The following is a 56,134-nucleotide window of genomic DNA, read 5'->3' as shown; positions in this document are numbered from 1 at the left end:
GCAGGACGCCCAGAGCGCGCTCGAGCAGGCGCAGCTGCAGCGCGGCAAGGCGCGCAGCGAAAGCCAGGCCGAACGCGAAACCTTCAACAACTGGCTGGCCGCGCGCAGCGTGACGCAGCGCGCCGAGCACGACCCCGAGGTGCTGGCGCGCACGCAGGCGCTCGATGTGCTCAAGCAGGCCGAGCGCCAGACCCAGCAGGCCGTCGAGGTGCAGCAGCAGGCGGCGCTCGATGCGCGCCAGTCCGCCACGGCAGCGCGCCAAGGTCTCGAACGCCTCGAAGCCGAAGGGGCCAAGAAACTGGCCGCCGAGCGCCGCCAGGTCGAGCTGCGCGTGTTCCTGTACCGCCTGGCGCTCACGCTGCCGCTGCTGGCGCTGGCCGGCTGGCTGTTCGTGAAGCAGCGCAAGGGAACCTGGTGGCCTTTCGTCTGGGGCTTCATCTTCTTCGCGCTGTTCGCCTTCTTCGTCGAGCTCGTGCCCTACCTGCCCAGCTACGGCGGCTATGTGCGCTATGTGGTCGGCATCGTCCTCACGGCGCTGGTCGGGCGCTACGCGATCCTGGCGCTCAACCGCTACCTCGAGCGCCAGAAGCAGGCCGAGACGCTGCCCGACCAGCAGCGCCGCAAGGAACTCGGTTACGACGTGGCCCTGGCGCGCCTGGCCAAGGGCGTGTGCCCGGGCTGCGAGCGCCCGGTGGACCTGAAAGACGAGAGGATCGATTTCTGCCCGCACTGCGGCATCGGCCTGTTCGACCGCTGCGGCACGCGCAAGAGCGCGTTTGCGCGCTTCTGCCACGCGTGCGGCACGTCGAGCCGACAGACGGCACCCGAGCCTGCCACCGGCGCGTGATACAAAGGCTGGCGGCATTCAGGGGGCTGCCCCGGGGGCCGCGGTCACAGCAACCTCAACGTCACTCGGGGAGCACTCATGGGCTTTTTTTCCAAAATTTTCTCCAAGATTTTCCCGTCGGCCAACGCTGCCGAGGTCGTGGCCGCGCCACCGGCGCCGGCACCGGCCGCCGCAGGCGCACCTGCTCCTGCAGCACCTGCGGCACCGGCCTCCATCGCGCTGGGCGACGTGGCGCCCATCCTGGACGCCATGCCGGGTGCCAATGCACTCAACTGGCGCACGTCCATCGTCGACCTGCTCAAGCTGCTGGGCCTGGACAGCAGCCTGGCCCCGCGCAAGGAGCTGGCGGGCGAGCTGCACTACAGCGGCAGCGACGAGCCCGGCTCGGCCGCCTGGAACACCTGGCTGCACAAGCAGGTGATGCGCAGCATCGCGGCCAACGGCGGCACGCTGCCGCCCGAGCTGCGGGACTGATCCGCAGCGCGGCGCGCCGCAGGCACCTGCCGTCCCGCATGGCAGGTGCCTTTTCTTCGGGGCACGAGGGCGTGGTCCGGACGCTGGCCGCGCGATCAGAAGCGGCTGCCTACGGACAGCCGCCAAGCGTCGACCGGGGTGAAGTTGGTGTTCGGGTCCCAGGCCAGGCGCACGAACCAGTTCGGCCAGTCGTAGGTGGCGGAAAGCCCCCACCGCCGGATGCGCTGCTTCTCCACCAGACCGGTCTTGTAGAGCGCGTCCAGGGTGAGGCGCTCGCCCTCTGCCAGCGGCTGGCGCCACGTGAAGTGCAGATGCCGCTGGTCCGGGTTCTGCCGGTTGTCGCGCACCAGCTGGACCATGAACAGCTGGCTGTCGGTCCTGCGGTGGCCCGCCGACAGCGTGTAGGCGTCATTGGGGTCGAAGTTCAGGTTCCAGTAGGGGCGCAGATTGGTGCGCCCCAGCCCGGCGCCGACAAACCACGGATCGCCGGTTTCCGCCTGCACGCTGCCGCCGACAAAGCCCCCGCTGGCGAACTGGATCGACGGGCTGATGCGCACCGCGCTGCCGTAGCTGTGGTCCCAGCCGGCGCGCCACTGGGTCGTGTCCTGGCTGGCCAGGCGGAAGTAGCCGATCCAGACGTTGCCGAGGTCGGAGCTGTGGCGCAGGTTCACGTCCCAGCCCGTGGCGTGGTCGGAAAAGCGGTACAGGCCGGCGGTGAGCTTGTAAGCCGGAGGCGCCGTGGCCGGTGCATCGGTGGCGGGTTCTGGCGCACCGGCCCGGACCACGCCGGTGGCGACCAGCAGGAACACGGCGCTGGCGAGATCGAGGGGCTTCATCGCTGGTGTCCGGAGGGTGGCGGTGGCGCCATGGTAGGCGGAATAAGGCTTGCCGAGCGCCCCCGGGGTGCCCCGGAGCGCACAGACCGTCAACGCCGATAGCGGCGCCACCGCTGCCGCCATTGGCGCTTGACCACGCGCGCCACGCGCCAGGCCCACGATGCGCGCGCGCGTTCGAGCACGGCGTGCTTGAGGCGCATCCAGTGGGCATAGACCACCGCAAACCAGCGCAGCCGCATGAGTGCGGGCTGCGTCAGCGCGAACAGGCGCGCCACCACGGCGGTGCCCACGACCTTGGCCACCACGATCACCAGCATGCCCAGCAGCACATGGCCGCGCCCCACGGCCCACAGGGCCAGCAGCTTGATGGGCAGCAGCATTGCCGTGGGCAGGGAAAAAACCGCGACGGCGGCCCACGGTGGCAGGGCGCGCACGCGCGCCTCGATCCAGCGCAGGCCAGGCCACCGGCTGATGCGCGCCACCAGCTGCTGCAGCGGCTCCCAACCCCATTCCTCGAACAGGATCAGCAGCGCCAGCACCCCGTTGCCCAGCCCGGTGAGCAGGCGCAGGGGCAACAGCAGAATTTGGCGCAGCATGGCGCATGGTACTGCCGCCGCCACGGCGGACGGGCAGGGCGCCGCCGCAGCGATGCTGCGCTCTCAGATCAGCGTCAAAAGTGGCTCAAACGCTTATCGGGTAAGCGTTGGCAGCTATCAATCAATGGGTTTCGAGGGGCGGCGCCACGCAGGGCGCGGGCCTTGGCTCAGACGCCGCGCGCGCGGTCGGCCTTGAACTGCGCGCGGAACTGCGCGAACTGCCCGGCGTCGAGCGCTTCGCGCACCTCGCGCATCAGGTTCAGGTAGTAGTGCAGGTTGTGGATGGTGGTCAGCATGGGGCCGAGCATCTCGCCGCAGCGGTCGAGGTGGTGCAGGTAGGCGCGCGAGAAGCCGCCGCGTCCGCCGGCATCCCACGACACGCCGTCTTTGCCGGCACAGGCGTGGCAGGTGCAGGTGGTGTCGAGCGGCTGGTGGTCGGTCTTGTGGCGGGCGTTGCGGATCTTCAGGTCGCCAAAGCGCGTGAACAGCGTGCCGTTGCGCGCGTTGCGCGTCGGCATCACGCAGTCGAACATGTCGACGCCGTCGGCCACGCCCTGCACCAAGTCTTCGGGCGTGCCCACGCCCATCAGGTAGCGCGGCTTGTGCGCGGGCAGCCGGTGCGGGGTGTGCGCCATGATGGCCAGCATCTCGTCCTTGGGCTCGCCGACGCTGACGCCGCCGATCGCATAGCCGGGGAAGTCCATCTCGACCAGGCGCGCCAGCGACTCTTCGCGCAGGTTCGTGTACATGCCGCCCTGCACGATGCCGAACAGCGCGTTCGGGTTGTCGAGCCGCGCGAATTCGTCCTGGCTGCGTTTCGCCCAGCGCAGGCTCATCTCCATCGACTGGCGCGCTTCGCGCTCGGTGGTCAGGTGGCCCTTGGTCTCGTAGGGCGTGCACTCGTCGAGCTGCATCACGATGTCGGAGTTCAGCGTGGTCTGGATCTGCATGCTGACCTCGGGCGACATGAACAGCTTGTCGCCGTTGACCGGGCTCGCGAAGGTCACGCCTTCCTCGGTGATCTTGCGCATCGCGCCCAGGCTCCAGACCTGGAAGCCCCCCGAGTCGGTGAGGATCGGCTTGTCCCACTGCTCGAACGCGTGCAGGCCGCCAAAGCTCTGCATCACGTCCTGACCGGGACGCATCCACAGGTGGAAGGTGTTGCCCAAGATGATCTGCGCGCCCATGTCGTGCAGGCTTTGCGGCATCACGCCCTTGACGGTGCCGTAGGTGCCCACGGGCATGAAGATGGGGGTTTGCACCACGCCGTGGTTGAGCGTGAGCGTGCCGCGGCGGGCGTGGCTGGTGGGGTCGGTGGTGAGGAGGTCAAACTGCAGCATGGGCGCGATTGTCCCAGATGGGGCGGCGCGCCCAGGTGCGCCGCTACACTGGACCGAACCATCCAGAAAGGGAATTGCCATGCTCAAGATTCTGATTGCCGTCGATGGCTCGGAGCGGTCGCTGGACGCCGTGCGCCACGCGCTGCAGCTGCTGCAGCAGGGCCTGCGCGCCAGCGTCGTGCTGGCCAATGTGCAAGAGCCCGCCTCGCTGTATGAGTTGGTCATGTCGCGCGACCCCGACCTGATTGCCAGCGCCAGCCTGCAGGCGGGCGCCGACCTGATGGCCTCGGCGCGTGCGCTGCTCGACGCTGCGGGCATCGCGTACGACACCGAGATCGGCATCGGCGACCCGGGCCACACGCTGGTGGACTTGATCGAGACCTCGGGCTGCGACATGGTGCTCGTGGGCGCGCGCGGCCAGGGCGCCGTCAGCAGCGCGCTGCTGGGCTCGGTGTCGCAGGCCGTGGCGCACGCAAGCCCGGTGCCGGTGACCATCGTGCGCCATGCGGCGCCGCAGGTGGAGCCCGAAGACCTGCAGGAAGACGACGGCGCGACGGACACCCTCGAAGGGTTTCGCGGCGGCGCTTGAACCCGAAGGGGGCAGCCCTCAGGCCGCGCGCCGCCAGGGCTCGGCGGTGCGCTGCAGCTTGCCGTGCGGCAGCGTGGCCAGGCGCTTGAGCATGCGCCGGCAGTAGCCGCTGATCCACAGGCACTTGTTGATTTCTTCGACCGGCAGCGGGCCCGAGACCACGACGATGTCGTTGGCCATCTGCTGCGCCCCGGCCGCGCGCAGGCGCCGCCGCGTCATGGCCGCCCAGGACTGGATGCGCGTCGGACTGCCGTGCTGATGCACCTCGCCGGTGTGCGCGTCAAAGGCAATGGCCACGGTGTCGGTCTTGAGCTTGAAGCGGCGCTCGCCCGTGACGGCGCTGGGCGTCTCGCGCATGTCGTACAGGTAGTAGCTGCCGGCCTTGAGCTGGTATTGCATGTCCATGGGGGTCCTCTGTAGCGGCATTGTCCGGGCAGGGGCGCGCGGCGATGGCAGGGAATGCGCCAGGAAACCGGCTCTTATCGGGAGCGTGGCCGGGGTGGCGCGGCGCACGCCATTGTGTCGGCAGCGCAGGGGCGGTTCAAGGCGGGCCGGGGCCAGGAAGTAACAGGATGTGATTCAAGCCCCCTGCCGTTTGGGAGGCCGCGCTCAGAAATCGACCAGGCTCAGCCCCACGCTCAGCACCGTGCGCCGGCGGTTGTAGTCGATCAGGCTGTCGCCATAGCCACTGAACAGCTGCGTGTGCAGGCGCAGGTTGCTCTTGCCGCCGCCAAAGCCCTCGCCCAGCGTCTGCAGCCATTCGAGGCGCGCCGAGCCGCGCCCATCGCGCTTGAGCGCATGGCGCAGCGTGACGCCGACGGTGTTGCTGCGGTTGACGTTCCAGTACGCCTGCAGCTCGCCGCGGCCGATGTAGTCCGAAATGCCGGGGTTGTCGTCGTTGGCCGCGCTCTCGGCGAGGCGGTGCCACACGCGCCCCTGCACGCGCCAGCGCTGGCCCTGTTCCATGCCGGCCATCAGGTAGACGCGGTTCCAGCTGCGCGACAGCGGCAGACTCTGGCCGTTGGACTGGTGCACGAGCCCCAGGCCGCTGTAGCGCAGGCGCCAGCCGCCGGGCAGGCGCACGTCGCTGGGGTAGGCGTAGACGACTTCGGGCTCGTGGTCGGTGGTGCGGAAGGGCCGCGAAATGGCGGGGCTGAACAGCTGCCAGTACGACTGCTGGGTGTAGCCGAACCACAGCGAGTCCTTGCGCTCGGTGTCGCCCTGCGTGAGCAGGCCCTGGGCGATTTTGGTGCGCACCGACAGCTGGATGCGGTTCTCGGTGTTGCGGTAGTCGATGGGCGCGGCGGCCGTGTGGTCCGGCGCGCTGGAACTGGGCTGGCGGTTGACGTTGCTCGCCGCCGCCACCGACGCGTTGATCGGCCGGTAGCCGCGGAAGCTGAAGGTGCCGCAGTCGGTGCCCGGCTCGAGTTCCCAGAAGCGCGACATCTCGCTGTACTGCGCGTCGCGGCAGCCCGTGGTGCGCGGCACTTCGACGATCTGCAGGGCCACCGGCGGCGCAGGCGGCGGGGCGACTTCGCTCGCGGTTGGCGCAGTTGACGCGCTCGCGCCGCCCTGCGCCCAGGCGTTGGCCGAGGCGGCCGTGGCGCTGCCGGACGCCGCCGGAGGCGCGGCCTGCTGGCCGGCCCACTGGTCGAAACAGGCCAGGCGCGCGCTCTGGTCGTTCTGCAGCGCGGCGCACTGCTGCCAGGCGGCGTCCCGCGCGGGCGCCTGGGCCAGCGCCGGCGTGGCCGGCAGCGCGGCCCACAGCAGGGCCGCCGCGAGCGGGGCGCGCATCAGGTCCCTGCGGCCTGCTTGCGCAGCACGAAGGGCAGGGTGGTTTCGGGGGTGACGTTGTTCCATGTTCCGCGTATTTCCTTTCCACAGCTGCCGTCCAGCACATCGCCGCTCCAGGTGGCCGCGATGTGGATGCCGTCGGTGGATTCCTCCAGGGCCAGTGCGCCCTCGTGCACATCGCCGGTGACCAGCGCCGTCGCGTCGCCGCGCGCCACCGTGCCGCGCACGCTGCCCGCCAGCTCGGGGTGCGGGCCCAGGCGCAGCAGCGCGCCCTGCTCCGCGCCAGCGAGCGTGGCGCGCCACAGGCCCTGCAGGTGCTGCTGGTCCATGTCCTCGGCCGAGGGGCAGGTGCTGGCGGCCGGCGCAGCGGCAGTGTGTGTTTCGGGGTCTTTTTGGGCTCTGGCGCTTGCCATGCAAGCGCAGGAAGCTATCAATATCAGAGTGATTGGGATGTTCATAGGGCGGCGGAGGCGGCCTGGGCCGCGCTCGTGGCCTGGGCCTTGGCGGCAAATTCGGCGCGCAGCGCGCGCAGTTTCTCGCGCGGGTCTTCGCGCGCGGTGGTCTTGTCCAGCGCCATCTCGGCGATGAAGCGGCTCGGCTGCGCGGCGACCATCTCGCGGCCCTTCTTGCGCTTTTTCGTCCAGCTCACGGCCAGCGTGCGCTGGGCGCGCGTGATGCCCACGTACATCAGGCGGCGCTCTTCCTGCAGGCGCTGCGCGATGTCGTCGGTCACCTTCTGCTGGCGGCCCTCGTCGTCGCCGAGCTTGAAGGGCAGCATGCCCTCGGTCACGCCGGCCAGGATGACGTGCGGCCACTCCAGCCCCTTGGAGGCGTGCAGGGTCGAGAGCGTGACCATGTCCTGGTCCTTCTCGCGCTCGCTGATGGTGGACAGCAGAGCGATCGTCTGCGCCACCTCCAGCAGGCTCTTGGATTCGCTGGTGACCACGCTGCCCGCCGTGTCGTCGATCTGTCCGCCGGCGCGCTGCGCCATCCAGTCGCAGAACTCGAGCACATTGGTCCAGCGCGCGGCAGCGACCTTCTCGCTGTCTTCGCCGTCGTACAGGTACTTCTCGTACTCGATTTCCTTGAGCCACTCGGCCAGGAAGCTGCGCGCGTTCTCGGCGCCCAGCGTCTGGCGCGCGCGGTATTCGAGGTCGTTCACGTAGCGGCCGAATTCGAGCAGGCTGTCGAGCGCGCGGCGCGGCAGCGCCGCCGGCAGCATCGGCGAGAACAGCGCGGCGAACAGGCTCAAGCGGTGCTGCGTGGCAAAGGTGCCCAGCTGCGCCAGGCTCTGGTGGCCGATGCCGCGCTTGGGCGTGCCGACCGAGCGCAGGAACGCCGGGTCGTCGTCGGAGTTGATCCACAGCCGGAACCAGGCGCACAGGTCCTTGATTTCGGCGCGGTCGAAAAAGCTCTGCCCGCCCGAGACCTTGTAGGGAATGTTGGCGCGGCGCAGCGCCTTCTCGAACGGCTTGGCCTGGTGGTTGGCGCGGTACAGCACGGCAAAACCGCGCCACTCGGGCGGCGGGTTGGCCGCGGCGCGCAGGCCTAGGATGCGCGCGACGGCGCGGTCGGCCTCGTGCTCTTCGCTGTCGGCATCGACCACGCGCACCGGCTCGCCCTCGCCGAGTTCGCTGAACAGCGTCTTCGGGAACAGCTTGGGGTTCGGGCCGATCACGTTGTTGGCAGCGCGCAGGATGGCGCTGGTCGAGCGGTAGTTCTGCTCGAGCTTGATGACCTGGAGCTTCGGAAAGTCGACCGGCAATTTCTTCAGGTTGTCGAGCGTCGCGCCGCGCCAGCCGTAGATCGACTGGTCGTCGTCGCCCACAGCGGTGAAGTGGCCGCGCTCGCCCACCAGCAGCTTGAGCAGGTCGTACTGCGTGGCGTTGGTGTCCTGGTATTCGTCGACCAGCACATGGCCCAGCAGCGCCTGCCACTTGGCGCGCACCTCGGGGAAGTCGCGCAGCAGCTTGAGCGGCAGGCTGATCAGGTCGTCGAAGTCCACGCTCTGGTAGGCCGTCAGCCGCTCCTCGTAGCGCGCCATGATGGTGGCGATGCTGCGCTCGCTGTCGTCCTTGGCCTGGGCCAGTGCTTCCTGCGCGTTCATGCCCATGTTCTTCCACAGGCTGATGGTCCACTGCCACTGGCGCGCGGTGGCCGAGTCGGTCGTGCCGCCGGCCGCGTCCTTGAGGATGCTGGTCACGTCGTCCTGGTCGAGGATGCTGAACTGGGGCTTCAGGCCGAGCACCTTGCCGTCCTCGCGCACCATGCGCACCCCGAGCGAGTGAAAGGTGCAGATCAGCACGTCCTTGGCCTGGCGCCCGATCAGGCCCTTGGCGCGCTCGCGCATTTCGGCGGCGGCCTTGTTGGTGAAGGTAATGGCGGCGATGCGCTTGGGCTCCATGCCGCGCTCGATCATGTGCGCGATCTTGTGCGTGATCACGCGCGTCTTGCCCGAGCCCGCGCCGGCGAGCACGAGGCAGGGGCCGTCCGTGTAATGGACAGCCTGGAGCTGGGCGAGGTTGAGACCTGCAGACATGGGCGTGGGAATGGAGAGAGAACGGGAGCCGAGGGTGAGCGCGCAATGATACAGAGCGGGCTGCGCGTGCCCGGCCGTGGCGTGTCTGCATGTATCGGCAGAGATTTCACAGTGTGGAGCGCGGCACTGGCAGGGTGCCTGACAGAATGTGCGCCGTGCTGTCCGTCCTGCTTGTTACCTTTCCTTTCTTCGCTTTGGTACTCTGCGGCTACCTCGCCGCGCGCGGCCGGCTGCTGCCGCAGGCGGCCATTCCGGGGCTCAACGCCTTCGTGCTGTACTTCGCGCTGCCCTGCCTGCTGTACCGCTTTGGCGCCAGCACGCCGATCGCGCAGCTGCTCGACCCGGCCGTGGCCGGCGTCTATGTGCTGTGCGCACTGCTGATGGTGGCGGGCACCGTGCTGGCCACGCGCGGGCCGCGCATGGGCTGGAACGACGCCGCCTTCGGCGCGCTGGTCGCCGCCTTCCCGAACACCGGCTTCATGGGCGTGCCGCTGCTCGTCGCGCTGCTGGGCGCGCAGGTGGCGGGCCCGGCGATCCTGACGATTGCGGTGGACATGCTCATCACCAGCTCGCTGTGCGTGGCGCTGTCGCGGCTCGACGCGGCCGGCACGCATGGCATGGCGGTGGCGCTGCGCCATGCGCTGCGCGGCATGGCCACCAACCCGATGCCGTGGTCGATCGCGCTCGGCGCGCTGGCGTCGGCGCTGCGCTTCACGCTGCCCGGCCCAATCGACAAGACCGTCGCCATGCTGGCCGACGCCGCCTCGCCCGTGGCGCTGTTCACCATCGGTGCGGTGCTCGCGCGCTCGCAGATGAACCAGCACGAGAATGTGCCGGTGCGCGACTACGTGCCCATCGCGCTGGCCAAGCTGCTGCTGCACCCGCTGCTCGTCTGGCTGGTCGGCCAGGCCGCGATCGCCCTGGGCGTGCCGCTGTCGCCGTTCGCGCTCACCGCGCTGGTGCTGCTGGCCGCGCTGCCCAGCGCCAGCAACGTGTCGCTGCTGGCCGAGCGCTTCGGCGCCCACAACGGGCGCATCGCGCGCATCATCCTGGTGTCGACCGCGCTGGCGTTCCTGAGCTTTTCGGGCGCCGTCGCGCTGCTGACCTGAAGACTTCGATTTTGATAGCTGGTTGCGATTTCCCCATCAGCGTTTGAGGCCAAAAACACCAAAATTCTTCGGCGCGCGCAGGGCGCCGCCCCGGCCTGCGCCGAAGGCCGCGCCAAATCCGGGAAAATCGGGGCTTCTCCACGTTCAGCGAAAACAGCAAGCCATGACCGAAGCGCAAACCCGACCCGCCCTCCCAGACCACCTGGCCGCCGACCCGAGCAGCCCGCACCACGTCGCCGCCGTGTTCGAGCACGACATCGGCATCCGTTTCAACGACAAGGAGCGCTTCGACGTCGAGGAATATTGCGTCAGCGAAGGCTGGGTCAAGGTTCCCGCCGGCAAGACGCGCGACCGCAAGGGCCGCCCGCTGCTGATTACGCTCAAGGGCAAGGTCGAGGCGTTCTACAAGTAAGCATGCGACATGCGCCCAGCGGCCAGCGCCGCGCGTGTGTCAGGGCGCCGACGGGCGCCCATTCAAATAGTGCTCCGTAAGGCGGCTGAAGAAAGCCGCGCCGACGACAAGATTGCTGTCGTTGAAGTCATAGGTCGGCGTGTGGAGCCCCGCGCTGCCTGTACCGTTGCCCAATCGAATGAGCGCACCTGGGCACGCTTGCAGCATGTAGGCGAAGTCTTCGCTGCCCATGATGGGCGAAAAGTCAGGAACTGCATTTTCAGCGCCGACAACGGCGAGCGCTGCGTGGCCAGCCAATTCACATGCGGCCTGCGAATTGCGCAGCACGGGGTAGCCCTCGACATAGTCAATCTCCACCTGTGCGCCGAAGGCCTCCGCTGTGGCGTGGACCATTTTGACAATGCGCTCTTTGAGGCGTGCCCGCACGGCAGTGGAGAAGCTGCGGACGCTGATGCCAATATCGGCGTGCTGCGGAATCACGTTCACCGCGTCGCCAGCGCGCAGCCGGCCCACCGTCACGACCGCTGAATCGCCCGGATCGATGTTGCGCGCAACGACAGTTTGCAGGCCCATGACGATGGCGGCGGCTGCGACCACAGGGTCGACCGTGAGATGCGGCCGGGCGGCATGACCGCCCACACCGTGAACCTTGACAAACACCCTGTCTCCGGCCGCCATGAAAGCGCCAGCGCGCCACAGGAATGTTCCTTGCGCTGCGCCAGGATGGTTGTGCAGGGCGAACACGTAGTCGCATGGAAAGCGTTCGAATAAGCCATCCGACACCATGGCCTTCGCGCCGCTGTCGAAGCCTTTTTCTTCAGCCGGCTGAAAGATGAGGTGCAGCGTGCCCGAGAAATTTCGCGTCTGCGAGAGGTGCCGCGCAGCGCCCAGCAGCATTGCCGTATGGCCATCGTGACCGCAGGCATGCATCACGCCGGCATGACAGCTGGCGTAAGCCAGATCGGTCTTTTCTTCGATAGGGAGGGCATCCATGTCGGCCCTCAGCCCGATGGTCCGGGACCCTTCTCCCACCTTCAGGGTGCCGACCAAGCCAGTGCCTCCTATACCCCTTGTGACCGAATAGCCCCATTCCTCCAGCTTTTTTGCAACGAGGTCTGAGGTCCGGTGTTCTGCGAAGGCCAGTTCCGGATACCTGTGGAGTTCGTGGCGGATGGCCACCAGGTCTTGCGCTATCGGCTGCAGAGCGCCCAGGTCAGAGAGGACGGAAGGGCAATCAGGGGGAGTCATGGCGCATTCTTCGAGTGAACAAAAGGGGGGCCAGGCAAGCAGCCTGGCCTGGAGAGGGGCTGGCGGGGAAGTTCAACGGTTGGCGTCGTCGATCAGGCCGTCAATGCTTCTGATGAGCGTGCGCCACTTCACCTGCTCTTCCCACGCGAAGGACTTGAATGCTCCAGGCGATCCTCCTTCGATGACGCCGCCACGTTCGACGATCTGACTTTTCACTGCAGGCACCTGCAGTGCAGCGCCCATTGCGGCGTTGAGTCTGTCAATGACTGGTTTGGGTGTGCCGGCGGGGGCGATCACACCAGACCACGCCGTTATTTCGTAACCGGAGATGCCCAGTTCGTGCATGGTGGGCACGTCTGGAAAGCGGGCGTTGCGCTTCTGCGATGTGACGGCCAAGGCGCGGACCTTGCCGGTAGCGACATGGTTCTCGATCGTGGCGAGATTTTCGAACAGAAAATCCAGGCTGCCACCGATGAGATCTTGCACCGCCTGCACGCCGCCGCGGTAGGGCACATGGACGAATTCGACGCTGGCGAGCTTCTTGTACAGCTCACCGCTCAGGTGGCCGCTGCTGCCGTTGCCCTGAGAGCCCATCGACAGTTTCCCAGGGTTGGCCTTGGCGTATTTGGTCAGCTCGGCCACTGTCTTGTACGGCTGATCGGCGCGAACCACGAGGAGGTTGGGCTGGCTTGTGAAACGTCCGACGAACTCGAAATCCTTCATCGGGTCGTAGCCCGCTTTTCGGATCAGCGTGGGTGTGATGGCCAGGGACGCGGTGTTTCCAAGGCTCAGGGTATAGCCGTCGGGTTTGGCGCGCGCCAGTGCCTGCATCGCCAACGCCCCGCCGGCGCCGGCGCGATTTTCAACAACAAACGGCTGGCCGAGGATCTTTCCCGCTTCCTCCAACATGCGGCGTACGTTGGTGTCGAGCGATCCGCCGGCACTCGAAGGAACAATGATCGTGATGGGTTTTTCGGGCCATTGGGCAGCACCGGCGGCGTGCGTAAATGCAAGCAACAATGCCGATGTGATGGCGACTACGCCGAATTTTCGTCGGCTGGCGATAGCGTTCATGGTGGTGTCTCCTCTAATTGGTTTGAAGAATCTGCGTGTGCAGCGGGTGGTGGAAATCAGGGCCTGCACCCGGCGGTGCGGCGAAAACGCTCTCCGTCATCGACATGGGCCTCGAACTGCAGCAGCTCGAGCAAGCGGCGAACCGGGATGCCCTGCGGAGCGGCCAAGATCTGGCGCACCTGAGCGAGGCGCTCTGCGGGGGCGATGCCGGCCGTGCACTGGTCAAACTTTGCTTGGCGCTCCAGCGCAGAGAAAGGGTTCGCCAACGACCCTTTGGCGTGCTGCAGCGCGCGCTCCAGGCGCCGGCCGTCCTTCAAGGTCACGACCGTGGTGTGTGGCAACAGATTGGTCGCGGTTTCCGTGCCGCTTTCAGCCTTGGGGTCCAGCCGCATCTCGACGATGGGCATATACCGCCGGGTTTCGGCATCGTGCACAGCCTGCGGCGTGAAGTCGGCGAGTTCCACGGTGCCGTACCGAAGCAGGGTCGCAACGGCGTACTGCATCGAGAACATCGCCTCCCGCGCATCCCGGGGCTCCGCGTGCCTGAGGTTCACCATGTTGACCCGGCCTACCAGTGTCTCGATGCGGGCGACCTCATCGGCAGCGAATCCGTGCTCTGCCACAAGAGATTGCAGGGCGTCCAGGCACCGGTGTGTTGATGCGCAGTTCGGGTAAAGCTTGAATGCGAACCCGTGGCTTTCGATGGCGAGCGCTTCGCTCTGGACGCTGGTTGCAGCGGACCAGTCGGCCGTTGTGTGGCCCGCGTACAGCGCGCCAAAGCCGTGCGGGCCTTCCAGGGCCACGGTGCTGCCGGTCACGCCCGCTGCGGCCAATGAGGCGGCCAGGACCCCGCCCTGTGCGGCAAGTCCGGCATGCGTCGGCTTGGCGTCGGTGCCGAACTGAACCTTGGGCCCCGCGGCCATGGAAACCGCCAAGCTGAGCGCATGCGCCGTCTGGTCGCTGTCCAGGCCCCGCAGTCTTGCGCATGCCACTGCCGCGGCAAGCACGCCGATGGTTTGCGTGCCGTGCCAGCCTTTTTCGAAATGCGCCCTGTTCATGGCGAGGCCAATCCGGGCCATCACTTCGCTGCCGACGACGATCGCATCCAACACCTGGTCCAGCGAAGCATCGATCTCCCAGGCCTGCGCGAGGATCGCGGGGATGACGGCGCAGCCAAAATGGCTTCCGGCAACGAAAAACATCTCGTCGAGTTCTCGTGCATGCGCCGCCGTTCCGTTGGCCAGCGCGCTCAAGGGCGCGCACAGCCCCTGCGTACTGCCAATGACGGGAACGGATCCTGCCCCGGAACCCAGCCCCCGCCTGACGGACGCTGCAACGCGGTCGCCAGCGCCCGCGACCATTGCTGCAATGGTGTCTTCCAGAGAGTGCTCGGCGATGCGCAGTGTCGATGGCGCCCACTGCGCGGGTACCGTCGCCGCCCAGTGCGAGAGAATTTTTGTGGCTTGTGGGTTCACGCTCATTTTTTTCCTTGAATCGTCTCTGCCGGCATATCCGGGCACTGTTCCTGTGGTCGCAGAAGCAGCCGGGAACTGAACTGGCGTGAATGTGCAGTGCAGGGGGACGGGTGTCCATCGACAGTTGGGCACTTGCCTATGACAGAATGTAATGACTATGCGTTTTCGATCCCCGTCCCTGCCCGAGCTGCACGCCTTTGTTGCCGTGGTGGAGACCGGTGGTTTCTCCAAGGCCGCGTTGCGGCTCTGCGTGACGCAAGGGGCCGTGAGCCGGTCCGTTCTGCGCCTGGAAGCGCGCCTGGGGATGGCGCTGCTCGAGCGTGCTGCCTCTGGCGTGACCGCCACGGAGGCTGGGAAAAACTACTACACCCAAGTGCAGCCGGCTCTCTCCGCGCTGGAGTCGGCTGTGCCGGCTGCTGCGCCCGCAAATGGGTCGGTGCTGCGCGTCAGTGCAATCCCTACGCTGAGCATGCGCTGGCTCGTGCCGAGGCTGCCGTCCCTGTATGAAGAGCATCCCGGCGTTCAACTTCTTTTCCAGCCCTACTGGAAGAGCGACGACATGCTCCGGGATGACGTGGATTGCTGGCTGATCGCGCGGACCAGCGCAAAAAACCGGTGGCCTCGCCACATACGCGCCACCTACATCATCGGACGCGAGATTGTTCCCATTTGCCATCCCAGCGTGGCCAGCCGCATCCGCGCGTGCGAGGATGTCCTGCGCTTTCCCCTGCTGTACCACTCAGGCTATCCGGGCAACTGGGCGCTGTGGTGCGCGTCGCAGGGCATGGACGCGCGCCGCATCAAGCTGGTCGCGGGTTTCGATCTCGCGGCCGGCCTGGTGGAGGGGGTCGTGGCCAATATGGGCATCGCTGTTGTGCAGCGCTGCCTGGTTGAGCGCGAACTCCAGGAGGGCAAGATCGTGATGCCCCTTGCAGCGGGCATATCGACCGGGCGGGGATACTACCTGTGCGTTCCTCGGGCCCAGGAAGACTCACCGATGACGGGCCTGTTTCGATCCTGGTTGCTCAGCCAGGTCGCCGTAGCCGGCAGTGCGCGGCGCGGGCGCAATTCTCAGTGAAGCGCTCGCCGACTGTCCGGGAGGCTGCATCTTTTGCGTCAAGCTTGCGGGTGCCTTTATCGCTGGCGCTCTGGAACAGCGGTCATTGCTGTGGTCGCGCGGCGTCTCTGCCAGTGAACTTCACGCCGATTGATCTGCTGGTGGCAGCAGCGCATGGGAGAAGCGGTGCGTGATGTGTGTCCAAGATCCAGCCGGGTCTGGCGCCTGGTCGCGAATGCGGTTCCGCAGCTGGTTTTACGGTTCGGGCCGGGGGATGGTGCGCCACTCAGACGTTCCAGCAGCGCCGCGGCTCTGCAGCCGTTCTCAAATTGATAGCTGCTGGCGCTGGCACAGCAAGGGCCAGAGCCCTAAAACACCATGAATCTCCAACGGATCCACATCTGCCAGCCAAGGCGCCGGGTCTGTTTGCTCGGCCCGGCGTGCAGCAGCAGCGGGGCGGCAAGAAAGCGCGCTACAGCACGGTGCGGGAAGGGCAATTGCAGCAGCATCTGCGCGCGCTCCCCATTGGCCACGCGTTGGACGTGAGCGAACGCCGCACCACCCGCGGCGCACAGGAGTGGGAAAGTTCGTACAACCGCATCAGCGCAGTCCGATTGACGCAAGCGCCCGCAACCAGGACGATGAGGACTTGCTCATCGCCAGGAGACCGAAATGCAGAACCCCAGTTCGACCCTGGTCGACCTCGAGACGAAGTTTTGGCAGTCGATGGTGGACCAGAAGACCGATGTGGCGCTGAACCTGCTCTGCGAGCCGGCGCTCATGGTCAGCGCGCACGGCGCGATGAAATTCGACCACGCGGGCTACCGCCAGATGGCGGAGCACGGCTCCATGGTGGTGAACTCGTTCGAATTCAGCGACATGGAGGTCGTGTTTCCGAACGACGCGACGGCGATCCTGTCCTACCGCGTCAAGCAGGGTGTTGCGCCGCGCGGCAAGGGCAGCACCACGCAGCAGGAAATGCACGACACCTCGACCTGGGTCCAAACCGACCGCGGCTGGCGCTGTGCGATGCACACCGAGACGCCGGTCATGGCCCGCTGAGCCGGTGGCCGCGGCGCGGCGTGCCAAGCCCCGCCGGTCGGCCGCCGGGGTCGGCGCCAGACCGAAGGGCCGGCAGCGCTACCGGACTTTTCACCCCTTGAGGAGACACGACATGGCCAGCAAGAACACGGTCTGCCTGTGGTACGACGGCACCGCGGTGGACGCCGCCCAGTTTTACGCCGAGACCTTCCCCGACAGCGCGGTGGGCGCCATCTACCGCGCGCCGGGCGACTACCCCGACGGCAAGCAAGGGGACGTCCTCATGGTCGAGTTCACGGTGGCCGGGATCCCCTGCATCGGGCTCAATGGCGGCCCGCACTTCAAGCACAGCGAGGCGTTCTCGTTCCAGATCGCGACCGACGACCAGGCCGAAACCGACCGCCTGTGGAACGCGGTCGTCGGCAACGGCGGCCAGGAAAGCGACTGCGGCTGGTGCAAGGACCGGTGGGGGCTGTCGTGGCAGATCACCCCGCGCGCCCTCCTTGCGGCGATATCCGACCCCGACCGCGCGGCGGCCCAGCGCGCGTTCGACGCGATGATGGCGATGCAAAAGATCGACATCGCCGCCATCGAGGCCGCGCGGCGGGCCGGCGCCCCGGGTTGAGCCCAACGCCAGGGCGCGTGGCAGCCACGCTTTGATGTCCTGATTTGCCTTCAAATTGATAGCTTCAAGCGCTTGTGCAGCAAGCGTTTTAGCCCAAAAACACCTCAAATCGCCAACGGGTCCACATCCACCAGCCAGCGCACCAGCCCCTTGTGTTCGGGCTGGCTGCGCGTGGCGTGCAGCACGGGCTGCCAGGCGGCCAGGAAGCGCTGCAGGGCGGTGCGGGAGGGCGATTCGAGCAGCATTTGCGCGCGCTCGACATTGGCCACGCGCTGGACGGTGAGCGGCACGGGCGGGTACAGCGTGACGTGCTCCAGGCCGGGCAGCGCATGCTGGCCGGCCGCTTCGCTGGCGGCCTGCAGAAAGCCCTGCGCGACCTGCTGCGTGCGCGCGTCGGCGCGCACCAGGGCCTGGAAGGCGAACGGCGGCATGGCGGCGTCGCAGCGCTCCTGCAGCTGCTGTGCGGCAAAGGCCGGGTAGTCGTGCTGGCGCAGCGCGGCGACGATGGCGTGCTCGGGGTGGAAGGTCTGCAGCCACATCTCGCTGCGGCTGCCTTGGGTGGCGACGTAGTGCGCGTCGCGCCCGGCGCGGCCGCTGGCCTGCATCAGCAGCGCAAACAGGCGCTCGGGCGCACGGAAGTCGCTCGAGAACAGCGCGCCGTCGGGCTGCACGGCGGCCACCAGCGTGATGCGGCGAAAGTCGTGGCCCTTGGCGACCATTTGCGTGCCGACCAGCACGTCGATCTCGCCCGAGTGCACCTGCGCCAGCTGCGCCTGGAGCGCGCCCTTGAGCCGGGTGGTGTCGGCGTCGATGCGCGCCACGCGCGCGGGTGCGCCGTCGCGGCGCCGCACGCCGGCCAGCAGGGCCGAGAGCTGCTCTTCGAGCTGCTCGGTGCCGTGGCCGATGGCCGCGATGTCGGGACTGCCGCAGCCGGGGCAGGCGCGCGGCACGCGCACGGTGTGGCCGCAGTGGTGGCAGCGCAGTGTGCGGTCGACCTTGTGGAACACCTGGTGCGCGCTGCAGTGCGGGCAGTCGCTCTTCCAGTCGCAGTCGGCGCAGTGCAGCACCGGGGCGTAGCCGCGCCGGTTGAGCAGGACCAGGCACTGCTCGCCGCGCTCCACGCGCTGCTGCAGCGCGGCCAGCAGCGGCGCCGAGAACACCGTGCGCCGCGGCTGCTGCTTCATGTTGACCACGCGCAGCACCGGCAGCGCGCCGGCCTCGGCACCGGTGCCGGCACCGATGCCTGAACCTATACGACTCGGCATGTGCAGGCGCAGGTAGCGCCCGCCGGCGTCCCCGTCGGTGGCCGGGCGGCTGGCGTGCCAGCTCTCGAACGACGGTGTGGCCGAGCCGAGGATGACCTTGGCGCGCTGCTCGCGCGCGCGCCAGATGGCCAGGTCGCGGGCGGAATAGCGCGCGCCTTCCTGCTGCTTGTAGCTCGCGTCGTGCTCTTCGTCGACGACGATGAGCCTGAGGCCGGGCATGGACGCAAACACCGCCATGCGCGTGCCCAGCACGATGCGCGCCTGCCCGCTGTGCGCGGCCAGCCAGCTCTTGAGGCGCTGGGGGTTCGTCATGCCGCTGTGCAGCGAGACCACGCTGGCGGCGCCAAAGCGCGCGGTGAAGCGCTCTTCGAGCTGGGGCGTGAGGTTGATCTCGGGCACCATGACCAGCGCCTGGGGCGGCACGCCGTTGACGGGCGCGGCTGCCAGGGCCTCCTGCACGCAGCGCAGGTAGACCTCGGTCTTGCCGCTGCCGGTGCTGCCGAACAGCAAGAAGGGGCCGGGTTGCGAGGCAATTTGGGCCCTGGCGCTTTCCTGCTCTGCGCTCAGGGCCACCAAATCGATCGCGTCAGCGCCCGCCTGCGGGGCGGCAGGCCGGCGCAGGCGCCGCGCCAGCTGCGCGGCATCGAGGTCGCGCAGCTGCGGCGGCAGGGACGACAGGGCGATCTCGCCCAGGCTGCGCTGGTAGTAGCGCGCGGCAAAGGCCACCAGGCGCCGCCAGTGGGCGTCGAGCGGCGCAATGCCGTCCAGGACCCCGGCGACGGGGCGCGCCGCCATGCCGGGCGGCAGTTCGGCCGTGCCCTCCCACACCACGCCCAGCACCTCGCGCTGGCCCAGCGGCACGCGCACCAGCGTGCCCGGCGCCAGCGGCTGCGCACTGGCGTAGCTGAGCAGATTACCCAGCGCGCTGTGCGCCGGCGTGTGCACGGCGACCAGGACGGTGGCGGAAGGGGCAGGGCAGGAGGTGGTCAAGGCGGCAGGGCGCGGGGCCGGGGAGATGCGAGAGCGGGCTAAGTCCTTGATTCCGTGCGTTTTGGCACCGCGCTCACCATTTCTGTGGATAACTTTGTTGACATCGTCGCGGATCTTTCAGGTGTGGGCGCCGCGAAGCGGTTCGGTAGGGCATCCATGGGCAAAGAGAAATTGGGAAAAACCATTAAAAATCAATGACTTTTCCGTGTTTATTGCATTTGCCAATCGCTGCCGCAGCCTGCGGCGTTGCATGGAAGCCGGGTGTGCATAAGTCGCACAGCCCTTTTCGGCGCACGGGCCGAACCTGCGGGATTTTTTCAAAGTTCCACGCAAGTGCTTGGCCCGCTTGGGGTTTCAGGGGTTGTCCAGAGTTTCTGTGGATAACTTTGTTGATATCCCCGTGCCGCGGGCCGGCGAAGCCGCAGCGGCGCGGCCTGTGCCCATTTTGCCTGCGCAACAGGCAATCGCAGAGCTCTATATAAATCAAGGACTTACGGGCACTGCAGCGCTGTGCGCGCGGGACGCCCCGCCGCTGTGCCCCGTCCTGGCGTGGCAGGGGGGCACGGCGTTTTTGTGCATAACTCGACAGCACGGCGCCCGCCGTCAGTCCTGGCGCATGGCGCGCGACTGGCTGTGCACGGCCTCGACCAGCGCGCTGACGTGCTCGGGCGGGGTGAACTGGCTGATGCCGTGGCCGAGGTTGAAGATGTGCGTCGGGCCGGTGCGGGTGCGGTCGGTGTGCGGTGTGCCAAAGCTCTCGAGCACCTTGCGCACCTGCACGGCGATCTGCTCGGGCGGTGCGAACAGCACGTTGGGGTCGATGTTGCCCTGCAGCGCCTTGCCGGGGCCGCCCACGTCGCCACCGACCAGGGCGCGCGCCTTGGCCAGGTTGGCGGTCCAGTCCAGGCCCAGCACCTCGCAGTCCAGGGCGTTCATGTCGTCGAGCCACAGCGCGCCGCCCTTGGTGAAGACGATGCGCGGCACGTCCTGGCCGTCGGGGCCGGTGCGCTTCAATTGCGCCAGCACGCGCCGGGTGTACTCCAGGCTGAATTCCTGGAAGGCGCCGTCGGCCAGCACGCCGCCCCAGCTGTCGAACACCATCACGGCCTGGGCGCCGGCATCGATCTGGGCGTTGAGGTACTGCGCCACGGCGTCGGCGTTGACCGCCAGGATGCGGTGCATCAGGTCGGGGCGGCTGTACATCAGGCTCTTGACCGTGCGGTAGTCGTCGCTGCCCTTGCCCTCGACCATGTAGCAGGCCAGCGTCCAGGGGCTGCCCGAAAAACCGATCAGCGGCACGCGGCCGTGCAGCGCCTTGCGGATCGAAGTGACGGCGTTGAAGACATAGCGCAGCTTGTCCATGTCGGGCACTGCCAACTGGGCCACGTCGGCCTCGGTGCGCACGGTGCGCGCAAAGCGCGGGCCCTCGCCCTCGGCAAAGGTCAGGCCCAGGCCCATGGCGTCGGGCACCGTGAGGATGTCGGAAAACAGGATGGCGGCATCGAGCGGGAAGCGCTCCAGCGGCTGCAGCGTCACCTCGGTCGCGTAGTCCACGTTCGTGGCCAGCCCCATGAAGCTGCCGGCGCGCGCGCGCGTGGCCTTGTATTCGGGCAGGTAGCGGCCGGCCTGGCGCATCAGCCACAGCGGGGTGTAGTCGGTGGCCTGGCGCCGGCAGGCGCGCAGGAAGGTGTCATTGGTCAAGGGTGCGAAGCTCATGGGCCCAATTGTCGCCCACGCGCGCGCTCAGCCCGGCTCGGAAGCGCCGGGCAGGGCTCCCTGGGCCACCAGGCGCTGGTGCTCGACCAGCGTGCAGCGGTCCTGCACCACCTGCAGGCCGGCGGCGCGGGCGTGCGCCGCGGCGGCGTCGTGGCGCACGCCCAGCTGCAGCCACAGCGCGCGGGCGCCCACGGCAATGGCTTCGCCGGCAATCGGCGGCACCTCGGCGCTGTTGCGGAACACGTCCACGAGGTCGATGCGGTGGTGGCGCGCCGCCTCGGTCAGGCTGGGCCAGCACGGCTCACCGAGGATGCTCTGCCCTGCAGCCATCGGGTTCACCGGCACGATGCGGTAACCCTGCTGCTGCAGGTACTCGGCCACGTGGTGGCTGTCGCGCTCGGGCCGGGGCGAGAGGCCGACCACGGCGATGGTGCGGCAGCTGCGCAGGAGGGCGGCGATGGAGGTGTTGTCGTGGGGCATGGCGAGGGTGGGATGGAGCGGGTCAGAGCGCGGCCAGTGCATCGCGCACCTCGGCGGCGCTGAGGATTTCCGTCATCACCACGGGCGCCTTGCCGGGCGCGTGCAGCACGTAGACCGGCACGCCGCTGCGCCCCAGCTGCGCCAGCGCGGCGGTGATGGCCGGGTCGCGGCGCGTCCAGTCGGCGCGCAGCAGCGCCACGTTGCGCGCCGCAAAGTCGGCCTGCACCTCGGCGTTGGCCAGCGTGGTGCGCTTGTTGTACTGGCAGGTCACGCACCAGGCCGCGGTGAAGTCGACGAACACGGGCCGCCCGGCCGCCTGCAGCTCGGCCACGCGCTCGGCCGACCAGGGCTGCCAGCCCTGGCCAGCCGCCGCCGGCGCGGCGGCGAGCGTGCCGATTTCCGCCGGTTTGGTGACATGGAGGCCGATGGCGCTGGCCAGCCATGCGCCGACAGCGATCAAAACAGACGCAACCACCCAGCGCGTGCGCCCGCGCAGCGTGAGCGCCCAGACGACGGCGCTGCCCGCCACCAGCAGCGCCAGCAGCGCGCCGGCGCCGTCGATGCCGCTTTGCTGGCCCAGCACCCAGACCAGCCAGGCGACGGTGGCAAACATCGGAAAGGCCATGCCGCGGCGGAACGTGTCCATCCAGGCGCCGGGGCGCGGCAGCCAGCCGGCGACGGCCGGCATCCAGCTGGCGGCCAGATAAGGCAGGGCCATGCCGACGCCGAGGGCGGCAAACACCAGCAGTGCCTGCGCCACCGGCATGTCGATCGCGAAACCGAGCGAGGCGCCCATGAACGGCGCCGTGCAGGGCGAGGCGATGGCCACGGCCAGCATGCCCGACAGGAAGGCGTCGGCCGCCGGGTGGCGGGCCTGCAGCGTCGCCAGGCGCCCGGGGGCGAACTGGCCGAACTCGAACACGCCCGCCAGGTTCAGACCGATCACGGTGAACAGCGCGGCCAGCGCCGCCACCACGGCGGGCGACTGCAGCTGAAAGCCCCAGCCGAGCTGCTCGCCGGCCGCGCGCAGGCCCAGCAGCAGGCCGCCCAGCGCGAGGAACGACAGCACCACGCCCGCGGTGTAGGCCAGCCCCGCCTGCCGGTGCACGCGCCGGTTGCCGCGGTGCCGGGCAAAACCGATCACCTTGATCGCCAGCACCGGGAACACGCAGGGCATGAGGTTGAGGATGAGGCCGCCGAGCAGGCCGCCGACGAGCGCGGTCAGCAAGGCGCCCAGGCCGGCCGGGCGCGGCACCGGTGCGGGGGAGGCGCGGTTGGCCTCCAGCGCCGCGGCCAGGGCCGGCGACACGCCGGCACCGGACGCGGCGGCGGTCCAGGCGCCGTCGACCGTTGCCACCGTGCGCCAGGCGCGTGCGCCGCCTGCGGGCGCTGCCTGCGCCGGCAAGGCCAGCACCAGCGGCAGCTGCGCCACGCTCGCGCCGCGCTCGGCCGACAGCGGCACGCTGGCGGTCCAGACATCGCCTTCCCAGGCCTGCGTCCAGCCGCTGCCCGATTCGGCCGCATGTTCGATCACGGCGGGCGCTTCGGGAAACAGCTGCAGCGCCTGGCCGCGCGCCGCAGCCGGCAGGCCGGGCACGCGGAGCTGCAGGCGCTCGCCGTCCACGCGCGCCGTGCTGCCGTCGCTGGCCAGTGCACGCGGCTGCGCCGCCAGGGCGCTGTCAAAGGCCGCGGCGTGCAGTGCCGTCGAGCCGCGCACCGGCAGCTGCAGCGTGAAGTCGCCTTCCTCGGGGATGCATTCGCGCTTGCAGACCAGCCAGCTCGCGTGCAGGCGCACGTCCACCGTGCCCGACAGCGGCGCCTGGAAGGTGGACGCCACCTGCAGCGGCACCGGCAGCAGCACCGTGCCCTCATAGCCGTAGTTGGCCAGGTGCTCGATGCGGATCTTCTGCGGCTCCGGCCAGGCGATCTCGCCGACGTCCAGACCGGCGGGCAAGGTCCAGGTCAGCTGGGTCGGCAGGCCCGAGTCGCCCGGGTTTTTCCAGTAGGTGTGCCAGTCCGGCTGGTGCGTGATCTGCAGGCCCAGCCACAGCGGCTCGCCGGGCGTGATGCCCTGCGGCGCGTGCGCCACCAGCTCGGCGCGCACGCGCGGCGTGCTGACCACGGCGCTGGCATCGGATTTGGGGCCTAATTGGGCATTAGCGCTCGTCCATAAAGCGCTTGCAGCTATGAAAAAAAGAGCGGTGAGGAAGCGGGGAAGAACGCGGAGCAGAAAGAAGTGCGGCATGGTCGCCTGGTGGGAGCGCGTCCCTGCGCTTTGGTTCCGGGCGGCGGGGGCTGCGTTCACGGCACGAACCCCAGCACCACCCGGCGGGTGGTTGCGCTGCGCGCAAATGAGTCCACCCTGAAAAAACCGTGCTGCGCTGCGCTCATGGGGCGAACCCCAACACCACCCTGCGGGTGGTAGCGCTTTTTTTCTCGATCTTGGTGACGACCACGGCACCGATCTCGGCCGTGTTCGCCACATGCGTGCCGCCGCAGGGCTGCAGGTTGATCAGCGTGTCGCTGCCGGCGTCGCCAATGCGGATGGTACGGATGCGCCCGGTGCCGCGCGGCGACTGCACGCTCATGCTCTTGACCAGCTGCGGGTTGGTGTCGAGTTCTTCGTCGCTGATCGACGCCACCGTGAGCGGGTGCGCGGCCGCCACCAGGCGCGCGATGCCCGCGGTCAGCCACTCCTTGTCGAGCGGGTCGGTCATGTTGAAGTCGAGCCGCGCATAGTCGGGCGTGATCGAGCAGCCGTTGACCAGTTGCGGCACCAGGTGGCACAGCAGGTGCGTGGCGGTGTGAAAGCGCATGAGCCTGTGGCGGCGCTCCCAGTCGATGCGCGCGGTGACGGCGGCGCCGGCCTGCAGCGCGGCGATGGCGGCCTCCTGGCCCGGTGCGGGCACATGCACGATGGCGGCCGTGGGGTTGCCGGCCCCGTCCTTGCCCTTGCGCGTGTCGGCGATGGCGATCTGCGTGCCGTCGGCCAGCAGCAGCGCCCCGCTGTCGCCGGCCTGGCCGCCGCCGAGCGGGTAGAAGACCGTCTGGTCGAGCACGATGCCGCCGTCGGCCTGCACGGCCGCGATGTGGGCACTGCACTCGCGCAGGTAGGCGTCGTCGCGGAACAGGTCGAGCGTGGCTTGGGTCATGGCGCCATGGTAACGGGGCCGCCGCGCTGGCAGCGGCGCGGCGGCCCCTGTGGGCCCGTGGGCGCTGGGTGCGCGGTATTCGACCCTTGCGTCAAGGCCTGAAGGTGTCGCCCAGCACCAGGCCTTCGCGGCGCGGGTCGGCACCGCCGGTCCAGCTGGGCGCGCCGCCCACCTGGCTGCGCACGATGGTGCTGATGCCGCTGGACTGCGCAGCCACGCTGACCGTGTGGCCCAGTGCCTTGAGGCCCTGCACGAGCGGGTCGTTGATCCCGCCATCGGCCGCCACCACGTTCGGGTGCTCGCCGCCTACGTTGGTGGTGGCCGAATTGGCCGCGCCAAAGTCCACCATCGCGGTCGCCTGCTGAGCGTCCAGCCCCCAATCGAGAACACCGACCAGCGTCTTGGTGACGTACTGGATGATGGTCGCGCCGCCGGGCGAGCCCGTGCCCATGGCCAGCGCGCCGAGGCTGCCGTCAGCGTTCTTTTGGAACACCAGCGTGGGGGCCATCGAGCTGCGCGGGCGCTTGCCCGGGGCGACGCGGTTGGCGATCGGCGTGCCGGTGCTATCGGTCGGGCTGCTGCTGAAGTCGGTCAGCTGGTTGTTGAGCATGAAGCCGCGCGCCATGTGAAAAGAGCCCAGGGTCGACTCGACCGTGGTGGTCATCGACACTGCGTTGCCCTTCTTGTCGACGATGGTGAAGTGGGTGGTGCCGCCTTCGGGCGTCTTGTCCACGCCCAGCGGCACCGGGCCCAGGTCACCCGCCGGGGCCACGCCGATGCTGCGCGTGGGGCTGATGAGGCCGGCGCGCGTTTTCAGGTAACTCTTGTCGAGCAGGGTGGCCACGCCGCTGCCCGGCAGCGGCACGAAGTCGGTGTCGGCCACGTACTTGTCGCGGTCGGCGTAGGCCAGGCGCAGCGCTTCGCTGACCAAGTGCACGCCCATGACGGTGGGCTTGCCGCCATAGAGGTCGATGGCCGCGGGCTTGTGGGCGGCCAGGTCGAAGTTCTCGAGGACGCCCAGCGCCTGCGCCACGGCGATGCCGCCCGAAGACGGTGGCGGCATGCCGCAGACCTTGTGGCTGCGGTAGTCGATGCACACGGCCTCGCGCGCCTTGGCCTGGTAATTGGCCAAGTCGGCGAGCGTGGTCTTGCCGGGCGTGATGGGCGAGCCGTCCTTGGCACTGGCCGTGATCTGGATCTTGTCGACGATGGACTGCGCGATGGGGCCGCTGTAGAAGGCCTTGGTGCCTTGCTCGGCCAGCGTGCCCAGTGTCTCGGCATAGGCCGGGTTCTTGAGCGCGGTGCCCAGCGCCTTGGGGCTGCCGTCGGCGTTCAGGAAGTAGGCCGCGGCCTCGCTGTCGTGCACCAGCTGCGGCTGTGAGCCGCTGATGGCCTGCGCCAGCCGGCCGCTGATGGCAAAGCCCTGCTTTGCCAGGTCGATGGCCGGGGTGAACAGCTCCGCCCACGCCATGGTGCCGTGCCTCTGGTGCGCCAGGTCGAGCATCTTGAGCACGCCCGGCGTGCCGATCGAGCGGCCGCTGGCGCGCGCGTTGGGCAGCGGCGCAGTCTGCTGCGTGGCGTCGTCGATCCAACGCAGGTAGTTGGCGGTGGCCGCGGCCGGCGCTGTCTCGCGCCCGTCGAAGGCCACGATTTTTTTTGCGGTCGCGTCGTAGTGCAGCATGAAAGCGCCGCCCCCCAGGCCGCTGGACTGCGGCTCGACCAGCCCCAGCACCGCCTGCACCGCGACGGCGGCGTCCACCGCCGAGCCGCCTTTTTTCAGCACCGCGCAACCGGCCTTGGTGGCCAGCGGGTTGGCGGTGACGACCATGTAGGTCTTGGCATAGACGGGCTGCATGCCCAGCCGGTAACCCGACGCCGGCTCGGGCGCCGCCGGGTCGCCGGGCAGGCCCGAGCCGACGGTGACCGAGCCGTTGCTGGAGAGCACGTCGCACGCGGTATCGGGAGTCGGCGGCGACGCGGTCGCGACGGTGTCGTTGTCCGAGCACGCTGCCAAAGCGAGCAAGGCCAGTGTGGCGGTGGCGACGCAGAAATGGGCAGGAAAGCGGGTCATTGGAGTCTCCTTGCGTTGTTGTCGGGAACCAAGGGGGAGGCCAGCCGCAGATTCCGCGCCCAGGCGCCGTCTGGCCAGTGCAGGGCGCTGCCGCTGTCGCATGGAAGGCTGCGCCAACGGCAGAGCTTGCGCGTGCCAGCGTAAGCGGTTTTGCTCTGCCTGGCTATGGCCTGCGTGCGCGGCGCATGGCAGCAGTGCCTGCGCTGCTCCACTAACATCGCGGCCATGAACGACGCTTCCTCTGCCGCTGCTGCTTTCCCTTCCTGGCCGTCGCGCCACTGGGCCGAGGTGTCCGCGCGCGACTTCGCCCAGCTGCAGGCCAGCGGCCTGGCCGCGCAGACCATTGCCGTGCTGCCCGTGGCCGCCACCGAGCAGCATGGGCCGCACCTGCCGCTCAGCGTGGATGCGGCGCTGCTGCAGGGCGTGGTCGACGCCGCGCTGCCCCTGCTGCCGGCCGCGCTGCCGGCGCTGTTCCTGCCGCCGCAGAACGTCGGCCTGAGCACCGAGCACACGGCGTTTGCCGGCACGCTCACGCTCACGCCGGCCACGCTGATCGCGCTGTGGACCGAGCTGGGCGCCTGCGTGGCGCGCGCCGGCGTGAAGAAGCTGCTGCTGCTCAACGGCCACGGCGGCCAGGTCAGCGTGATGGACATCGTGGCGCGCGAGCTGCGCCAGCGCTGCGGCCTGCTGGTCTACAGCGCGAGCTGGTTCAGCCTGCCGCTGCCCGCGGCGGTGGCGGGCCAGTTCAGCGCCGAGGAGCACCGCTTCGGCATCCACGCCGGCGAGATCGAAACCTCGATGATGCTGCACCTGGCGCCGCACACCGTGCACATGGAGCACGCGCGCCACTTCCGCTCCACGTCGCAGGACCGGTCCGAACAATACGCGCTGCTGGGCAACGGCAAGAGCGCCAAGCTGGGCTGGGCCATGCAGGACTACCACCGGGCCGGCGCCGCCGGCAACGCCGCCGCCGCGACGGCGGACAAGGGCGCCGCGGTGGTGCAGGCCGCGGCGCAGCAGCTGTCACAGCTGCTGCAGGAGCTGTACCGGCTGCCGCTGGACACGCTGGTGGACGCGCCCGATCTCTCGGCGCCTTGAAGAAATATCAGTAAAAACTGGCTGTAACGCTGATGGGGTAAGCGTTGTAAGCTCCTGAAAATGGAGCGCAACGGCGGGGCGTCAGCCGTGCAGCAGTTCCAGGAAGCGCAGCGCCGCGCCGCTGGGCGGGCGGTCGCGGCGCACGATGCTGCCGTAGGCCGCCAGCTTTTGCCGCAGCGGGTAGTCGACGATGCTCAGCACCTGGTGCTGCGCGTCGCGCCGTGCCACGGCCTCGGGGATCACGGCGACCATCTCGGAGCGGCGGATCAGGTTGATCGTGGTGAGGATGGAGCCCGTCTCGACCAGGCCGCGCGGCAGCTGGGCCTGGTGGTCGCGGCACTCGCGCTCGACCACCTCGCGCATGGGGCTGCCCGAGGGCTGCAGGATCCAGGGGTAGGCCAGCAGCGCGGCAAAGTCCACGCGGCGCTCACGGGCCAACGGGTGGTGGTTGCCGACCACCACGGCCAGGCCCTCGTCGTCGATGGCGTGGAACACGCAGCCCTGCGCCGCGTCGCTCACCAGGCGCCCGATCACCACCTCCAGCACGCCCTCGTGCAGCTGCGCGAGCAAGCGGTCGCTGGTGTCCACCGCGATCTCGACGGCCAGCAGCGGGAACTGCGCCTTCAGGCCGACCAGCGCCTCGGTCAGCCGGCCTGGGGACGCCGCCATGATGCTGCCGACCGCAAAGCGCCCGGCGCTGCCCAGGCGCAGCTCGCCCAGGTCGCGGTTGAGCGCTTCCATGCTGCCGCGGATGCCGCGGAAGTAGCCCATCACGCGCTCGCCCGCCGCGTTGAGCTGCAGGCCGCGCCCGACGCGCTCGAACAGCGGCTGGCCCAGGGCGTTTTCGAGCTCGTGCAGCATCTTGGTCGCCGCCGGCTGGCTCAGCCCGAGCTGGCCGGCCGCGCCGCGCAGCGTCTTGCGCTCCTCGATCGCGAGCATCAGCGCGATCTGCCGCATGCGCAGCCGGTTGAGCAGCTGGGGCGTGGAATCCTGCCGGTCGATGGAGCCCATATTGATTTCTTCAGGTTATCGGTTGATCGTTTATTTTCAGTTTACCGAAATCAATGGCCTGCCTACCATGCAAGCGCTGGTCCTTATTTCAATAACACCGGAGACAAACCATGAAGACAATCCTTGCCGCCCTGGCGGGCGGCCTGCTGGCCCTGGGAAGCACCGTGACCGTGGCCCAGGAATGGCCCACCAAGCCGCTGCGCCTGCTCGTGGGCTCGGCGCCGGGCGGCGGCACCGATGCCATGGCGCGCGCCGTGGCCGACCGGCTCGGGCCGCTGCTCAAGCAGTCGGTGGTCGTCGAGAACAAGCCCGGCGTGTCGAACACGCTCGCGGCCGACGCGACCGCGAAATCCACCGACGGCCACACGCTGGTGATGGGCGTGGTCACGGCCCACGCGATTGCGCCGCACCTGCTCAAGCTCGGCTACGACAACAACCGCGACCTGGTGCCCGTGGCCTTCGTCGGCACGGTGCCGAACGTGCTGATCGTCAGCAACGGCCTGGCCGCCAAGACGGTCCCGGAACTGGTGGCCCTGGCAAAGAAGGAGCCAGGCCGCATCAACTACGCCAGCAGCGGCACCGGCAGCACCCAGCACATCGCGGCCGAAATGTTCAAGGACGCGGCCGGCATCGACATCGTGCACGTGCCCTACAAGGGCAGCTCGGCGGCGCTGGTCGACCTGGTCAGCGGCCAGGTGCAGATGAGCTTCGACACCATGCCGTCGGTGATCGGCCAGATCAAGAACGGCAAGCTGCGCGCCCTGGCCGTCACCACGCCCAAGCGCAACGCCCAGCTGCCCAACGTGCCGACCATGGCCGAAGCCGGCCTGCCCGCCGTCGAGATCGGCGCCTGGTATGGCGTCTACATGCCAGCCTCCACCCCCAAGCCCGTGCAGCAGCGCGTGCACGACGAGGTCAACAAGGTGCTGGCGATGCCCGAAACCAAGACCCGCCTCGAAGCCGTGGGCGCCGAGCTCACGCCCATGACGCAGGCCGATTTCGCGGCCTTCCACGCCGCGGAATACAAGCGCTACGGCGACATCATCCGCAAGAACAACATCAAGATCGACTGACCTATGCCCCATTCCGACAAGCCCGTCGTCGCCCTGACCCTGGGCGACCCCGCCGGCATCGGCGCCGAACTGATCGCGCGCCTGCTGGCCAAGCCCGAAGCCATCGAGCGCGCCAACATCGTGCTGGTCGGCGACCGCTGGCTCTGGGAGGAAGGCCAGCGCATTGCCGGCCTGCCGGTGGCGACCGAGGCCATCGACTCCCTGGCCGCCGTGCGCGGGCGCGCCGGCAGCGCGCCGGCTTTCCTGGCCGTGGAGACGGTGGCGCCCGCCGAGGTGCACCGCAGCCGCGCCGAGGCGCCGGGCGGCCGCTCGGTGCTGCAGGTGCTCGACCGCTGCATGGACGCGGCCCTGGCCGGCGACATCGACGCCATCTGCTTTGCGCCCTTGAACAAGCAGGCGATGAAACTCGGCGGCCTGCGCCACGAAGACGAGCTGCACCATTTCGCCGAGCACCTGGGCGTGCAGGGCTACTTCTGCGAGTTCAACACGCTGGGCGAGCTGTGGACCTCGCGCATCTCCTCGCACGTGCCGCTCAAGGACGTGGCCCGCTACCTGAGCCAGGAGCGCATTGCCCAGGCGGCCGAGCTGATCTACCGCGCACTGCTGGCCAGCGGCATGCCGGCCCCCAAGGTCGCGATCGCGGGCTTCAATCCGCACAACGGCGACGGCGGTACCTGCGGCCGCGAGGAGATCGACGTCATCGCGCCCGCCGTCGCCGCGCTGCAGGCGCGCGACTGGCCGACCGAGGCGCCGTTCCACGGCCCGTTCCCGGCCGACACCATCTTCCTGAAGGCCCAGGCCGGCGAGTACCAGGCCATCGTCACCATGTACCACGACCAGGGCCAGATCGCGATCAAGCTGCTGGGCTTCTCGCGCGGGGTCACGGTGCAGGGCGGTCTGCCGATTCCGATCACCACGCCGGCCCACGGCACGGCCTACGACATCGCGGGCCAGGGCAAGGCCAGCGTCGAGGCCACGTGGCAGGCGTTTCTGATCGCCTGCCGCATGGGCAGCGCGCACCGCGCCGCAGCTGCCGTCGCGGCCTGAGATTTCCGGCGGCGGCCGCCGCCTCTTTTTCCACCGTTGCTTGAGGAGGTCTTTGTGAAGATCCAATCCGTTCGCGCCCGCGTTTTCCAGTGGAAGGGCAAAACCGTTCCGCCGCAGGGCAATTTCTGCTCCAACGCCATGGACCTGGTGTACTCGAACACCGAATCCATGAGCACCTTCCGCTTCCATTCGTGGACCGTGGTCGAGATCGAGACCGACGACGGCATCGTCGGCATCGGCAATGTGGCGCTGGCGCCCAGCATCGCCAAGGCCATCATCGATCAGTACCTGGCGCCGCTGGTCATCGGCCAGGACCCCTGGGACTACGAATACCTGTGGCAGCGCATGTACCGCGCCACCCACGCCTGGGGCCGCAAGGGCGTGACCATGGCGGCGATCTCGGCCGTGGACCTGGCGATCTGGGACGTCCTGGGCAAGAGCGTGAACAAGCCCGTGTTCAAGCTGCTCGGTGGCCGCACGAAGGAAAAGATTCCCTGCTACTACTCCAAGCTCTACCGCACCGATCTGAAGGAAATGCAGGACGAGGCGCAGAAGTTCCTCGACCAGGGGTTCAAGGCCTTCAAGATGCGCTTCGGCTACGGCCCGGCCCACCTGCAAAAAGGCGTGGCGGAAAACCTCAAGTCGGTCGAAGCGATCCGTGAAGTGATCGGCTACGACACCGACCTGATGCTCGAGTGCTACATGGGCTGGAACCTCGAATACGCCAAGCGCATGCTGCCCAAGCTGGAAAAGTTCGAACCGCGCTGGCTCGAGGAGCCGGTGATCGCCGACGACATCGACGGCTACGCCGAACTCAACGCCATGGGCCCCATCCCGATCTCGGGCGGCGAGCACGAATTCAGCCTCTACGGCTTCAAGCAGCTGCTCGACAAAAAGGCCGTGAGTGTCGTGCAGTACGACACCAACCGCGTGGGCGGCATCACGGCGGCGCACAAGATCAATGCGCTGTGCGAGGCCTACTCCGTGCCCGTGATCCCGCATGCCGGCCAGATGCACAACTACCACCTGACCATGAGCACGCTCGCCTCGCCCATGGCCGAGTACTTTCCGATCTTCGACGTGGAAGTCGGCAACGAACTGTTCTGGTACATCTTCGACGGCGAGCCGATCGCGGAGAACGGCTTCCTGCAGCTCAAGGACGACGTCCCCGGCCTGGGCCTCTCGCTCAAGACCGAATACCTCGACCAGTTCGACATCATCGAATAAGGGGCCGCACCATGCCTGGACTCTCCAACCCGCGCTACCGCGGCATCTACCCCGTCGTGCCGACCACCTTCCACGAAGACGGCACGCTAGACCTGGCCAGCCAGAAGCGCTGCGTGGACTTCATGATCGACTCCGGCGTCGACGGACTGTGCATCCTCGCCAACTACTCCGAGCAGTTCCTGCTCGGCGACGACGAGCGCGAGACGCTTACGCACCTGGTGCTGGAGCACGTGGCCGGCCGCGTGCCCGTGATCGTGACCACCACGCACACCAGCACGAAAATCTGCGCCGCGCGCAGCCGCCGCGCGCAGGACATGGGCGCGGCCATGGTGATGGTCATGCCGCCCTACCACGGCGCGACCTTCCGCTTCAGCGAAACGCAGGTCCGCGCCTTCTACCAGGGCGTGTCCGACGCGATCGACATCCCCATCATGGTCCAGGACGCGCCGGCGGCCGGCACGCCGCTGTCGCCGGCCTTCCTGGCCGGCATGGCCCAGCAGATCGAGCAGGTCAGCTATTTCAAGATGGAAACCGCCGGCGCGGCGGGCAAGCTGCGCGAGCTGATTGCGCTGGGCGGCGAGGCCATCGAAGGCCCGTGGGACGGCGAGGAGGCCATTACCCTGCTGGCCGACCTGGAGGCCGGCGCCACGGGCGCCATGACCGGCGGCGGCTTTGCCGACGGCATCCGCCCCATCATCGAGGCGCACCGCGCGGGCGACAAGGACACGGCGTTCGCCCAGTACCAGCGCTGGCTGCCGCTGATCAACCACGAAAACCGCCAGGCCGGCTTCCTGGCCGCCAAGGCGCTGATGAAGGAAGGCGGCGTGATTGCCTGCGAGGCACCGCGCGCGCCCTGGCCGCCGCTGCACCCCGAAGTGCGCCGCCAGCTCATCGACATCGCGCGGCGCCTCGACCCGCTGGTCCTGCGCTGGGCCCGGTGAAGGAAGCGTCCATGCCCCAGTTCAACCACCTGATCCATGGCGAATGGGTCGCCAGCACCAGCTACAGCCCCAATGTCAACCCGAGCGACCTGACCGATGTGATCGGCGAGTACGCGCAGGGCGGTGCCAGCGAGGTGAATGCCGCCGTCGCCGCCGCCGCGGCGGCCTTCCCGGCCTGGAGTACGTCGGGCATCCAGGCCCGCCACGACGCGCTCGACAAGATCGGCAACGAGATCCTGGCGCGCAAGGAGGAGCTGGGCGCACTGCTCGCCCGCGAGGAGGGCAAGACGCGCGCCGAGGCCATCGGCGAAGCGGCCCGCGCCGGCCAGATCTTCAAGTTCTTCGCCGGCGAATGCCTGCGCCTGGCCGGCGAGACCCTGCCTTCGGTGCGCCCCGGCATAGCCGTGGAGATCACGCGCGAGCCCATAGGCGTGGTCGGTCTGATCACGCCCTGGAACTTTCCCATCGCGATCCCCGCCTGGAAGATCGCTCCGGCCCTGGCCTTCGGCAACTGCGTGGTCCTCAAGCCCGCCGACCTGGTGCCCGGCAGCGCCTGGGCGCTCGCGGAGATCATCCACCGCAGCGGCATGCCGGCCGGCGTGTTCAACCTGGTCATGGGGCGCGGCAGCGTCATCGGCGATGCGCTCGTGCAGCACCCCGGCGTGGCGGCCATCAGCTTCACCGGTTCGGTGGGCGTGGGCCGCGGCATCGCCGAAGCCTGCGTGAAGAGCGGCAAGAAGGTGCAGCTCGAGATGGGCGGCAAGAACCCGCAGGTGGTGCTCGACGATGCGGACCTGGCCCAGGCCGTGGAGCTGAGTGCGCAAAGCGCGTTCTACTCCACCGGCCAGCGCTGCACGGCGTCGAGCCGGCTGATCGTCACTGAGGGGATCTACCCGCGGTTCATCGAGGCCCTGCAGGCGCGCATGGCCCAGATCCGGATCGGCGACGCGCTGGCGGCCGGCACCGACATGGGGCCGGTGGTCAGCCAGGCGCAGCTCGAACAGGACCTCGCGTACGTGCAGATCGGCCAGGCCGAGGGCGCGACGCTGCTGCGCGGTGGCGCGCGCGTGGCCTGCCACACGGGCGCCGGCAAGCAGGGCTATTTCATGTCGCCGGCCCTGCTGGTCGCCACCCATGCCGCCATGCGCATCAACCGCGAGGAAGTCTTCGGCCCCGTGGCCAGCGTGCTTCGCGTGAAGGATTACGACGAAGCGCTGGCCGTGGCCAACGACACGCCGTTCGGCTTGGCCGCGGGCATTGCCACCACCAGCCTCAAGCACGCCACGCACTTCAAGCGCCACAGCCAGGCCGGCATGGTGATGGTCAACCTGCCCACGGCAGGCGTGGACTACCACGTGCCGTTCGGCGGCCGCAAGGGGTCGAGCTACGGGCCGCGCGAGCAGGGCCGCTACGCGCAGGAGTTCTACACCACGGTGAAGACCGCCTATACGCTGGCGTGAGGCGGTTGCGGCCGCACCGGCTCAGACCGGTGCGCCGCTGCGCGCCGCCACCGCGCCCACGGTGTACTTGTCCGCGATGCGCGAGAACAGCGCCAGGCTCTGCGCCACCACCTGGTCCATGTTGTAGTAGCGGTAGGTGCCCAGCCGCCCGGTGAACGTGACCCCCGGCGTGCGTTCGGCCAAGGCTTCATAGCGGCGGTAGAGCGCGGCGTTCTCGGGCGCCGGAATGGGGTAGTAGGGGTCGCCCGTGTCGGTCGGAAATTCGCGCGTGATGCTGGTCTTGGGGTGCTGCTGGCCCGTGAGGTGCTTGTATTCGGTGATGCGCGTGAACGGCACCTCGGGCGCGGGGTAGTTCACCACCGCCACGCTCTGGAACTGCGCCTGGTCCAGCGTCTGGTGCTCGAAGCGCAGCGAGCGGTAGGGCAGCTTGCCGTAGCAGTAGCCGAAGTACTCGTCCACCGGGCCGCAGTACACGAGGTGGCGGTAGCGCACCGCGCCCTTGACGGCGGCGAACTCGGTGCTGGGCCAGAAAGTGATGAGAGGGTGGTCGATCATGCGCTCGAACATCTGCGTGTAGCCGTGCAGCGGCATGCACTGGAACGTGTCCTGGAAATAGCGGTCGTCGGCAGTGGTGCGCGTGGGCACGCGCGCGGTCACGGACTTGTCGAGCTGCGAGGCGTCGCGCCCCCACTGCTTGCGCGTGTAGCCCGCAAAAAACTTTTCGTAGAGCTCTTCGCCCACCTGGCTGACCACCACATCGCGCGAACTCGTGATGGCGGGCAGGGGCGTGGCGCGCGCGGCCAGGAAGGCAGCCGCCCCCGCCTCGTCCAGGTCCAGACCGTAGAGCCGGTTGAGCGTGGTGAGGTTGATGGGGATCGGCACCAGCTGGCCGTCCACCGCGCCGAGCACGCGGTGCTCGTAGGGCCGCCACTGCGTGAACTGGGAGAGGTAGTCGACCACGCGCTGCGCGTTGGTGTGGAAGATGTGCGGGCCATAGCGGTGGACCAGCACGCCGGCCCCGTCCAGGCAGTCGTAGGCATTGCCACCGATGTGGCTGCGCCGGTCGATGAGGAGCACGCGCTGGCCGAGCTGGCTGGCCAGGCGCTCGGCCAGCACGCTGCCGGCAAAACCGCCGCCCACGATCAGGCAGTCAAAGCAGGTGTCGGAAAGGGCCATGGCAGCAGGTGGGTTCAGGGTGCCGTCGTGGCAGCGGACAGGGGGACAGCGCCTTCCAAAGCGCGTGTCGCCCGTGCCCGCAGCGCCACCTCGGGCCGGCCGGCCGTGGCTGGGGTTCGGGCCACGGGCTGGGGCTGTGGGGCTGTTGCGGGCTGCCTGCGGGGCTGCGCGGGCCTGGCTGCAGGCCTGGGCGCCCGGTGCTGTTCGATCAGGTTGGCCATGGCGGTGGCGGTGCCGTCCCACGAGGTGCGCGACAGCAGCGCGCGCACGGCCTCTGCCTGGCGCGCGCGCGCTGCGGGTGAAAGCGCCAGCGCGGCCGCGCAGGCCGCCACGAAGGCGCAGCGCGAGGCGGCAATAGAGACGATGCCGGCATAGGGCCCCGCCACGTCGCAGATGGGCGTGCTGACCACCGGGCGCCCGGCGGCCAGATATTCGAGCGTCTTGGTGGGGCTGATGAAGCGCGTCGAGGGGTTCAGCGCAAACGGCATCAGGCAGACCTCCCAGCCGCCGATCAGCTCGGGGAGCTCGGCGTAGTCGCGCTGTCCGAGCCAATGCAGGTTGGCGCGCTGGGGCAGCGTGGCAGGGTCGATCTTCACCACCGGCCCCACCATGACGATCTGCCAGCGGGGGTGTGCGTCGGCCAGCGCCGCCACGAGGTCCAGGTCGATGCGCTCGTCGATCACGCCGCAATAGCCCAGGCGCGGGTGCGGCAGGTGGGCCTGCGCGGCGTGGTCGGACTGCAGGGCGCGGGCGAAGTGCGCCGCGTCCACGCTGCTGGGGAAGCAGTGCACGTTCGGGTGGCGCGTGCGCTTGGACTCGTACAGGCTGTGGCCGCCCGTGAACACCAGGTCGGCGCAGGCAAACAGGGCGTTTTCGCGCTGCAGCAGCTCGGGCGGAGCGAAGCGAAAGGCCGACAGCTCGTCCATGCAGTCGTACACCACGCCCTCGGGCTGGAGCCGCTCGGCCAGGGGCAACGCCATGGGCGTATAGAACCACAGCCAGTAGCGCTGGACGGCATGTTCCTGCAGATAGGTGGCAAGCAGCGCCTGCACGGCCTGGGTGTGCGCATCGTGGAAGCCGGCGCCTTCGCTGCTGACATGCGGGCGCAGCACGCGCACGCCCACTTCGGGGTCCATCACTTCCAGAAACTCCGATGCCGCCCCCGGCACCGGCTCCTCGACAAACAGCACCGGCATGCGCCGCGCCAGGCGCGACATGAGCTGCTGCGGCCGCTGGTAGACAAAATCCCAGCGCAGGTGAGAAAAAACGATCAGCGTGGTGGTGTTCATGGGAGTGGCCTCCGGTAGGGGAAGAGAAGCGGGGCCCGCACGGGGCGCAGCCCCCGGCGCGGTCGGTACGGCGGGCAGGGCGCGCTGCCAGCGCCGCAGCTGCCGGGCGTAGGGAAAGTCCAGCACGCGCCTGAAGGCAGCGGCCGCCTGGGGCACCTCCCACAGGCCGCTGCGGTGCCAGTGCGTGGGGTCTTCCCAGTCGGGGCGGTCGAGCAGCGGGTACAGGCAGATGCCCTGCAGCGGCACGCCCTGCGACAGCGCGCGCTCGGCGGCGCGGGCCACATCGTCGAGCCAGCGCGCGCGCCCGGCGCCGACGTGGCCGGTCTCGGCAATGAAGAGGGGGCGGCCATAGCGCTGCCACACGGTGGCCAGCAGCGCGTCCAGGCCGCGCCGGCGCGCATCGCCCAGGTGCCAGTGCAGGCGCTGGTTGCTGGGGTGCGCCCACTGGTTGCTGTGGTAGTAGTTGATGCCCAGCACGTCCAGGTAGCGCGGCGCGCCGCCCAGGCCGGGCTCGCGGCGCCCGCACAGCATGTCCCAGGCTTCGAACTGGGATTCGGTGAGGGCTTGCGCCTCCGCCGCCCACCGTGCCCGGGCTTCGGGGTCGCCGGAGCCGTCCGGCGCAGGGCAGGCCGTGTCCGGCACCACATGGATCAGCGGGTCGGTGTGCACCATGCGCGCCCGTGGCTCCGTGGCCCAGAGCGCGTCGCACCCCTGCAGCGCAGCCGCCACCAGGCGGCACTTGAGTTCATAGCCGCGCTGCGCCGACCCGCCGCGGTACGGGTGCACCAGATCGGAACTTCCCACCGCCCAGCTCAGGAACGAGATTTCATTGATGGGCTGGAACACGGGCGGCGCATCGCTGCGCCCCCGGAGGGCACGCGCCACGCGGTCGCAAAAATCGGCAAAGCGGGGGGCAAAGCCGGGGGCGAAGAAATCCACGCCCGGCGGCAGCCCATAGTGGTGCAGCGTCCAGACCACCTGCAGCCCGTGGCGCTGCGCGGCGTCGGCCAGGCGCTGCAGGCGCTGCACGTCCAGCGTGCCGTCGCAGCGCGTGCCCGCCCGCCAGCCAATGCTCTCGCGCACCGTGCGCAGCCCCAGGCGCGCCGCGGCCGCATAGTCGTGCGCGTACCACCGCGTGTGGCCATTGTGATGGTTGGTGCGCAGCGGCACGCCTTGGCTGTTGACATGGTCCGCGCCCTCGTAGCCGCCCATCCAGAACGAGCGGAACAGCGCTGCGCCCGCGGCCAGCGGCAAGGCACTGGTGCGCGCGGCGTCGGGCACTGGCGGGCAGGGCATGGACAGGCGTATTCTTTTTCAAGGGCGGGAACGGACACTCACCACAAAGCGCAAGGCTGCGTTCGTACCGCAACTGTCCAACGCCCATGCAGTTTCCGTGCCCGCTCCCGAGCGGCCCGGTCCGTTGGGCGTGCGCGGTCTGCGCGCGCGCCAGGGTGTGCAGCGCGGCGCTTTGCCAAAGGTAATTTTTGCTGCAGGAATGACCTGGCTGAACCGGCGGGGCGCGGCTGCCGGGGCGCGGCGCCACCCTAGCGCGCAGCCCCGCGCAGATGGGAGGGCGTGTTTCAAAGCCAAAAAGGCCACTGGGCCTTGTCCAGTCTGCGTAGGGCGCTATCGATTTTGATGCTCTGCGGCCAGGGGTGCCGCGGCCGTCAGGCCGCAAAGCGCCGCCGCGTCAGCGCCAGCGCGAGCCAGAACGCGAGCACCGTCGTCGCCAGCAGCACCAGGCCGTGGCGCAGCGGCTGCTGCGGCCACTGGTCCAGGAACATCGGACGCACGAGTTCGATGGCGTTGGTCAGCGGCAGCCAGTCGGAGACGGCCCGCACCGCGGGCGGCAGCTGGTCGCGCGGAAAGAACACGCCCGACAGAAACATCATCGGCGTGAGCACCAGCGTGAAGTAGTACGTGAAGAAGTCGTAGCTCTTGGCCAGCGCATTGAAGACCAGCGCGATGCTGGAGAACATCACGCCGGCGCACAGCAGCACCGGCCAGGCCGCGAGCAGCTTGGGGCTGTGGCTGATGCCCAGCGCCAGCATCACGCCCAGGATGGCGGTGACGGTGAACAGCGCCTTGAAGGCGGCCCAGAGCATCTCGGCGAACACGATGTTGTCCAGGCCCACGGGGGCGTTGAGTATGCCGTCCCAGGTCTTTTGCACGTGCATGCGCGAGAACGCCGAATACAGCGCCTCGAAGCTGGCCGCGTTCATGGCGCTCATGCAGACCGAGCCGCTGGCCAGGAATAGGATGTAGGGCACGGGCTGCCCGGCCACCGGCAGGGTCCCCACCAGGGCCCCCATGCCGTAGCCAAACGCCACGAGCCACATCAGCGGCTCGGCGATGTTGCCCACCAGGCTGGGGATGGCGAGCTTGCGCCACACCAGCAGGTTGCGCAGAAACACCGGCCACCAGCGGCCCGACAGGGCGGGCGCGCGCCAGATGCTGGGGGGTGCGGAACGGGGGGTCATGCGTCGTCGCGGATCTGCCGGCCCGTGAGCTTGAGGAACAGGTCTTCGAGGTTGGCGGGCCGGTGCAGCGTGCGCAGCGGGCCCTGCGCGCCCAGCGCCTGCAGCAGCGGCGCGGCGTCCTGGGTGTAGAAGAACACCGTCTCGCCGCTGACTTCGATGCGGGTCGCCAGGGCGCGCAGCGCGGCGTCGTGCTGCAGCGCCAGCGCGCCCGCGCCATAGGCTTCGACCACGTCGCGCTCCAGGTGCTGGGCGATCAGCGCGCGCGGTGCACCCTCGGCCAGCGTGCGGCCATGGTCGAGCACCAGAAGGCGCGTGCACAGGCGCTCGGCCTCGTCCATGAAGTGCGTGGTCAGCAGGATCGACGTGCCCTGCTGCACCAGGCGCTGCAGGCGCTCCCACATCAGGTGGCGCGCCTGCGGGTCGAGACCCGTGGTCGGCTCGTCGAGCAATAGCAGGCGCGGCGCGTTGACCAGGGCGCGCGCCAGCGACAGGCGCCGCCGCATGCCGCCCGAGAGCTCGCTGGGCTTGGCCGCCGCCTTGTGCGCGAGTGCGGCGAATTCGAGCAGGCGCGGAATGCGCGCGTCGAGCGTGGCGCGCGGCAGGCCGAAATAGCGGCCATAGACGCGCAGGTTCTCGGCGCAGCTGAAATCGGGGTCGAGCGTGTCGAACTGCGTCACCACGCCGAGCTCGGCCTTGATGGCCAGCGCATCCCGCGGCATCTGCAGCGCCGGCGCGCCGCCGCTCGGCTGGTAGCGGATGCTGCCGCCGTCGGGCGGGGTCAGCCCCAGGCACATGCGTATGGTGGTCGTCTTGCCGGCGCCGTTGGGGCCGATCACGCCCAGGCATTCGCCCGGTGCGATGGCGAACGAGACGCCGTCCACGGCGGTGGCGCTGCCGTAGCGCTTGCGCAGGTCGCGCACGTCCAGCAGGGCGGGGGCGGCGGTCATGGTTTGCGTCAAATGCGACTGTAACGCTGATGGGTTAAGCGCTGACAGCTATCAAAACGATAGTTTTCGCGGCGCGCTGGGGTTTACTGGAACGCCACTTCCGCGAAGCTGCGCAGCTTGCGGCTGTGCAGGCGGTGCGTGCCGCCGTCGCGCAGGATGTCGATGGCGCGCATGCCGATGCGCAGGTGCTGGTCGACGCGCTCGCGGTAGAAGTGGTTGGCCATGCCGGGCAGCTTGATCTCGCCGTGCAGTGGCTTGTCGCTCACGCACAGCAGGGTGCCGTAGGGCACGCGGAAGCGAAAGCCGTTGGCAGCGATGGTCGCGGACTCCATGTCCAGCGCCACCGCGCGGCTCTGGCTGAAGCGGCGCTGCGGCAGGTTGTCGGGCAGCAGCTCCCAGTTGCGGTTGTCGGTGCTGGCGACGGTGCCGGTGCGCATCACGCGCTTCAAGTCGGGGCCGGCCATTTGCGTCACGTCGGCCACGGCCTGCTCCAGCGCGAGCTGGATCTCGGCCAGCGCCGGGATCGGCACCCACAGCGGCAGCTCTTCGTCGAGCACATGGTCCTCGCGCACATAGGCGTGCGCCAGCACATAGTCGCCCAGCTGCTGCGTGTTGCGCAGGCCCGCGCAGTGGCCCAGCATCATCCAGGCGTGCGGGCGCAGCACGGCGATGTGGTCGGTGATGGTCTTGGCGTTGGCCGGGCCGACGCCGATGTTGACCATGGTCGTGCCGCTGCGGTCGGCGCGCATCAGGTGGTAGGCCGGCATTTGCGGCAGGCGCGGCGGCGGCACCCCCAGTTCGTCGCCCTCCTGCGGCACGAGGCCGCTGCGGCGCGTGATGACGTTGCCGGGCTCGATGAAGGCGATGTATTCGCTGTCGGGCTTGGCCATCTCGGCATGGCCCAGGCGCACGAACTCGTCGATGTAGAACTGGTAGTTGGTGAACAGCACGAAGTTCTGGAACCACTCGGGGGCCGTACCGGTGTAGTGGCGCAGGCGGTGCAGCGAATAGTCCACGCGCGGCGCCGTGAACAAGGCCAGCGGCTGCGCTTCGCCCGGGCGCGCATGCCAGGTGCCGTTGGCGATGCCGTCGTCCATGGCGGCCAGGTCGGGCAGGTCGAACAGGTCGCGCATCAGCATGCGCCGCTCGGGGCTGAGCGTGCCCTCGATGTGGTCGTGCTCGGCAAACGAGAAGTGGATCGGGATCGGGTGCGTGCTGGTGCCCACCTCCAGCTCCACGCCATGGCTTTTGCGCAGCAGCCGGAACTGCTCGGCGTAGTAGCTGCCAAACAGGTCGGGGCGGGTCAGCGTGGTTTCGTAGCGCCCCGGCGGGCCTTCGACGAAGCCATAGGCCAGCGTGGTGTCGGCGCGCGCCACGGTGGTGGTGTGCACGCGCACGAACGGGTAGAACGCCCGCACGGCGCGCGCCGGGCTCTCGCCGGCGACGAAGCGCTGCATGGCCGAGCGAAGGTGCTCGATTTGCTGGTCGTAGATGCGGCGAACCTGGGCCAGGGCCGCGTCGGGGTCGGTGTGGCGGGTGGGGGCGATGAAGGCGGCGATGTCGGGCATGGACCCTATTGTGGAGGATGGTGCCGTCAGATTCTTGACGGCGCCGTGACCGCCCCGGCGCAGGGCCCGCAGCCTGTCAGCGCGCCTGCAGCCACGCGCCGGTGCCCGCGGCGTCCATGGGCCGGGCGATGGCATGGCCTTGCACCATGTCGCAGCCGAGCTGGCGCAGGAGCGCGAGCTGGGCCTCGGTCTCGACGCCCTCGGCCACGGTCTGCAGCTGCAGGCTGCGGCCCATCTGGACGATGGCGGTCACGATGGCCACGTCGTCGGCGCTGCCGGGCGTGTCCATCACGAAGGAGCGGTCGATCTTGAGCTTGTCGATGGGGTAGCGCTTGAGGTAGGCGAGCGACGAGTAGCCGGTGCCGAAGTCGTCGATCGCCAGCCCGACGCCGAGCGCCTTGAGCGCCTTGAGCGTGTCCAGGCCCTGCTGCGAGTGGTGCATGAGCACGGACTCGGTCAGCTCGATGTCGAGAAAGCGCGGCTCCAGGCCCGTGGCCTGGAGCACGGCGGCGATTTCCGCCACCACGTCGCGCTGGCGGAACTCCAGCGCCGACAGGTTCACGGCCACCGGCACCAAAGCCAGCCCCTGCGCCTGCCAGGCCTTGAGCTGGTGGCAGGCCGCGTGCAGGACCCAGCGGCCGATCGGCGTGATGAGCCCGCGCGACTCCGCCAGGCCGATGAACTCGTCGGGCCCGACCAGGCCGCGTTCGGGGTGCTGCCAGCGCACCAGCGCCTCCAGCCCGACCAGCGCGCCGTCGTCCAGCCGCACCTGGGGCTGGTAGTGCAGGACGAAGGCCTGCTGGGCAATGGCGTCGCGCAGCAGGCGCTCGTGCTGCAGCACCTCGGTGGCCCGGCCGGCCATGGTGGGAGCGTAGAACTGGCAGTTGCCGCGCCCGCTGGCCTTGGCGTGGTACATCGCGGCATCGGCGTGGCGCAGCAGCTCGGCGGTGTCGGTGCTGTCGCCCGGATAGAGGCTGATGCCGATCGAGGGCGAGAGGCTCAGCAGCGTGTCGTTCAGCGTGGTGGGCTCGCACACCGCCTGGCGCAGCGCCTCGGCCATGGCGGCGGCCTGGGCCGCGTCCTGCAGCGTGGCCAGCACGGCGACGAACTTGTCGCCGCCCAGGCGTGCGACCATGTCCTGGGGTCGCACGGCGGCGCGCAGGCGCCGGGCCATCTCGCACAGCAGCTGGTCGCCGGCCTGGTGGCCCAGCGAATCGTTGACGGTCTTGAAGTGGTCCAGGTCGATGAACAGCACGGCCACCTGGCTGTGCGTGCGCTGCGCCTGCTCGACGGTGCTTTGCAGTTGCTCCATGAGGTGGCGCCGGTTGGGCAGCTGCGTCAGGGTGTCGTGCAGGGCGATGAAGGCCTCGCGCTGTTGCGCCGTCTTGCGCACGCTGATGTCGCGCAGCACGGCGATGCGGTAGCTGGCGCCCTGCTGGGGCATGTTCTTGCCGACGATTTCCACCGGCACCTCGTGCCCGTCGCGGTGCACCAGGGCGGCCTCGTACAGGTACTCGTCGCCCCGCAGCAGATAGGCGGCCGACAGGGCACGGTAGCGCGGCGCGAGGAACTCCTGCGTGCTGCGCCCGAGGATCTGCGCCAGCGGGTAGCCGCTGAGGCGCTGCAGCGCGTCGTTGCCATCGATGATGGTGCCGCCCTGGTGGAACACGATGGCTTCTTCGGTGGCCGCGGCAAACTTGCGCATGCGCTCTTCGCTTTCGCGCACGAGGCGCTCGGCCAGCCAGTGGTGGGTGATGTCGCTGATGAGCACGAACGAGCCCAGCTGCGTGCGCGCTTCGTTGAAGTGCGGGATCAGGTTGACCTCGATCATGCGCCGCGCGCCGCTGGGCAGGGTTTGTTCGCGCACGTATTTGACGTGCTCGCCGCGCAGGCAGCGGTCGACATGCGGGCGGATGGCTTCCCAGGCGGCATCGCCAATCGCCTCCTTGACGGTCTTGCCGAGGATCGATTGCGTGGTGTGGCCGTTGTAGCTGGCATAGCCCTGGTTGGCGAAGCGGCACACCAGCGTGCCGACCTCGAAATACGCGATCAGCGCCGGGACGGAGTCTGCGATCAGCCTGAACATGGAAGACTCTGCGGTCGTCGCATTCAAGCTCTGGGGGGCGAGGGCATTCGCTGTATCTGGCATGTCCCGGCGGGTAAGGGGTTTCGAATAGCTTAATGCCAAATGCACAGCGCCGCGCCCCGGGTTTGCGCTGCCCGCGGACAGCGCGCCGGGGGCCGAGCCCGATAATCGCGGCATGACTTCCACCACCGCGCCCGGCGCACACGACTTCAGCGCCCTGGCGCTCAGCCCCGCCACCCTGGCGAACCTGCAGCAGCTGGGCTACCGGCAGATGACCCCGATCCAGGCCGCGAGCCTGCCCGCCGCGCTGCTCGGCAAGGACCTCATCGCCCAGGCCAGCACCGGCAGCGGCAAGACGGCCGCCTTTGCGCTGGCGCTGCTCGCGCGCCTGAACCCGCGCTGCTTCGGCGTGCAGGCGCTGGTGCTGTGCCCCACGCGCGAGCTGGCCGACCAGGTCAGCGCCGAGATCCGCCGCCTGGCGCGCGCCGAGGAGAACATCAAGGTCGTGACGCTGTGCGGCGGCGTGCCGCTGCGCGGCCAGGCGCAAAGCCTCTCGCACGGCGCGCACGTGGTGGTGGGCACGCCCGGCCGCGTGATGGACCACCTCGAGCGCGAGAACCTTGCGCTCGACCAGCTCAACACGCTGGTGCTCGACGAGGCCGACCGCATGCTCGACATGGGTTTCTTCGACGACATCGCCACCGTGGCGCGCCAGTGCCCCAAAGACCGCCAGACGCTGCTGTTCTCGGCCACCTACCCCGAGGGCATCGCCAAGCTCAGCCAGCAGTTCATGAAGAACCCGCAGCAGATCACGGTGCAGGCGCAGCACAGCGCCGGCAAGATCGCGCAGCGCTGGTACGAGGTGAACCACTCCGAGCGCCTGCATGCGGTGTCGCAGCTGCTCAACCACTTCCGGCCCGAATCGTCGATTGCCTTCTGCAACACCAAGCAGCAGTGCCGCGACCTGGTCGCCGTGCTGCAGGCCCAGGGCTTCAGTGCGCTGGCGTTGTTTGGCGAGCTCGAGCAGCGCGAGCGCGACCAGGTGCTGGTGCAGTTCGCCAACCGCAGCTGCTCGGTGCTGGTCGCCACCGACGTGGCCGCGCGCGGCCTCGACATTGCCGACCTCGCCGCCGTCATCAACGTCGACGTGACGCCCGACCCCGAGGTGCACATCCACCGCATCGGCCGCACCGGCCGGGGCGACGCCGAAGGCCTGGCGCTCAACCTGGTCAGCATGGACGAGATGGGCAGCGTCGGCAAGATCGAGGTGCTGCAGGGCCGCGCATCGCAGTGGCACCCGCTCTCGGAACTCACGCCCACGGGCACGGGCCCGCTGGTGCCGCCGATGGCGACGGTGCAGATCATTGGCGGGCGCAAGGAAAAGATCCGCGCCGGCGACGTGCTGGGCGCGCTCACCGGCGAGATGGGCTTCACCCGCGCGCAGGTCGGCAAGATCAACGTCAACGAGTTCTCGACCTACGTGGCGGTCGAGCGCGGCATTGCGCCGCAGGTGGCCTCGCGCCTCAACGCCGGCCGCGTCAAGGGCAAGAGCGTCAAGGCACGGCTGGTGGCGGACGGCGAATGATCGGCCTGCTGCAGCGCGTGCGCGAGGCGCGCGTCGAAGTGGCGGGGCAGATCGTCGGAAGCATCGGCCCCGGCCTGCTGGTGCTGGTGTGCGCCGAACGCGGCGACACCGAAGCCGAGGCCGACCGCCTGCTGGCCAAGCTGCTCAGGCTGCGCATCTTCAGCGATGCCGCCGGCAAGATGAACCGCAGCGTGCAGGACAGCGGCGGCGGCCTGCTCATCGTCAGCCAGTTCACGCTGGCGGCCGACACCACGGGTGGCAACCGGCCCAGCTTCACCCAGGCCGCCGCGCCCGAGGAAGGCCGGCGCCTGTACGACCATTTCGTGGCGGAGGCTCGTGCGGCGCATGCCGAGGTCGCCACGGGCGCGTTCGCCGCCGACATGCAGGTGCACCTGGTCAATGACGGCCCGGTGACCATTCCGCTGCGCATGGCGCCGGCGGGCAACGGCAACGCGGCCGCGTGAAAACCTTCCTCCTTTACCTGGCCACGGCGCTGGCCGAGATCGTTGGCTGCTACCTGCCCTGGCTGTGGCTGCGCCAGCACGGCCCGGTGTGGCTGCTGATCCCCGCAGCGGCCAGCCTGGCGCTGTTCGCCTGGCTGCTGACCTTGCACGATGCCGCATCGGGCCGGGTCTATGCCGCCTATGGCGGCGTCTACATCGGCGCGGCGATGGTGTGGCTGTGGGTGGTCGACGGCGTGCGCCCCTCGGCCTGGGACGTGGCCGGCGTGGTGGTGGCGCTGCTGGGCATGGGGCTGATCGCCTTCCAGCCGCGCTGAGCGCTGGCAGGCCGCGTGCCCGGCAGGCCCGGGGGTCAGTGGTGGTCTATGGTTTGTTCGTGCGCGCGTTCGGTGATGAAGAACGACGCGATCACGCCCAGCGCCACGCCGAACATCACGTAGAACGCCGGCGCCATGGGCGAGCCGGTTTCGCGGATCAGCCAGGTGACGATGAACTGCGCAAAGCCGCCGAACACCATCACCGCGATGTTGTAGGCCATGGACATGCCGATGGAGCGCACGTTGGCCGGAAACAGCTCGGCCAGCACCGTGCTGAACACGCCGAAGAACACCGACACGAACAGGCACACGACCACCTGCACCGCCATCAGCCGGGCAATGCTGGGGTCGCTGGTCAGCCAGGCATACAGCGGGTACAGCACGGCCAGGTAGCCGATCAGCGAGCCGGTGACCAGCGGGCGGCGGCCCACGCGGTCCGACCAGGCGCCGGCAAACGGCATCAGCACCACCATCAGCGCCGCACCCGCCATCTGCACCAGGAAGGTGTCGTGCAGCGGCAGCTTGAGCGTGACGGTGGAGTAGGTCACCAGGTAGGTGAAGGTGATGTAGATGCTGACCGTGGCCGTGACCACCAGGCCCATGCCGACCAGCGTTTCGCGCGTGTGCGTGCGCAGCATCTCCAGCAGCCCGACGTTCTTCACCTCGCCTTTGGCCTTGGCCGCCTGCAGGCGCTGGAAGGCCTCGGGCTCTTCGACGTGGCGGCGGATGTAGATGGCCACGGGCACGATCAGCAGGCCCATGGCGAACGGTATGCGCCAGGCCCAGGCCATGAGCTGCTCCGGCGTGAAGATGTCGGTGATCAGCGTGCCGATGGCGGCGCCAATGAGCAAGGCCATCATCTGCCCGGTCATCTGCCAGGAACCATAGAAACCGCGCTGGCCGGTCGGTGCCAGCTCGATCAGCAGGGCCGTCGAGGTGCCGAATTCGCCGCCGGCGGCAAAGCCCTGCAGCAGGCGCGCGAGCACGATGAACAGTGGCGCCAGCAGGCCCACCGCGGCGTAGGTGGGCGCCACGGTGATCAGTGCGATGGCCACGGCCATCAGGCCGGTCACCATGACCATGGCGGCCTTGCGCCCCTTGCGGTCGCCATAGAGCCCGAGCACGATGCCGCCGACCGGGCGCATGAAAAATCCCACGCCGAACACGGCGGTGGTCAGCAGGATCTGGTTGAGGTTGTTGCTGGGGTCTGCCGGATTGCTCGGGAAGAACAGCTTGGCGACGATGGGCGTCATGAACGCGAACACGAGAAAGTCGTACCACTCGAGTGCGTTGCCAATCACCGCGGCGAGGATGCTGCGTTTCTGGACGGCGGGTGTCGGCATGATGGGCACTCCTGAACATGGCAGGAAGTGCAGTCTACGCCTGCTGTTTGCGCGGATGGACAGGCGTAAACTTCCTTCTTTGTTTTTGGGTGAAGCACCATGAACACACGCGCCTGGCTCGAAACGCTGGTGGCGATGGACACCACCAGCCGCAACTCCAACCTGGGCCTGATCGAATGCCTGCGCGACGCGCTGGCCGGCCACGGCGTGGCAGCGCAGCTGATCCACTCGCCCGCCGGCGACAAGGCCAACCTGTTTGCCACCCTGCCGGCCCAGGATGGCCAGACGCAGGGCGGCATCGTGCTGTCGGGCCACACCGACGTGGTGCCGGTGGACGGCCAGGAGTGGGACAGCCCGCCGTTTGCCCTGACCGAGCGCGCAGGGCTCCTCTATGGCCGTGGCACGGCCGACATGAAGGGTTTCATTGCCGCGTCGATGGCCCTGGTGCCGGAGTTTCTGGCCATGCCGCGCAGCAAGCCGCTGCACCTGGCGTTCTCGTACGACGAAGAGGTGGGCTGCGCGGGCGCCCCGGTGATGCTGGCCGAGCTGCAGCGCCAGGGCCTCAAGGCCGACGGCTGCGTGGTCGGCGAGCCCACCGGCATGCAGGTGGTGGTGGCGCACAAGGGCATCAACCTGTACCGCTGCCGCGTGCACGGCCGGGCGGCGCATTCGTCGCTCACGCCGCGCGGCTGCAACGCCATCGAATACGCCGCGCGCCTGATCTGCCGCATCCGCGACATCGCCGACCACTACAAGGCGCAGGGCCCGTACGACGCGTTCTACGACGTGCCCTTCACCACGCTGACCACCAACCAGATCCAGGGCGGCATCGCCGTCAACACCATCCCCGAGCTGTGCGAGTTCAACTACGAATTCCGCAACCTGCCCGGCATGTTGGCCGACAGCATCCAAAGCCAGGTCGACGAGTACGTGCAGCAGGAACTGCTGCCGCGCATGCGCCAGGAGTTTGCCGAGGCGCGCATCGACATCGCCATGGGCGCATCGGCGCCGGCGCTGGAAGCCTCCGAGCAGGCCGCCATCACGCAGCTGGTGCGCGCCCTGACCGAGGACCGCACCACGCGCAAGGTGGCCTACGGCACCGAGGCGGGGCTGTTCCAGAACATCGGCATCCCGACCATCGTCTGCGGCCCCGGTGCGATCGAGCAGGCGCACAAGCCCAACGAGTTCGTCGAGCCGGCGCAGCTCGAGGCCTGCGAGCGCTTTCTGCGCAAACTGGGCCAGTCGCTGGCCTGATATCAAAAGAATAGCTGCTAGCGCTTATAGGATAAGCGTTAGAGGCCTATTTCATCCTTGTTTTCAAGGCGTCCGGTGCACCCAGCAAGAGCGGCAGTCGCCCGCGCCTATTGCCGCCAGAAGAACAGCGCCGTCATCACCAGCCCCGTGGCCACGATGCCGCCGCGCAGCCAGACCGGCGGAATGCGCCGCGCCACGCGCGCGCCGCCGTAGCCGCCCGCGGTGGCGGCCACCATCATCATCAAGGCGTCGGGCCACTGCACCACGCCGCCGGCCGCATACACCGCCACGGCAATGGCGGTGAGCAGCGCCGAGACCAGGTTCTTCAGGCCGTTCATGGCGTTGAGCTGGGTCTGCCCGAGCAGGCCGAACAGCGCCAGCAGCAGGATGCCCAGGCCGCCGTTGAAGTAGCCGCCGTACACGGCCACGGCCAGCACGCTGATGGCGGCCTTGGTCGGCGACGTGGGCTTGGCGCCGGCCAGCATCTGGCGCAGTCGCGGGCCGAAGGCGAACAGCACGGTGGCCGCCAGCAGCAGCCACGGCACGACGATCGAGAAGGTGGCGTCGGACGTCACCAGCAGCAGCGCCGCCCCGAGCGCGCCGCCGACCAGCGACAGCACCACCAGCCGCGCCATCGACAGGCCCGGCGGCGCCTGCGTGTCTTCGCGGAACCCCCAGGCGCCCGCCATGTAGCCCGGCAGCAGCGCCACCGTGCCGGTGGCATTGGCCACGACCGGCGGCACGCCGACGAACACCAGCGCCGGCAGGGTCAGAAAACTGCCGCCACCGGCGACGGCATTGAGGGCGCCAGCGACGAACGCGGCGGTGAGCAGCAGGGCGGTATCCAACGTGTCTCCTTCAAGGTCGGGGTGTGTCCCCGGTCATTGCGGCGATCTTAGGTACAAATTGCGCCAAAAAAAGAGTCGATTGCATGCAAGAAAGGTTGGATTGCTTTGCGGGCGCGGCCGCAATGGCCGGGCCGGTGCGCTTCAGTGCGTGGCTGCGGCGGCGTCTGGCGCAAGGCCCTGCGCGGCCCGCAAGACCCCGGGCCGGCCGGGAGGCCGGCGCCGTGGCAATCACAATGCCCGCGCCATCGGCTGCGGGCATCCAAGTGGGGCCGAGTTGCCCCATGTGGCTCACAAAACCATAGCTTCCAGCGTCCGTCCAGCCAGCGTTTCCAGCCTATTTGGCGTAAGGGTCGGCAAAACCCAGTTCCTGCAGGATGGCCGTCTCGTAGGCCTCCATCTCGTCGGCGTCGACGGCGCTGGTCTCGTGGTCCCAGCCCTGGGCGTGCAGCGCGCCGTGCACCAGCAGGTGCGCGTAGTGTTCTTCGAGGGACTTGTTCTGTTCCTCCGCTTCGCGCGCCACCACGGGGGCGCACAGCACGAGGTCGGCCATGACCACGGGCTGCTGCGCGTAGTCGAAGGTCAGCACGTTGGTGGCGTAGTCCTTGTGGCGGTAGTCGCGGTTGAGCTGCTGGCCTTCCTCGGCGCCGACGATGCGCACGGTGATTTCGGCGTCCAGCGCCAGCGCGTGGCGGATCCAGCGCGCCACCTTGTGGCGCGGCAGGGCGGCGCGGTGTCCGGCGGCCCCGTCAAAGCGTGCGAACTGCAGGGACAGCGTGAGGTCGGGCAAGGGCATGGTCGGGGGTGTTTTTGGCCTCAAACGCTTATCCAGCAAGCGCGTTCAGCTATGAAATAAGGGGTTGTCTCAGTCGGTGCTGCGCTTGCGCACCACGCTGGAGCGCCCGGCGGCGTCGTAGGCATCGACGATGCGCGCGACCAGCGGGTGGCGCACCACATCGGCGCTGGTGAAGCGCGTGACGGCGATGCCCTTGACACGCTTCAAGACGCGCTCGGCCTCGATCAGGCCGCTCAGGGCGCCCTTCGGTAAGTCGATCTGGCTGACGTCGCCGGTCACCACGGCGCGCGCGCCAAAGCCGATGCGCGTGAGGAACATCTTCATCTGCTCGGGTGTGGTGTTCTGTGCCTCGTCGAGGATGACGAAGGCGTTGTTCAGCGTGCGCCCGCGCATGAAGGCCAGCGGCGCGATCTCGAGCGCGTTGCGCTCGAAGGCCTTCATCACCTTGTCGTAGCCCATGAGCTCGTAGAGCGCGTCGTACAGCGGGCGCAGGTAAGGGTCGACCTTCTGCGCCAGGTCGCCGGGCAGGAAGCCCAGGCGCTCGCCGGCCTCGACGGCCGGGCGCGTGAGCACGATGCGCTGCACGGCGTTGCGCTCGAGCGCATCGACCGCGCAGGCCACGGCCAGGTAGGTCTTGCCAGTGCCGGCCGGGCCGATGCCGAAGGTGATGTCGTGCGTGGCGATGTTCTCGAGGTACTGGGCCTGCGTGGGCGTGCGCGCGCGCAGGTCGGCGCGGCGCGTGACCAGCGCGGTGGCCGTGGCGTCGGCGTCGCTCATGCTGCTGTCGCCGGCCAGCATCAGCTGCAGGTGGTCCTCGCTGATCGGGCGATCGGCCATTTCGTAGACCGCCTGCAGCACCTCCATCGCCTGCGTGGCGCGCGCCTTGGGGCCGTCCACCTTGAACTGCTCGTGCCGGTGCGCAATGCCCACCTGCAGCGCCGCCTCGATGGTGCGCAGGTGGCTGTCGGCGGGGCCGCACAGGTGCGCCAGGCGCGTGTTGTTGTGGGGGGTGAAGGTGTGGCGCAGGATCAAGCTGATAATTCCGGACGATGGCTGCCAACCGGCGGCAAAGGACTGCAATGATAGGCAAATTGACCGGCACCCTGCTGGAGAAGAACCCGCCCGAGGTGCTGGTGGACTGCGCTGGCGTGGGCTATGAAGTGCAGGTGCCCATGAGCACCTTCTACAACCTGCCGGCCGCCGGCGAGCGCGTCAGCCTGCTGACCCAGTTCATCGTGCGCGAGGACGCACAGCTGCTCTACGGCTTTGGCAGCGCGCCCGAGCGCGCCACGTTCCGCGAGCTGATCAAGGTCGCGGGGGTCGGCCCGCGCACGGCGCTGGGCATCCTCAGCGGCATGGGCGTGGCCGACCTGGCCCAGGCCATCACGCTGCAGGAGGCGGGCCGCCTGGTGAAGGTGCCGGGCATCGGCAAGAAGACCGCCGAGCGGCTGCTGCTCGAACTCAAGGGCAAGCTCGGCGCCGACATGGGCAGCGCGCATGCCCATGCGAGCACCGAGGCGCAGGCCGATATCTTGCAGGCGCTGCTGGCGCTGGGGTACAACGACAAGGAAGCGGCGGCCGCGCTCAAGGCGCTGCCGCCCGACGTGGGCGTGAGCGAGGGCATCCGGCTGGCGTTGAAATCGCTGGGGAAATGAGCCCAAGTGCGTGACGGGGTGACCTGGAAAGGGCAGCCATGACGACCTCGAGAACTCTGCAGTGGATCGGTGCCGTGGCGGCCGCGCTGGGGCTGGCGGCGTGCGGCGGGGGCGGCACGCCCGAGCCGGCCACGGCGTTTGTGCCATCGGCCGACCGCATCGAGCCGTTTGACCCCGCGGTGGGCCGCACCCGCAAGGCGCTTGCAGCCGCGGAGCTTGCGCCCCTGCCGGCGCTGGCGGCGGCGTCCGTGCGGCTCGGGCCGCTCGCGGCGAGCGCGCTGCCCCTGCCGAAGAAGGCTGCAGCGGCCCTGGGCAAGGGCGCGCGCCAGCAGATCGGCGTGGCCCGTGCCGTGAGCGCGACCGCCACGGCGGCGGCCCTGCGCGCGCAGCTGCAGTGGCAGGACAGCGGGCGCGGCACGCAGCGCGCCGCCCTCAGCTTCGAAGCCGAAGGCGCGCACGGCGTCCGCCTGGGCCTGCGCGTGCGCGATCTGCCGGCCGGCGCCGTGCTGCGCTTTTACGGCCAGGCCGGCGCGCAGGTGTTCGAGGTGTCGGGCGACGAGGTGCTGCGCACCCTGGCGCGCAACCGGCAGGCCGGCGAGGAGGGCGAGGCCGCGCGCACCTACTGGAGTCCAGATTTTGGCGGCGCCGAAACCACGCTGGAGCTGGAACTGCCGGCCGGTGCCGACCTGGACCGGCTGGACCTGGCGGTGCCCACGCTCTCGCATTTTTTCGTCGCCCCCGATCAGGTGGCCAACCCCTCTCTGGCCAAGGTGGGTGAAGCGGGCAGCTGCAACGTCGACGTCACCTGCCGGCCCGAATACAGCGCCGAGAGCCGCTCGGTCGCCCGCATGCTGTTCATGGAAGCCGATGGCCGCGCCTTTTTGTGCACGGGCACGCTGCTCAACGACGCGAACTTCAGCGCCACGCCGTATTTCCTCTCGGCGCACCACTGCATCTCGACGCAGGCCGCCGCGTCTTCGCTGTCCACCGACTGGTTCTACCGTGCCTCGGCATGCAACAGCGGCCAGCCCTACGCCGGCGCGCAGCGCCTGCATGGCGGCGCGGCCCTGCTCTACGCCGAAGCCGCCACCGACACCGCCTTCATGCGCCTGAACGCACCGCCGCCCGCGGGCATCGTGTTTGCGGGCTCGTACTTTGGCGCCGTGGACGCGGGCGCCGCCGTCGCGAGCATCCACCACCCCGAGGGCGACCTGCAAAAGCTCAACGAAGGCGCGGTGCGGCGGTTCGAGAACTGCACGCTCGAGGCCTGCACGGCCAGCACGCCGCAGACCGGGCGCTTCCTGACCGTGGGCTGGAGCACCGGTACCACCGAGGGCGGCAGCAGCGGCGCGGGCCTGTTCCTGCCCATCGGCCCCCGGCGCTACATCGCGGGCCAGCTGCTGGGCGGCGTCGCCAGCTGCCAGAACCCCGGCGGCGACGAGCGCTTCGGCCGCTTTGACCTGGCGTTCCACGCCGCCCTCAAAACCTGGCTGAAGCCCGACGCGGCCAGCCCGCCCCCCCCTTGACCCCGAAGGACCACGGCCCGCACGGGCCCCGCATGGCATGAGCATTCAGACCGACGATTTCGCCCCCGCGCCGCACAAGCGCATGATTTCCGCCGTTCCGGCGTCGCCCCAGGAAGAAGCCATCGAGCGCGCGCTGCGCCCCAAGCTGCTCGATGAATACGTCGGCCAGGCCAAAGCGCGCGAGCAACTTGAAATCTTCATCGGCGCGGCCAAGAAACGCGGCGAGGCGCTCGACCACGTGCTGCTGTTTGGCCCGCCCGGCCTGGGCAAGACCACGCTCTCCCACATCATTGCCGCCGAGCTGGGCGTGAACCTGCGCCAGACCAGCGGCCCGGTGCTCGAAAAGCCCAAGGACCTGGCGGCGCTGCTGACCAACCTCGAAGCCAACGATGTGCTGTTCATCGACGAGATCCACCGCCTGAGCCCCGTGGTGGAGGAAATCCTCTACCCCGCGCTCGAGGACTACCAGATCGACATCATGATCGGCGAGGGGCCGGCGGCGCGCTCGATCAAGCTCGACCTGCAGCCCTTCACGCTGGTGGGTGCCACGACGCGCGCCGGCATGCTCACCAACCCGCTGCGCGACCGCTTCGGCATCGTCGCGCGGCTAGAGTTCTATACGCCCGACGAGCTGGCGCGCATCGTCCGGCGCAGCGCCGGCCTGCTGGGCACGCCCATGGACGAAGAAGGCGGCTTCGAGCTGGCGCGCCGCTCGCGCGGCACGCCGCGCATCGCCAACCGGCTGCTGCGCCGGGTGCGCGACTACGCCGAGGTCAAGGGCTCGGGGCGCATCACGCTCGACATCGCCAACCGCGCGCTGGCCATGCTCGACGTCGATCCGCAGGGCTTCGACGTGATGGACCGCAAGCTGCTCGAAGCGCTGATCCACCGCTTCGACGGCGGGCCCGTGGGGCTGGACAACATCGCCGCCAGCATTGGCGAAGAGGCCGGAACCATCGAGGACGTGATCGAGCCCTACCTGATCCAGCAGGGCTATCTGCAGCGCACGCCGCGCGGGCGCATCGCCACGCTGGCCGCCTACCGCCACCTGGGCGTGGCGCCGCCGCAGGCAAGCGGCGCAGTGTTCGACGCGGGCGCGCTGCCGTGATGCGGCGCCGGTGGGCACTGTGGCTGCCGGCGGCAGCGCTGGTGCTGGCCGGCCTCGCGGTGGCGGGCGCGGTGTGGCTGCGGGGCCCCGCCGTGGAGGTGGTGGAAGTGCGGCGCGCGCCCCTGGTGCGCACGCTGCAGTTTTCGGCGCGCGTGGCCACGCTCTCGCGCGTGGACGTGGGCAGCACCCTCACCGGCCGCGTGGCCCAGGTGCTGGTGACCGAAGGCGCGGCGGTGCGCGCCGGCGACACGCTGGTGCAACTCGAAGACAGCGAATGGCGCGCCGCGCTGGCGCAGGCCGAGGCGGCAGAGCAGCAGGCGCGCGCGCACCTGGCCGGCCTGCGCGGCAGCGGGCGTGCGACGTCGCAGGCGGCCCTGGCGCAGGCCGAGGCCACACGGCGTGCAGCCGACGCCGCGCTGGCGCGGGCGCGCCAGCTGGTGGCGCAGGGTTTCTACAGCGCCGCGCAGCTTGACGAGGCGGGCCGCGCTGCGGCCGTGGCGCAGGCCCAGGAGGCCGGCGCACGCGCGCAGCGGCAGGCCAGCGCCGACACCGGCACCGACGTGGTGCAGGCCCAGGCGCAGCTCGACGTGGCGCGCGCCGCCACGGCGGCCGCGCGCGCACGGCTGGCGCAAACCCTGCTGCGTGCGCCGACCGATGCGCGCGTGCTGGTGCGCGCGGTGGAGCCCGGACAGATCGTGCAGCCGGGCAAGGCCCTGCTGAGCCTGGCGCTGGCCGGGCCGACGCAGCTCGTCGCCCAGGTGGACGAGCGCTTTCTCGACCAGCTGCGGCCCGGGCAGCCCGCCACGGTCGTGGCCGACGCCTTTCCCGACCAGCGCTTTGCCGCGCGCGTACTGACGATTGCCCCGGCCGTCGATGCGCAGCGTGGCGCCATCGAGGCCAAATTCGCGCTGGCCGGGCCGGCGCCGGCCTTCCTGCGCGAGGACATGACGCTGTCGGTCGAGGTCGAGACCGGGCGGCGCGACAGCGCCCTGGTGCTGCCCCAGGCGGCGCTGCGTGCCCCTGCCCAGGGCATGCCGGGCGTGGCGGCGGCCCCGCCCGGCGACCAGGGCGCGGTGCTGGTGGCGCAGGGCGGCCGCGCCGAGCTGCGCAG

The 56,134-nt window shown here is 69.2% G+C and carries 50 protein-coding genes (1 of these 50 cut by a window edge); 23 read left to right on the top strand and 27 right to left on the bottom strand.

The window, feature by feature from the left end; genetic code table 11:
* Both B2J86_RS10425 and B2J86_RS10420 read left to right on the top strand, forming a co-directional pair.
* Window positions 1-847, top strand: partial view of a zinc ribbon domain-containing protein gene (locus B2J86_RS10425; protein ID WP_173025497.1) — the 3' portion only. 209 nt of this gene lie to the left of the window's left edge; only the last 847 of its 1,056 coding nucleotides appear in the window; the start codon falls outside the window, past its left edge; its stop codon occupies window positions 845-847.
* A 78-nt stretch (window positions 848-925) separates the two neighbouring features.
* A complete protein-coding gene (locus tag B2J86_RS10420) occupies window positions 926-1,321 on the top strand; it encodes a DUF3597 domain-containing protein (protein ID WP_173025496.1) in 396 nt (131 codons plus the stop codon).
* 95 nt (window positions 1,322-1,416) lie between these two features.
* Here B2J86_RS10420 and B2J86_RS10415 read toward each other — a convergent pair whose 3' ends face one another.
* From B2J86_RS10415 to tgt, 3 genes are all read right to left on the bottom strand, one after another.
* Window positions 1,417-2,157 (bottom strand): hypothetical protein, encoded by a 741-nt coding sequence (locus B2J86_RS10415; RefSeq protein WP_173025495.1) that lies wholly within the window; start codon window positions 2,155-2,157, stop codon window positions 1,417-1,419.
* An 89-nt stretch (window positions 2,158-2,246) separates the two neighbouring features.
* Window positions 2,247-2,753: a hypothetical protein gene (locus tag B2J86_RS10410; protein WP_240964874.1), complete on the bottom strand. Its 507-nt coding sequence runs from the start codon at window positions 2,751-2,753 to the stop codon at window positions 2,247-2,249.
* A 167-nt stretch (window positions 2,754-2,920) separates the two neighbouring features.
* Window positions 2,921-4,093, bottom strand: a complete 1,173-nt coding sequence (gene tgt / locus B2J86_RS10405; protein WP_169169098.1) for a tRNA guanosine(34) transglycosylase Tgt — start codon at window positions 4,091-4,093, stop codon at window positions 2,921-2,923.
* Between the two features lie 79 nt (window positions 4,094-4,172).
* On the opposite strand from tgt, the gene B2J86_RS10400 reads away from it, so the two are divergent.
* Window positions 4,173-4,682, top strand: a complete 510-nt coding sequence (locus tag B2J86_RS10400; protein WP_169635422.1) for a universal stress protein — start codon at window positions 4,173-4,175, stop codon at window positions 4,680-4,682.
* Window positions 4,683-4,700: 18 nt separating this feature from the next.
* Here the strand turns inward: B2J86_RS10400 and B2J86_RS10395 are convergent, their stop codons facing one another.
* The 4 genes from B2J86_RS10395 to B2J86_RS10380 all read right to left on the bottom strand — a co-directional run bounded on the left by B2J86_RS10395 (window position 4,701) and on the right by B2J86_RS10380 (window position 9,015).
* A complete protein-coding gene (locus tag B2J86_RS10395) occupies window positions 4,701-5,087 on the bottom strand; it encodes a hypothetical protein (protein WP_169635421.1) in 387 nt (128 codons plus the stop codon).
* 204 nt (window positions 5,088-5,291) lie between these two features.
* A complete protein-coding gene (locus B2J86_RS10390) occupies window positions 5,292-6,476 on the bottom strand; it encodes a phospholipase A (protein WP_371736393.1) in 1,185 nt (394 codons plus the stop codon).
* Window positions 6,476-6,889 carry a hypothetical protein gene (locus B2J86_RS10385; RefSeq protein WP_254068058.1) on the bottom strand — a complete coding sequence of 138 codons (414 nt, stop codon included), beginning with the start codon at window positions 6,887-6,889 and terminating at the stop codon, window positions 6,476-6,478. The genes B2J86_RS10390 and B2J86_RS10385 overlap by 1 nt, the downstream gene beginning before the upstream one ends.
* Window positions 6,890-6,930: 41 nt before the next feature.
* The gene (locus tag B2J86_RS10380) at window positions 6,931-9,015 is read right to left on the bottom strand and encodes an ATP-dependent helicase (RefSeq protein ID WP_169169103.1); all 2,085 of its coding nucleotides are present in this window, start codon (window positions 9,013-9,015) and stop codon (window positions 6,931-6,933) included.
* 155 nt (window positions 9,016-9,170) lie between these two features.
* Between B2J86_RS10380 and B2J86_RS10375 the strand changes: the two genes are divergently transcribed.
* Together B2J86_RS10375 and B2J86_RS10370 are read left to right on the top strand one after the other, a co-directional pair.
* Window positions 9,171-10,124 (top strand): AEC family transporter, encoded by a 954-nt coding sequence (locus B2J86_RS10375; protein WP_173025492.1) that lies wholly within the window; start codon window positions 9,171-9,173, stop codon window positions 10,122-10,124.
* A 163-nt stretch (window positions 10,125-10,287) separates the two neighbouring features.
* Window positions 10,288-10,536, top strand: coding sequence for a DUF3297 family protein (locus B2J86_RS10370; protein ID WP_169169105.1), 249 nt, complete (start codon window positions 10,288-10,290; stop codon window positions 10,534-10,536).
* A gap of 39 nt (window positions 10,537-10,575) precedes the next feature.
* On the opposite strand, the gene B2J86_RS10365 is transcribed toward B2J86_RS10370, so the two are convergent.
* From B2J86_RS10365 to B2J86_RS10355, 3 genes are all read right to left on the bottom strand, one after another.
* Window positions 10,576-11,784: a M20 aminoacylase family protein gene (locus B2J86_RS10365; protein WP_169635416.1), complete on the bottom strand. Its 1,209-nt coding sequence runs from the start codon at window positions 11,782-11,784 to the stop codon at window positions 10,576-10,578.
* A gap of 72 nt (window positions 11,785-11,856) precedes the next feature.
* On the bottom strand, window positions 11,857-12,858 hold the full coding sequence (locus B2J86_RS10360) for a tripartite tricarboxylate transporter substrate binding protein (protein WP_173025491.1): 1,002 nt from the start codon (window positions 12,856-12,858) through the stop codon (window positions 11,857-11,859).
* Between the two features lie 56 nt (window positions 12,859-12,914).
* Window positions 12,915-14,339 (bottom strand): MmgE/PrpD family protein, encoded by a 1,425-nt coding sequence (locus B2J86_RS10355; protein WP_173025490.1) that lies wholly within the window; start codon window positions 14,337-14,339, stop codon window positions 12,915-12,917.
* Window positions 14,340-14,490: 151 nt separating this feature from the next.
* Here B2J86_RS10355 and B2J86_RS10350 point away from each other — a divergent pair, with 151 nt between their 5' ends.
* The 3 genes from B2J86_RS10350 to B2J86_RS10340 all read left to right on the top strand — a co-directional run bounded on the left by B2J86_RS10350 (window position 14,491) and on the right by B2J86_RS10340 (window position 17,056).
* Window positions 14,491-15,411: a LysR substrate-binding domain-containing protein gene (locus B2J86_RS10350; RefSeq protein WP_169169109.1), complete on the top strand. Its 921-nt coding sequence runs from the start codon at window positions 14,491-14,493 to the stop codon at window positions 15,409-15,411.
* Between the two features lie 651 nt (window positions 15,412-16,062).
* Complete coding sequence (locus B2J86_RS10345; RefSeq protein WP_169169111.1) at window positions 16,063-16,452, top strand: nuclear transport factor 2 family protein; 390 nt, start codon at window positions 16,063-16,065, stop codon at window positions 16,450-16,452.
* Between the two features lie 112 nt (window positions 16,453-16,564).
* Window positions 16,565-17,056: a VOC family protein gene (locus B2J86_RS10340; protein WP_173025489.1), complete on the top strand. Its 492-nt coding sequence runs from the start codon at window positions 16,565-16,567 to the stop codon at window positions 17,054-17,056.
* 104 nt (window positions 17,057-17,160) lie between these two features.
* Here the strand turns inward: B2J86_RS10340 and priA are convergent, their stop codons facing one another.
* The gene (priA, locus tag B2J86_RS10335; RefSeq protein WP_173025488.1) at window positions 17,161-19,311 is read right to left on the bottom strand and encodes a primosomal protein N'; all 2,151 of its coding nucleotides are present in this window, start codon (window positions 19,309-19,311) and stop codon (window positions 17,161-17,163) included.
* 54 nt (window positions 19,312-19,365) lie between these two features.
* On the opposite strand from priA, the gene B2J86_RS10330 reads away from it, so the two are divergent.
* Window positions 19,366-19,509, top strand: coding sequence for a hypothetical protein (locus B2J86_RS10330; protein WP_169635409.1), 144 nt, complete (start codon window positions 19,366-19,368; stop codon window positions 19,507-19,509).
* A gap of 405 nt (window positions 19,510-19,914) precedes the next feature.
* Here the strand turns inward: B2J86_RS10330 and hemE are convergent, their stop codons facing one another.
* The 5 genes from hemE to ggt form a co-directional block, all read right to left on the bottom strand.
* Entirely contained in the window at window positions 19,915-21,027 is a 1,113-nt protein-coding gene (gene hemE / locus B2J86_RS10325) for a uroporphyrinogen decarboxylase (protein ID WP_169169119.1), read from the bottom strand.
* 27 nt (window positions 21,028-21,054) lie between these two features.
* Window positions 21,055-21,507, bottom strand: a complete 453-nt coding sequence (locus B2J86_RS10320) for a CoA-binding protein (RefSeq protein ID WP_169635408.1) — start codon at window positions 21,505-21,507, stop codon at window positions 21,055-21,057.
* Between the two features lie 22 nt (window positions 21,508-21,529).
* Complete coding sequence (locus B2J86_RS10315) at window positions 21,530-23,752, bottom strand: protein-disulfide reductase DsbD (protein WP_173025487.1); 2,223 nt, start codon at window positions 23,750-23,752, stop codon at window positions 21,530-21,532.
* Between the two features lie 142 nt (window positions 23,753-23,894).
* Window positions 23,895-24,659 carry an alanyl-tRNA editing protein gene (locus B2J86_RS10310; protein ID WP_173025486.1) on the bottom strand — a complete coding sequence of 255 codons (765 nt, stop codon included), beginning with the start codon at window positions 24,657-24,659 and terminating at the stop codon, window positions 23,895-23,897.
* Between the two features lie 91 nt (window positions 24,660-24,750).
* Window positions 24,751-26,730: a gamma-glutamyltransferase gene (gene ggt, locus B2J86_RS10305; protein ID WP_169636853.1), complete on the bottom strand. Its 1,980-nt coding sequence runs from the start codon at window positions 26,728-26,730 to the stop codon at window positions 24,751-24,753.
* Window positions 26,731-26,955: 225 nt separating this feature from the next.
* Between ggt and B2J86_RS10300 the strand changes: the two genes are divergently transcribed.
* Window positions 26,956-27,828, top strand: a complete 873-nt coding sequence (locus tag B2J86_RS10300; RefSeq protein WP_169636852.1) for a creatininase family protein — start codon at window positions 26,956-26,958, stop codon at window positions 27,826-27,828.
* A gap of 81 nt (window positions 27,829-27,909) precedes the next feature.
* On the opposite strand, the gene B2J86_RS10295 is transcribed toward B2J86_RS10300, so the two are convergent.
* The gene (locus B2J86_RS10295) at window positions 27,910-28,839 is read right to left on the bottom strand and encodes a LysR family transcriptional regulator (RefSeq protein ID WP_173025485.1); all 930 of its coding nucleotides are present in this window, start codon (window positions 28,837-28,839) and stop codon (window positions 27,910-27,912) included.
* Between the two features lie 110 nt (window positions 28,840-28,949).
* Between B2J86_RS10295 and B2J86_RS10290 the strand changes: the two genes are divergently transcribed.
* Genes B2J86_RS10290 through B2J86_RS10270 form a run of 5 tightly spaced genes read left to right on the top strand, consistent with a single transcriptional unit; the run spans window position 28,950 to window position 34,587 of the window.
* Window positions 28,950-29,912 carry a tripartite tricarboxylate transporter substrate binding protein gene (locus B2J86_RS10290; protein ID WP_173025484.1) on the top strand — a complete coding sequence of 321 codons (963 nt, stop codon included), beginning with the start codon at window positions 28,950-28,952 and terminating at the stop codon, window positions 29,910-29,912.
* Window positions 29,913-29,915: 3 nt separating this feature from the next.
* Window positions 29,916-30,959, top strand: coding sequence for a 4-hydroxythreonine-4-phosphate dehydrogenase PdxA (locus B2J86_RS10285; protein ID WP_169636849.1), 1,044 nt, complete (start codon window positions 29,916-29,918; stop codon window positions 30,957-30,959).
* A gap of 54 nt (window positions 30,960-31,013) precedes the next feature.
* Window positions 31,014-32,186, top strand: coding sequence for an L-rhamnonate dehydratase (locus tag B2J86_RS10280; RefSeq protein WP_169636848.1), 1,173 nt, complete (start codon window positions 31,014-31,016; stop codon window positions 32,184-32,186).
* A gap of 11 nt (window positions 32,187-32,197) precedes the next feature.
* Window positions 32,198-33,127 (top strand): dihydrodipicolinate synthase family protein, encoded by a 930-nt coding sequence (locus tag B2J86_RS10275; protein ID WP_173025483.1) that lies wholly within the window; start codon window positions 32,198-32,200, stop codon window positions 33,125-33,127.
* An 11-nt stretch (window positions 33,128-33,138) separates the two neighbouring features.
* A complete protein-coding gene (locus tag B2J86_RS10270) occupies window positions 33,139-34,587 on the top strand; it encodes an aldehyde dehydrogenase family protein (RefSeq protein ID WP_173025482.1) in 1,449 nt (482 codons plus the stop codon).
* Between the two features lie 21 nt (window positions 34,588-34,608).
* Here B2J86_RS10270 and glf read toward each other — a convergent pair whose 3' ends face one another.
* The 6 genes from glf to B2J86_RS10240 all read right to left on the bottom strand — a co-directional run bounded on the left by glf (window position 34,609) and on the right by B2J86_RS10240 (window position 44,133).
* A complete protein-coding gene (glf, locus tag B2J86_RS10265; protein ID WP_173025481.1) occupies window positions 34,609-35,763 on the bottom strand; it encodes a UDP-galactopyranose mutase in 1,155 nt (384 codons plus the stop codon).
* A 14-nt stretch (window positions 35,764-35,777) separates the two neighbouring features.
* A complete protein-coding gene (locus B2J86_RS10260) occupies window positions 35,778-38,348 on the bottom strand; it encodes a glycosyltransferase (protein WP_254068057.1) in 2,571 nt (856 codons plus the stop codon).
* A gap of 371 nt (window positions 38,349-38,719) precedes the next feature.
* On the bottom strand, window positions 38,720-39,532 hold the full coding sequence (locus tag B2J86_RS10255; protein WP_173025480.1) for an ABC transporter permease: 813 nt from the start codon (window positions 39,530-39,532) through the stop codon (window positions 38,720-38,722).
* Complete coding sequence (locus tag B2J86_RS10250) at window positions 39,529-40,479, bottom strand: ATP-binding cassette domain-containing protein (protein WP_169636845.1); 951 nt, start codon at window positions 40,477-40,479, stop codon at window positions 39,529-39,531. Before B2J86_RS10250 ends, B2J86_RS10255 begins: the two co-directional genes overlap by 4 nt.
* A gap of 83 nt (window positions 40,480-40,562) precedes the next feature.
* A complete protein-coding gene (locus B2J86_RS10245; RefSeq protein WP_173025479.1) occupies window positions 40,563-42,047 on the bottom strand; it encodes an AMP nucleosidase in 1,485 nt (494 codons plus the stop codon).
* 76 nt (window positions 42,048-42,123) lie between these two features.
* A complete protein-coding gene (locus tag B2J86_RS10240) occupies window positions 42,124-44,133 on the bottom strand; it encodes a bifunctional diguanylate cyclase/phosphodiesterase (RefSeq protein WP_173025478.1) in 2,010 nt (669 codons plus the stop codon).
* Window positions 44,134-44,308: 175 nt separating this feature from the next.
* On the opposite strand from B2J86_RS10240, the gene dbpA reads away from it, so the two are divergent.
* The 3 genes from dbpA to B2J86_RS10225 are packed head-to-tail and all read left to right on the top strand — an operon-like array spanning window position 44,309 to window position 46,496.
* On the top strand, window positions 44,309-45,718 hold the full coding sequence (gene dbpA, locus B2J86_RS10235; RefSeq protein WP_173025477.1) for an ATP-dependent RNA helicase DbpA: 1,410 nt from the start codon (window positions 44,309-44,311) through the stop codon (window positions 45,716-45,718).
* Entirely contained in the window at window positions 45,715-46,182 is a 468-nt protein-coding gene (dtd, locus tag B2J86_RS10230) for a D-aminoacyl-tRNA deacylase (protein ID WP_173025476.1), read from the top strand. Before dbpA ends, dtd begins: the two co-directional genes overlap by 4 nt.
* On the top strand, window positions 46,179-46,496 hold the full coding sequence (locus B2J86_RS10225) for a YnfA family protein (protein WP_173025475.1): 318 nt from the start codon (window positions 46,179-46,181) through the stop codon (window positions 46,494-46,496). The genes dtd and B2J86_RS10225 overlap by 4 nt, the downstream gene beginning before the upstream one ends.
* Window positions 46,497-46,531: 35 nt before the next feature.
* Here the strand turns inward: B2J86_RS10225 and B2J86_RS10220 are convergent, their stop codons facing one another.
* Window positions 46,532-47,839 carry an MFS transporter gene (locus tag B2J86_RS10220; protein WP_173025474.1) on the bottom strand — a complete coding sequence of 436 codons (1,308 nt, stop codon included), beginning with the start codon at window positions 47,837-47,839 and terminating at the stop codon, window positions 46,532-46,534.
* Window positions 47,840-47,938: 99 nt separating this feature from the next.
* On the opposite strand from B2J86_RS10220, the gene argE reads away from it, so the two are divergent.
* Window positions 47,939-49,093 carry an acetylornithine deacetylase gene (gene argE, locus B2J86_RS10215; protein WP_173025473.1) on the top strand — a complete coding sequence of 385 codons (1,155 nt, stop codon included), beginning with the start codon at window positions 47,939-47,941 and terminating at the stop codon, window positions 49,091-49,093.
* Between the two features lie 107 nt (window positions 49,094-49,200).
* On the opposite strand, the gene B2J86_RS10210 is transcribed toward argE, so the two are convergent.
* The 3 genes from B2J86_RS10210 to B2J86_RS10200 form a co-directional block, all read right to left on the bottom strand.
* Window positions 49,201-49,941 (bottom strand): sulfite exporter TauE/SafE family protein, encoded by a 741-nt coding sequence (locus B2J86_RS10210; protein ID WP_173025472.1) that lies wholly within the window; start codon window positions 49,939-49,941, stop codon window positions 49,201-49,203.
* Window positions 49,942-50,275: 334 nt separating this feature from the next.
* On the bottom strand, window positions 50,276-50,734 hold the full coding sequence (ybeY, locus tag B2J86_RS10205) for an rRNA maturation RNase YbeY (RefSeq protein WP_173025471.1): 459 nt from the start codon (window positions 50,732-50,734) through the stop codon (window positions 50,276-50,278).
* A gap of 69 nt (window positions 50,735-50,803) precedes the next feature.
* The gene (locus B2J86_RS10200; protein ID WP_169170783.1) at window positions 50,804-51,766 is read right to left on the bottom strand and encodes a PhoH family protein; all 963 of its coding nucleotides are present in this window, start codon (window positions 51,764-51,766) and stop codon (window positions 50,804-50,806) included.
* A gap of 47 nt (window positions 51,767-51,813) precedes the next feature.
* Here B2J86_RS10200 and ruvA point away from each other — a divergent pair, with 47 nt between their 5' ends.
* The 4 genes from ruvA to B2J86_RS10180 all read left to right on the top strand — a co-directional run.
* The gene (gene ruvA, locus B2J86_RS10195) at window positions 51,814-52,389 is read left to right on the top strand and encodes a Holliday junction branch migration protein RuvA (protein ID WP_169170784.1); all 576 of its coding nucleotides are present in this window, start codon (window positions 51,814-51,816) and stop codon (window positions 52,387-52,389) included.
* 38 nt (window positions 52,390-52,427) lie between these two features.
* Window positions 52,428-53,915, top strand: coding sequence for a serine protease (locus B2J86_RS10190; protein WP_173025470.1), 1,488 nt, complete (start codon window positions 52,428-52,430; stop codon window positions 53,913-53,915).
* A gap of 37 nt (window positions 53,916-53,952) precedes the next feature.
* Window positions 53,953-55,023 (top strand): Holliday junction branch migration DNA helicase RuvB, encoded by a 1,071-nt coding sequence (gene ruvB, locus B2J86_RS10185; RefSeq protein ID WP_169170780.1) that lies wholly within the window; start codon window positions 53,953-53,955, stop codon window positions 55,021-55,023.
* On the top strand, window positions 55,023-56,134 hold a 1,112-nt coding region (locus tag B2J86_RS10180; protein ID WP_216842357.1), incomplete at its 3' end, for an efflux RND transporter periplasmic adaptor subunit. The genes ruvB and B2J86_RS10180, both read left to right, overlap by 1 nt.

Source organism: Acidovorax sp. SRB_14 (assembly GCF_012932145.1).
GTDB lineage: Bacteria > Pseudomonadota > Gammaproteobacteria > Burkholderiales > Burkholderiaceae_C > Simplicispira.
Note: the sequence above shows the minus strand (reverse complement) of the source record. Positions and strands in the feature narration are given on the sequence as shown.

Bases quoted from the DNA above. Each gene is read 5' to 3' on its own strand.
- B2J86_RS10420 (WP_173025496.1), top strand. From the start codon at position 926: ATGGGCTTTTTTTCCAAAATTTTCTCCAAGATTTTCCCGTCGGCCAAC.
- B2J86_RS10415 (WP_173025495.1), bottom strand. From the start codon at position 2,157: ATGAAGCCCCTCGATCTCGCCAGCGCCGTGTTCCTGCTGGTCGCCACC.
- B2J86_RS10410 (WP_240964874.1), bottom strand. From the start codon at position 2,753: ATGCTGCGCCAAATTCTGCTGTTGCCCCTGCGCCTGCTCACCGGGCTG.
- tgt (WP_169169098.1), bottom strand. From the start codon at position 4,093: ATGCTGCAGTTTGACCTCCTCACCACCGACCCCACCAGCCACGCCCGC.
- B2J86_RS10400 (WP_169635422.1), top strand. From the start codon at position 4,173: ATGCTCAAGATTCTGATTGCCGTCGATGGCTCGGAGCGGTCGCTGGAC.
- B2J86_RS10395 (WP_169635421.1), bottom strand. From the start codon at position 5,087: ATGGACATGCAATACCAGCTCAAGGCCGGCAGCTACTACCTGTACGAC.
- B2J86_RS10390 (WP_371736393.1), bottom strand. From the start codon at position 6,476: ATGCGCGCCCCGCTCGCGGCGGCCCTGCTGTGGGCCGCGCTGCCGGCC.
- B2J86_RS10385 (WP_254068058.1), bottom strand. From the start codon at position 6,889: ATGGCAAGCGCCAGAGCCCAAAAAGACCCCGAAACACACACTGCCGCT.
- B2J86_RS10380 (WP_169169103.1), bottom strand. From the start codon at position 9,015: ATGTCTGCAGGTCTCAACCTCGCCCAGCTCCAGGCTGTCCATTACACG.
- B2J86_RS10370 (WP_169169105.1), top strand. From the start codon at position 10,288: ATGACCGAAGCGCAAACCCGACCCGCCCTCCCAGACCACCTGGCCGCC.
- B2J86_RS10365 (WP_169635416.1), bottom strand. From the start codon at position 11,784: ATGACTCCCCCTGATTGCCCTTCCGTCCTCTCTGACCTGGGCGCTCTG.
- B2J86_RS10360 (WP_173025491.1), bottom strand. From the start codon at position 12,858: ATGAACGCTATCGCCAGCCGACGAAAATTCGGCGTAGTCGCCATCACA.
- B2J86_RS10355 (WP_173025490.1), bottom strand. From the start codon at position 14,339: ATGAGCGTGAACCCACAAGCCACAAAAATTCTCTCGCACTGGGCGGCG.
- B2J86_RS10350 (WP_169169109.1), top strand. From the start codon at position 14,491: ATGCGTTTTCGATCCCCGTCCCTGCCCGAGCTGCACGCCTTTGTTGCC.
- B2J86_RS10345 (WP_169169111.1), top strand. From the start codon at position 16,063: ATGCAGAACCCCAGTTCGACCCTGGTCGACCTCGAGACGAAGTTTTGG.
- B2J86_RS10340 (WP_173025489.1), top strand. From the start codon at position 16,565: ATGGCCAGCAAGAACACGGTCTGCCTGTGGTACGACGGCACCGCGGTG.
- hemE (WP_169169119.1), bottom strand. From the start codon at position 21,027: ATGAGCTTCGCACCCTTGACCAATGACACCTTCCTGCGCGCCTGCCGG.
- B2J86_RS10320 (WP_169635408.1), bottom strand. From the start codon at position 21,507: ATGCCCCACGACAACACCTCCATCGCCGCCCTCCTGCGCAGCTGCCGC.
- B2J86_RS10315 (WP_173025487.1), bottom strand. From the start codon at position 23,752: ATGCCGCACTTCTTTCTGCTCCGCGTTCTTCCCCGCTTCCTCACCGCT.
- B2J86_RS10310 (WP_173025486.1), bottom strand. From the start codon at position 24,659: ATGACCCAAGCCACGCTCGACCTGTTCCGCGACGACGCCTACCTGCGC.
- ggt (WP_169636853.1), bottom strand. From the start codon at position 26,730: ATGACCCGCTTTCCTGCCCATTTCTGCGTCGCCACCGCCACACTGGCC.
- B2J86_RS10300 (WP_169636852.1), top strand. From the start codon at position 26,956: ATGAACGACGCTTCCTCTGCCGCTGCTGCTTTCCCTTCCTGGCCGTCG.
- B2J86_RS10295 (WP_173025485.1), bottom strand. From the start codon at position 28,839: ATGGGCTCCATCGACCGGCAGGATTCCACGCCCCAGCTGCTCAACCGG.
- B2J86_RS10290 (WP_173025484.1), top strand. From the start codon at position 28,950: ATGAAGACAATCCTTGCCGCCCTGGCGGGCGGCCTGCTGGCCCTGGGA.
- B2J86_RS10285 (WP_169636849.1), top strand. From the start codon at position 29,916: ATGCCCCATTCCGACAAGCCCGTCGTCGCCCTGACCCTGGGCGACCCC.
- B2J86_RS10275 (WP_173025483.1), top strand. From the start codon at position 32,198: ATGCCTGGACTCTCCAACCCGCGCTACCGCGGCATCTACCCCGTCGTG.
- B2J86_RS10270 (WP_173025482.1), top strand. From the start codon at position 33,139: ATGCCCCAGTTCAACCACCTGATCCATGGCGAATGGGTCGCCAGCACC.
- glf (WP_173025481.1), bottom strand. From the start codon at position 35,763: ATGGCCCTTTCCGACACCTGCTTTGACTGCCTGATCGTGGGCGGCGGT.
- B2J86_RS10260 (WP_254068057.1), bottom strand. From the start codon at position 38,348: ATGCCCTGCCCGCCAGTGCCCGACGCCGCGCGCACCAGTGCCTTGCCG.
- B2J86_RS10255 (WP_173025480.1), bottom strand. From the start codon at position 39,532: ATGACCCCCCGTTCCGCACCCCCCAGCATCTGGCGCGCGCCCGCCCTG.
- B2J86_RS10250 (WP_169636845.1), bottom strand. From the start codon at position 40,479: ATGACCGCCGCCCCCGCCCTGCTGGACGTGCGCGACCTGCGCAAGCGC.
- B2J86_RS10245 (WP_173025479.1), bottom strand. From the start codon at position 42,047: ATGCCCGACATCGCCGCCTTCATCGCCCCCACCCGCCACACCGACCCC.
- B2J86_RS10240 (WP_173025478.1), bottom strand. From the start codon at position 44,133: ATGTTCAGGCTGATCGCAGACTCCGTCCCGGCGCTGATCGCGTATTTC.
- dbpA (WP_173025477.1), top strand. From the start codon at position 44,309: ATGACTTCCACCACCGCGCCCGGCGCACACGACTTCAGCGCCCTGGCG.
- dtd (WP_173025476.1), top strand. From the start codon at position 45,715: ATGATCGGCCTGCTGCAGCGCGTGCGCGAGGCGCGCGTCGAAGTGGCG.
- B2J86_RS10220 (WP_173025474.1), bottom strand. From the start codon at position 47,839: ATGCCGACACCCGCCGTCCAGAAACGCAGCATCCTCGCCGCGGTGATT.
- argE (WP_173025473.1), top strand. From the start codon at position 47,939: ATGAACACACGCGCCTGGCTCGAAACGCTGGTGGCGATGGACACCACC.
- ybeY (WP_173025471.1), bottom strand. From the start codon at position 50,734: ATGCCCTTGCCCGACCTCACGCTGTCCCTGCAGTTCGCACGCTTTGAC.
- ruvA (WP_169170784.1), top strand. From the start codon at position 51,814: ATGATAGGCAAATTGACCGGCACCCTGCTGGAGAAGAACCCGCCCGAG.
- B2J86_RS10190 (WP_173025470.1), top strand. From the start codon at position 52,428: ATGACGACCTCGAGAACTCTGCAGTGGATCGGTGCCGTGGCGGCCGCG.
- ruvB (WP_169170780.1), top strand. From the start codon at position 53,953: ATGAGCATTCAGACCGACGATTTCGCCCCCGCGCCGCACAAGCGCATG.